This window comes from Bacillus pinisoli (assembly GCF_023036475.1).
Classification (GTDB): domain Bacteria; phylum Bacillota; class Bacilli; order Bacillales; family SA4; genus Bacillus_BS; species Bacillus_BS pinisoli.
Map to the genome: position 1 here is coordinate 230686 of NZ_JAJQKI010000004.1, position 57671 is coordinate 288356.

Sequence of the window (57671 nt, forward strand, 5' to 3'; positions counted from 1 at the left end):
TGATACTATGTTTACGATTGAAGAATATACGATTGAGAAGTTAAATGACCCGACTGGACTCCTTACAGGAGATATCTATGAGTACAAGCTATTTATACATGTAGATGAAGAAGATGAATTGTATACTGAGAACGGTGTATATGTCAGAGTAATATTTAAGATTGAAAATGATCAGAAGAAGATATCGCAAGCATCCTTTCATGAAAGAGTATCAGATCGATATATTGATTTCGAACTGGAAGAAGATGAAGAGGAACTTATCCTCCAATTTTGTATAAATAATCTTCCACAGGATCTAGAATAATATGCTAGAGGAGAGGCTCTAGTCCTCTCCTTTTAGCTTACTCTTCTTATAAGATGATAGGCAAGATTAGCTTTTCTTTCTGGCTTCTTATTATGAATTAAGAGCACTAATCGGAACAGTACTCCAATAAGTGTTGTACGTTTATATGCAATATAACGTGGCTCCCAGTGAGTTGCAAATTTTGATTTAAAGTCCCTAAGGCCTTTAAATTTGTATATTGATTCCCCATGATTATAGATCATACTAGCTGTCCACTCATATACTGTTCGTGGCTTTTCACCCGTACAAACGTTTGAGAGAGGGGCCATCCCAAGACTGCAATAGTCATACCCCATGTTTTTCCCCCATAAGAGTATGGAAGTAAATAGATAATCCATTGTACCAGGCGGACTTGTTGGTATATAGCGCATTAAATCAACATGTATAGTTGATTTACCATCATGACTAAGATTACCTGGGAGGGTTGCAAAAGCTACTACGTCTTGCTCTTTGTTTACTACTAAAGCTATTGGAAATCTAGAGATATACTGATAATCAAAAAAACTAACTGAAAACCCTTTTTCAGAACGATTGCCTAGCCATACATCTGAAACAGATTTAACCTGATTCATCACTTGATTAGAATGAGGTGGCATCACAATTTGAACAGAATAGCCTTCCCTCTCCAGTTTATTTCGTGAGGTTCTTAGTTTTCCTCTCTTTTTGCCCTCTAAATTAAAATCAGGAAGATATACCTGTGCTTCCTCTCCAATTTTAATCACTCTATATTGTAATTTCTCATACATTTCTTTATAGTTTGACGAAATTTGGTAAAATATAGGCTGTTTAATTAAACTAGCTTTACATTTGTCCTGAAGTTCTTTTATTGCTTCTTGATATAAGCTACGCTCTCCAATTGGATCGCCAAGCACCACAATTCTACCTGCCATTTTTTGAAAGCTAAAGTAAACAGAGCGGTTAACTGCATAATATCCAAATTTATCATTTAAGAACATAAGGTGTGATAAAAAGTGACCACCATGGTTGGTGATAAAGCTGAATAATTCTACTAAACATGAGGTGTTTAGGATCTTTTTATTTACTCTCATTTTATAAAAAGAGTACAGCACGTATCCGAAAAGAAGTAAGAATAGAAAGATAAAAATATATAATATTGTGCTCATGGTGCCCTCCTGCACAAAAGAGTTTCAATCTATGCCTCTTATTAATGAGTATCTATCTTTAAGATAACATTCCTAATAAAAGATAACATAAATTAAGGTTCTTGGGGATATATAAATTACTTTGAATATTACTAATTGATAGTAAGATTGTCTAAAAATAGAAAAGTCCTTACTGGTTAAGTAAGGACCTTTCACTACCATTTTAATGCCATGGTTAGAATGCAGCAGTCTGTTCCATGAGACTGATTATTAAATTTCATAATAAGTTCGTCTGGATTGAATTTAGTTGTCACATCTGATTTAATCCCTGTCGATTCAATTAGATTTACTACTTTTTCTGTTTCGGAATGTTGTGCTGCATTCATCACTTTATACGCAAAGTTTTTATCATCTGCAAGTTTATCCAGTACGGTCGATGCATCTCTTAATAATTGCTTAAACGCATCTGCTGACTCTGTGAACATGGTGGTATCAACTTCAGGATATTGCCGACCGGTTGTGTATCTGTTCCATGGTTGTCCACCGAAGTATTGATATTCCCTTTGTATTGTCATGTACATCCTCCTTATATTCTATACTCCTACACTGTATGTAAAAAGGCTTGGGAAAGAATCCTCTTATATGGAATATTTTTACGTAAACAGCCTAAAGAAAAATAATGGAATATTAATTTAAACGATACGGACAATAAGACTGGAGGTGATTTCATGACGAAATATAATAAAGAAATGCCAGACTTTGATTCTTTGTCAGATAGAGTAATTGCTAAGCCGACAGAAACTCCAATTTTCGCCATTAAGACTAACTTAGATTCAGATAGCCCTAAAGAGGATAATCCTTACTACACTGAAACGAATACTAAAAATGAACGTGAAGAACTAGATAAGTTTTTTCGAAATTCTTAAGGGAGTTGAATCAATTGGATACTACACTTGCCTATTTAAGGGAAGTTCTATCTAACTATACAGAAGATTACGCACTGTCTAGAAACATTTATGTAAAACTAAAACAGGCTGCCTCTGAAGGAGAGTTAGCTTTCGTAAGATCACTGGATCAAGAGGAAACTCACTTCTTAAACAGGATATTACCATCAGAAATTGACCATGCATTAGATGAACAAGACTACACAAGGATGTCTGAACTAAACCATGTATACGAATTATTAATATAAGTTTTTTGAGTATTTGAACGAAAATAAATTCCACCTTAGGGTGGTTTTTTGTTTACTTAGAAAAAAGCAAGAAGTGTGAAAAGTAATCGATTGATTCAATGTTTAAAGAGTAACAAAACTAAAGACACCGTAATAAATAGAACCCTAGCATTACAAGTTCTTACTGAGGATGCCTGTACATATAATTGACTTAGACAGCAACCTGAGAGGAATGGTATGTGTTTTGTTTGAACGAATAATCGCTGTTACAGTAGGGAGCATTTTAATTGGTATTGGAGTTAACGGGTTTTTAATTCCCTTTCATTTAATGGAAGGCGGCATGATTGGTGTAGGATTAATTGCTAAATATAAGTGGGGGTTTGAAACTGGATTAACCATTATTATCTTAAGTTGTCCTATATATATTTTTACATATTTCTATAACAGAGGATATTTCTTTTCCAGCATTCATGGGTTATTACTTTCTTCCTTTTTCATTGACATATTAAAGCCATTACGTACTGCCTTTCATGTTCCAATCTTAACAAGTGCCATTATTGGGGGTTCTTTAATTGGTATAGGTATTGGTCTAATGCTTAGATATAAAACAAGCACAGGTGGTTTAGATTTGCTGGCTCAATTTTTCTCAACCATTCTCCCTTTAAATGTTGGGGTCATCATTTTTATATTTGATTTCTTTATTATTATGACTGGGAGTCAGCTGGTCGAGACTGCTTCCTTGTTACATTCAATTCTAGCGGTGAGTTTTGTGGCCTTATTTACTACCTACTGCACTTATTCTTATACAGAAAAATAACGCCAGGAAGCCTGGCGTTATTTCTTTTTCCGTGATGAGCTATTTTGTTTATCTACGTTTCCATCAACAGTTCCCTCAATATAAGAATCTGTTGCTTGTTCATGAGTAGTCGCTAACCCTGCTTCTACTTCATTAGCGTTTTCATAAAAAGAAGGATCAAATTGCTTTCCTGCAAGTTCTTCTTTTTTAGCCATATTGTTCCCACCTTTAATTATTTTTCTTGGCTCTTTTCTTATAGATTAGGTTAAAATGCAACCATGTCTTAGAAAAGAGCCTCTATTCTTAAATAGCGTTTGACTGCTTTAAGAAAAATATTCAAATGAATTCGTGGGCAACCTAAAAACAGGAGGTGGAGTAGTCATGAATAAAGAAAAACCCTATCCATTTTCAACCAAGCAATACAGTCAAACTGATGTTGAAGAAGTGAAAAGATTGAATGCCCAATCAGGACTTTCCTATAATGAAGTATTTGCTCTCCTTGGGAAACGATATCTAGATCGCGAGCAAAGCAAACCCTAAACTGATATGGAAGGCCCTTTGAGTGCCTTCTCTTTTTTCCTAGATTTATATTCTATATAAACCACCACTAAAAACGAGAATGCCCCTAACCAACGTATAATCGATGAAAACGTCATAGCGAAATGTACTCCATACAGTTCTAGAAGCCATACTCCTATTTGAGGTGCAATACAGCCCATTAATGCAATAAGGAAATTATAATTTGCTAAAAACGCTGTTCGATTCTCTTCAGGAGAAACACGTAATAATTGATTAAACAGGAGCATAACTGTTCCCGCAACAAAAGTCCCCGTCCAAAGATTCGTTAGGGCTAAGTAATATAAGTTAGTAGAAAGTATGGTTAAAAATGGTGCCGTTCCAATCCCCATAGCAGCAATAAACAACATCACTGTATTTCCATAACGGTCAGAAAATCTCCCCCACCACTTATAACTCACAATTTGTGAGATCTGGTTGGCTACTGTAAACACGCTAATCCAAAAAGCTGTGGCATGAGCATCATTTATTTGATAAATATTGAATAATGGCCAAGCCATTTGCCAGCCAAAGTTGAAAATAATCGCACATATTAAGAAATAAAGATACGGTTTATGTTGGAATATTCCCGAAATCATCTTCATACTGAGAGCATTCTGTTTTTTGACTGTCTTTTTGATCTCAGTATGCTTAATTAAGTAATAAACTTCTAAAATTCCAAACAAGAATCCAAGTAAGAAAATCCATTGGTAAGGAACAGGATCCGTCTTATCAAAAATATTTAATAATGCTCCGGTAATGAAAGTCGTTATCATCCCAACAATCGTTAGGATTTGACTTCTTTGACTAAAAAACTTACCTCTTCTCTCATCAGGAATTAAATCTCCAATAAAGGATTGCCATGATAAGGTTGCAAGTGCATTCGGAAAGTTTAGTAAGCCTATAAATACAACTAATATCCAAGCATGGTTCGTATATGGAATGAAAGGAATTAAACTGATTAAAAACAATCCAAATCTTGCGGCAAAAATACTATAGGCTGTAAAAGCTTTTTTCAACTCTAAACGACTTATCCAAATAGCCCCTGGTATCATGGCTAGCATTGTCATTAGAGAAGGCATGGAGCTTATCAGTCCTATTTGAAAGTTGGAAGCACCAAGAACCTGAATAGCAAATAAGGGGATAAAACTCATCATAAAGCTTTGTGCAATAATGGAGGCAGCACCATTCCAAGTACTTAACCTTTCATTCCTCTTGATGATGTCCATTGAATACTTCATTGGAGTTCCTCTTCTTTCAGTGAATTTTCGAGTCTCGAAATAGTTTCTAAAAGGAGTTTACTCCTGTAATGAGTAACTTGCAAGATAAATTTAAAAATCTGAACAACTAAATTATTTAAGAAATATAAAAAAAGAGCAGAGAATATTCTCTACTCCATACTCACACCTTAGGTTTAAAAATGGACCCTACCTGCTTAAACATACCATTTAATTGACTCATGGTATTCATCATCTGACCAGCAGTATCCATCATCTTATTAACGTCATATCCACCCTCTTTTGTCTTGAATTGATTAAGAATGGATTGGAAGCCTGTTGACTGTGCTTGTTGAGGCTTCGTTTGCTGATTTGGATACGGCATTTGAAACGGAATTTGATTCTGGGCATTCATAAAGTTTAGATTTTGATTTGGGTTATTACCATAAGATACATAATTTGCTTGGCCCCCTTGATATGGGTACATTTGTTGTGGATTAACAAATTGGTTCTGCTGATAGTTATAATAAGGGTGCATTGACTGATTTGGCATAAAAGGGTTCCTGACCATCCTTCTTCGTTGTTTTAGACCTAGCATCAGATAAATCCTCCTTAAGAAATATAATTAATAAAGGCTTACTCAAAATTTTTACAATGTATTAGTGTACATACATAATCAACAGAAGCCTATTTATTAGTAGTTTATGAATAAGGAATGCTGATGTGTGAATGAAAAGTTAAATGGCATATTCGTTAAGGCTTTTTCGTATAGATTGTTGCCTCGTAAAAATCCCAAAAACTGGATTTCCACACACTAGTTTAAGTGACCTGCTTTTCATCTAAACAGTTGCTCTTTTCTAAACGATAAATAATACATTTAACGTTAAAAGTAAGTTCAACTCTAGCTGAAATAGGTTAAAAAGCAACAAAGTTTTAGAAAAGAGCCTTCGTTAAAGTGCTCTAATATCGACGGATGGCGCAAATATTGTCGGAAGACTAAATTTTTAAACAAAACTGATTCGTCCTCCTTCTGTGTTACCATATAGCTAAACAAACAGGGGGTGCTTGTATGAATGTAAAAGAATTACACATGAGGTTTATCTCCAGTAATAATAAAGAACCACAAGACGATTCGGATCTACTACAGTTTGCTAAGGTATCCTATATAAGGGGAGAGCTTACTATTATCGAATACCGAGGAATTGTAAAAGAAATAGAGGAACTGTTAAATAACACCCCAACGATCTAATTCACCTAAACAATTTACTCATGACAAAAGTTACCTTAGTGAAATTGGCCTTATTTAAGCACATTAATAATGTATCCTTAATAAGGGAGTGAACACGATGGGACGAGGTAAATCATTTAAGCATAAAACAAAGGGTCATGACCGAGAACTACCTTTAAGTGGTGAACAGGTTCAATCTAAGAACACTGAACATGTGGAATATAATATTGAGCCTGTAGCAACAGCTGAACGACCTGCTGTTTCTATGGAAGTAACCAAGGACAGTGATTTAGAAGAGAATGCTTATAAATAAAAGCAAAATAAAAGAGCCTCTTGGCTCTTTTTATTTTGCTCTTTTCGCTTTTAACCCTAGTTTATCTAAAGTTACGCTTATCTTAAACGTAAAATGACGTATTTATCGTTTAGAAAAAAGCGACTTTCAAGATGAAAAGTAGAAGACTCTGTACTAGTAAGTAAAAATCCGGCTATTTGGATTTTTACGAAAGTAAGAATTTATACAAAAAGAGCCTATTATTTTGTCTCTATCTTTTGGACGATGGATTCAAGGTTATATTGATTTGATCGAATTAACTCCTTAAAACGCTTCTTACTAGTAGCAGGAAAGAATGCTTGTACCGAAACAGCTGTTATGTTTTCTTTTAAATTTTCAACCTGTTGCTTATGAAAGTATTTCGGCTTGGTTTTCGCAATCCATTCAAGTACATGCACTTCCCATACTTCTAACACATCTCTTACTTGATCTGCATGAGGTTTAACTGTCTCAAAAAAATCTGGAGATTCACCTGTCTCTTTTACATTCTCATATATAGAGTCCAATTGTTCATTTAATTGTAGTAATTGATTAGTATGTGTTAATAATTCATTCATTTTTTCACCTACATTATAACGGTATTGTTTACTATCATACCGTTATAATATAGGTTTTATCAACCTATCTACCTAGAGCAAACTTAAATGACGGTCTAACTCTTTCTTTTTTGCTCATTATAGCTTCAACCTTAGAAAGTTGTGATTGGATAAATTCGACCTTTTCCTGCTGCACGATTTTCACTTGATTGATTTCAATTTCCGTATGGGACTCCACTGTTTCTTCCATATGCTCAATGGCAGAAAGCACTTCATCAAAAGCCTGTTCAATTAGATCCATCGAAACGATTTTATTCACTTGAATCCCTCCACCTATTTTCGTTACATCCATATTCTACAGCGCTTCCTCATCATCCTTTACGCTTGACAAAACTAGTGTCCGTTCGGCAAAGAAAGTGGTTTCCGACTGTTTCTCAACAAAATATCGACAAGAAAAAAGAAGAATGAAAACGGTTAGCTCGTTAAAAACTAAACAGAAGGAGGTGTCTGTTCATGACAAACAAAAAGGAAAACAACGCAAATCCAACTAATAAGAATATAGAAGAAACAAAAACGGGTTATGGGAACAAAAAAATGGAAGGTCCTAATCGTCCTTCTACCTGATAAACAAAAGCAAGGGGTCACCTCCTTGCTTTTATTGTTTTCCCATTGTCTTACTTTTCACTAACCACTTACATTCCAATTACTTTGTAAAAAAATTTGTAATCATGGAGTCTAAGTTAATACCCGCATGAAGTTGTTCTTGCTTCTTCTTGTACCAGTCATTAATGTGTATCTTAGTTAAAGTTCTTTTATAGTCTTTCTTCCATTTTTCAATTTGTTGATCCGTTGCCCCCCACCCAGCTCTATCCTTTCGATGATGCTGAATAACCGGGAAAGATGAACGTAAAGTCGGAGTGTCCGTCTTTTTTTCTTTAAACACAAACTGTTCATAATCATGCCTTGACCCAGTATGAGGAACTTTGTCCGAGAAATCAATAAAGTCATTTACTAGCTCTGGGTGAAATAGGATCTTTGCTAATCTCTTTCCAAGTTCAATTCGATCATCCACCTTCTTAAAATCATGAACCGAACTTCCATACAGTTCACCTTTTCTTGTTGGAAATAATACCACACTAAAATGGAGCCAGTCCTGCAACATAAATAACCATGTGTTAAATACTTCCTTTTGATATAAGGGACTTTCAAGAACAGGTCTTTGAATTAGATTTTGTTCATTTATAATTAAAGAAATTAATAAGTTCTCTTCATCTCCACACTCTAAAAATTCAGTCCATGCTCTACTCATAAAGGATGATATATTAAAGACCGGTAGTAAATGTGTCAAATCTTGCTTAAGACTTTTGGAAAGCTCATAAATATATAATTGAGGATACGCATCTGAGAAAATAAGCCAATTCGCGCGCTCGTAAGTTAAAAACAATCTTTTTCTTAGCTCTTTTGAAAGAATTTTAGGAAACCAATCTCCTTTTAGATCACACATATTCCAACCAGCATTCCTTGAAACCATACTAGCTAAAAAAGCCCATTTTACTTCCGGATTACGTTTAAAATATTGAGCATAGGTATTTGTCCTCGTAATATTATCTTTGTTCTGGAGGTTCACAAACGCCTTAATGTGACCAGCAATTTGTTTTTCTTCATTTGATATATGAATGGTCCTCACCATACCTTTTCACCTCTTCTCCTTATCCTCCCACCAATTGTGTGAATTATATCAATATGTAATTTCACAACCTTTTTTATTCATTTTTTGGTATGATACTTAGTAGGCTTGCGAGGTACATACAAATAGAGTTTTTGTTCTTGAAACTTCTTTCTTTGTCCATACGTCTATAAGATGTACCCTCGTGCTTGGAGGAGATAATTATGTCAATTCGATATCCGAACGGAAAGGTTTATCAAACAAGTAAGATAGCGAAAAAAAGTCAGGCAGAAAAGAAATTTTCATTTAGTAATCGTGGAATGACCCTCGAAGAAGATCTGAATGATACGAATACTTATTATCTAGAAAGACAAATTGCGGTTATTCATAAAAAGCCGACACCGGTGCAAATTGTTCAAGTTGATTACCCAAGTAGAAGTGCTGCAGTCATTAAAGAAGCCTATTTTAAACAAGCCTCTACTACTGACTATAATGGAATTTTTAAAGGAAGGTATATTGATTTTGAAGCAAAGGAAACTAAGAACAGTACCTCCTTTCCACTTCAAAATTTCCATCAGCATCAAATTGATCACATGAAGCAGGTTTTGGACCAGGGTGGTATTTGCTTTGTCATTTTACGATTTAGTTCAACAGATGAGATTTTTCTACTTGAAGCCTCATATTTATTAAACTTTTGGTCGCGCCAAATGAATGGTGGCCGTAAATCAATGACAAAGGCAGAAATTGAAGAAAAAGGCTACAAAATTCCGATTGGGTATCAACCTCGTATCCACTATATTGCTGTTTTGGAACAGCTGTATTTTAATTAATTTTTGTAGTTTTACGTTGAAAGGCAGGAAACTAGCATGGCACAAAACAAATCGAGAGCAGAATTGAAACAAGCAAAAAAGAATTCAAAGAAAAAGAATCATTCTGCTGGCTCATTATTAAAAAAGGTTATTATTGCTTTTTTTATACTCGGTATCATTGGTATACTTGCGGGAGGAATTACATTCTTTGCTCTAGTTAAAGATGCACCTCCGATTGACGAAGCATTATTAACAGACGCAGTATCTTCTAAATTATTAGATAAAGACGGAAATAAATTTGCTGAGATAGGTATTGAAAAGCGAACACATGTCAACTACAACGAAATTCCTAAACTCATGGAGAATGCCATTTTAGCTGTTGAGGACATTCGTTTTTATGATCATAATGGCGTTGACTTAAGACGTCTAGTAGGGGCAGTCATTGCAAACTTTCAAGAGGGGTTCGGCGCTGAAGGTGCGAGTACATTAACTCAACAGGTAGTAAAGCTATCCTTTTTAACTCCTGACAAAACCATTGAACGTAAGGTTCAAGAACAATGGCTTGCGATAAGGTTAGAACAAAAGTATTCGAAAGAACAAATCTTTGAAATGTATGCAAATAAGATTTATTTATCTAGTATCCCATCTTATGGTCAAGTTTATGGAGTTGCATCTGCTGCGGAAGCATACTATGGAAAAAAGCTTCAAGACTTAGAGATACATGAGGCGGCAATGATTGCAGGAATGCCGCAAAGTCCTAATAACTATAATCCTTTTGAACATCCAGAAGCTGCTCAGAAGCGTCGTAATATTGTCTTAACACTTATGGCGAAACATGGCTTTATTACGGAAGCAGAAGCAGAAGAAGCAAAAGCAATCCCAGTCCAAAGTACCCTCGTTCAGGGGCAAAAAGACCCACAACCATATGATGCCTTTATTGATCAGGTCTTAAAAGAACTTGCTGAATTAGGAGACATTGATGTTTCATCAGCTGGGTTAGAAATTCACACGACGCTAGATCCAGCAGCACAAACATATGTGGAACAAGCGTTAAATACAAATGATATAATTGAATATCCAAATGAAGAGTTTCAAGCAGGTATTGCGTTAATAAATACACAAACTGGAGAAATTCAAGCGATTGGTGGAGGTAGAAACTCCAATGTTTCTCGAGGGTTTAATTATGCCACTGCCATTGATCGTCAACCTGGCTCAACGATTAAACCAATTATTGACTATGGACCTGCTATTGAATATCTTCAATGGTCAACCTATCAACAAATTGTAGATGAACCTTATACCTATTCTGACGGATCATCTATTAAAAACTATGATGGGAAACATAAAGGCCAGATGTCAATTCGCCAAGCTTTAGCAGATTCAAGAAACATCCCGGCTTTAAAAACATTCCAAGAGGTTGGCGCTGACCGTGCAGGTGAATTTGCCTCTACACTTGGCATTCGTGTTGGAGATGTTTTCGAGTCCCATTCCATTGGTGGCTTTAATGGTACTTCCCCTCTCGAGTTAGCTGGAGCATTCAGTGCATTCGGTAATAAAGGTATCTATAATAAGCCACATGCTGTTACAAAGGTTGTTTTCATGGATGGAACAGAGACTGACCTAAAGCCAAAATCAGTGACAGCTATGAAAGAGTCCACTGCATTTATGGTTACCGATATGATGAGATCAGTAGTGACAGAAGGCACAGGTACAAGTGCTAACATTTCTGGATTACCAGTTGTAGGTAAAACTGGTACCACTAACTTCCCATCTGATGTAAAGAAGAAATATGATATTAAAAGCGGTGGGGTAAACGATATATGGTTTGCCGGCTATACTCCTTTATATACAGCCGCTGTTTGGACTGGATATGATACACCTGAAAAAGGATATATACTAAGCAGTAATGAAAAAGCAATCGCTAAGCAATTGTTTAAAGCAGTCGTATCCAAAGTATCTGAAGGGAAAGAAACAGGTGATTTTGTTAAACCGAATAGTGTCGTTCAGGTTGCTGTTGAAAAAGGTACGAATCCTCCAAAGCTACCAAGTGAATATACGCCTGATGATCAAATCGTGAAGGAATACTTTATTAAAGGAACAGAACCGACCGAGATTTCTGAACAGTATAGAAAGATAGATGCACCAACAGAACCATCTATTGCGTATAGTCCTGAGACTGATGAAATTACTTTAAGATGGAATTACCCGGCTGAACGAAGAGAAGGTATTGTGTTCGAAGTTGAATACTCCGTAGACGAAGGACCTTTTGAATTATTAGAAACCGTTCAAGAACTTGGACTCATTGTTCAAAAACCAATTCCTCAAGCAATATATCACTTTAGAATAACGGCATATAGACAGGATGATCCTGAAAATAGAAGTGATTCTATTGAAGTTGTCATTGAAATTCCTGCATCGTTAGAGGATGAATTAGACCTCATTCCAGATGAAGATGATGAGGAAACTGAGGGAGAAAACGAGGAAAATGAGAGTGGAAATGGCCAAGGTAATGGTAATACAGGTGGCAACGGTAATTCAGGCAATGGAAACGGTAATAATAACAATGACGACTAAACAACTTATAAGATAAATGAAAAACAGCCTAAGATTAGGATCTTGGGCTGTTTTTCTCTTTTAATATAGAAAGGTAATATTGTTTCGTTAATTCCTCAAAAAGCTCCGATAACTGAATAAAAGAATGGTAATGATCGGGTGCCCCCAATATGTACTCCAATCGTTCAATACAGTTAACAGTCTGGTAAGGTAATCGTTGCAACTCTATTTTCCAATCAATTAGAGAATGCACCGGCTGTTTATTAGTCCAATGGATTGCCATGATAAAGAAGGCAATCGCCTTTATCATGAATGGCTTTGCTTCCCTTCGCTTTCTGTTTGCAAACCACTCTTTTAAAAGAGGCTTGTATTTCTCCCATGCATCTAATAGAAGTGGTACAGACCTTTTTTTATCTTCCCAGGGCATGTATGCTTCTATCCCTTGTATGTTAAGTAAATCAAATAAAAAAAGATAACTATGTTCTAAAATATGAAATGATTGAAGCTCACCTAAATTTTCAATAACAATTTGGCTCTTCTCTTTAAAGAAAAGAGGATGGAGAAAAGCTTTTGGAACGTTAACGTACAGTTGCTCCCTCACTCTTCCTACCACCCTTCATTCGCTTTTGACCTTCTCTGCATACATCCAATAAAGGACATACCTCACACTGAGGATTCTGGGCCTTGCAATGATAACGACCAAAAAAGATCATTCGATGGTGTGTCACCGACCATTCTTCTTCTGGCACCTTTTTCATTAATGTTTTTTCAACCTCTAATACGGAGTCCTTCCAGCGGCAGATCGCGAGTCTCTTACTAACACGCTCCACATGTGTGTCTACGGCAATAGCAGGTATATCATATGCTACCGATACCACAACGTTAGCTGTTTTTCTACCTACACCAGGAAGCTTGGTCAGTTCATCACGGTCTTTTGGTACAATGCCACCATAGTCATCAATCAGCATTTGGCTTAGCTTTCTAATGTTTTTCGCCTTATTACGGAAAAGCCCAATAGACCTAATATCATGCTGTAACTCCTCTTCCGACACTGCTAAATAATCTTCTGGCGTTTTATATTTTTGAAACAAATCCTTCGTTACCTTATTAACAAGCGCATCTGTGCACTGAGCTGATAAGCTAACAGCAACAACGAGTTCAAATGGATTAGAGTGATTCAGTTCACAGTGTGCATCCGGAAACATCTCACCCATTGTGTCTAAGCAAAAACGTATTTGCTGTTTATTAAGCATAGTTACTCACCCTTTATTCTTGTTCTAGCCAATGAAAAGAACCTGTTTTCGCCTGATTTTGACGAATTTTAGACTGCTGGTGCTGTCTTACTCTTTGTCCATATTCATTCGCCTTCTCTACAGATGTGACACCATTTCGTTTCCATTCAAATAGGATTCGATCTATATAGCGAAAATTCATTTTACCTGATAATACAGCTTCACGTAAGGCTGCCTTTATTAATAATGGATCATGGTTTTCTTGATCTAACCATATTGACAATGTCTCGATTTCAATTGGCGATAATGGTCGACCAAATTCACTTTCAAAAAGACTATATAATCTAGACTCCAAGCTTCTTCTATTCTGCTTGTCTTCTTCTTTTGAATCCTGCAGAAATAAAATGAGCATTTTTTCCCAAAGTGGTTGTAGCGAATATCGTTCCCCTCTTACACTACCATTGTCACTCTCTTCTATCTTTAAGAAACCTTTTTGTAAAAGCTTTCGTAAAGTGTCCGTACATTGATTAACAGGTAATGTCATTCGGCTGGCGATCTCGTTAGGAGTAGGAAAGTTGTTCCCTTTTTCTATATAGGAATGAACATGAATAATTAACATAAATTCAATTTCATTTAGACCAAGTGTTACGTAATTATTAAGTAAGAGTCTAGGTATTGAAAGACTTCCCTGCTCAAACCATTCAATCATCTTTTCCTTTTTCAACATTACCACCCCTACTTCATCCATTCAGATTTAAGTATATCATGAATTTCTCTCTTGGTTTGATAGTAAAACTTGGCTCCCTTGTATGTTCACTCTAAATAATAGGCTCTGTTAAACTTCAGTGTTGATTTTCGTTTCGGGACACTCGCTTTCCGCGGGCGGGTTCGGGAGCCTCCTCGGCGCTTCCCGCCTGTGGGGTCTCCCTTACCACGCTCTCCCGCAGGAGTCTCGCATCCCTTCACTTCAATCAACAGTGCAAAAATCAACAATATCCTTTAACACAGCTAAATAATAAAAGCTAGAAAAAGAGCCCTAAAAGGGCTCTCAAGAAAATTATTATGGATATAAACGGTTTAAAAGTCTTGGGAACGGAATTGTTTCACGTACATGGTCAGCACCACTAATCCAAGCAACTGTTCTCTCTAAACCAAGTCCAAAACCAGAATGAGGAACAGAACCATACTGACGAAGCTCAAGGTACCACTTATACGCACCTTCCATTAGTCCGTGTTCTTCTAAACGCTGTTTTAAGATTTCGTGGTCATGAAGTCTTTCCGAACCACCAATGATTTCTCCATACCCTTCTGGTGCAATTAAATCTGCACATAGTACAACATCTTCACGAGTTGGGTGTGGTTGCATATAGAAAGGCTTTAAAGATGTTGGATAATGAGTAATGAAAACTGGCTTATCATAACTTTCGGCAATAGCCGTTTCATGTGGAGCCCCAAAGTCATCTCCCCACTCAATATCAGTAAAGCCTTTTTCCTTTAAGAACTCAATTGCATCATCATACGTAATTCTAGGGAAAGGAGCTTTAATGTTCTCAAGCTTAGTCACATCTCGTTCTAATACTCCAAGCTCTAGCTTACAGTTTTGTAGGACGGATTGAACGATGTAAGAAACATAATCCTCTTGAACTTTGAGGTTATCTTCAAACTCATAGAATGCCATCTCGGGTTCAATCATCCAAAACTCAATTAAGTGACGGCGAGTTTTAGACTTCTCTGCTCTGAATGTTGGTCCAAACGAGAAAACTTTCCCTAACGCCATTGCAGCAGCTTCCATATAGAGCTGCCCACTTTGGGAAAGGTAAGCATCCTCATCAAAATATTTAGTATGGAATAATTCAGTAGTCCCTTCTGGCGCACTTCCAGTTAGGATTGGTGGATCTACTTTAACAAACCCATTGTTATTAAAGAATTCATAAGTAGCACGTATTACTTCATTTCTTATCTTCATGATGGCATGTTGTTTCTTTGAACGTAACCATAAATGGCGGTGGTCCATTAGGAATTCAACACCATGCTCCTTAGGCGTAATAGGATAGTCAACTGACTCATGAATGACTTCAATATTTTGAACACCTAACTCAAAACCAAATGGAGAACGCTCATCCACTCTAACTTCTCCTGTTACATAAATAGAGCTTTCCTGTGTTACTGACTTTGCAGCATCAAACACACTCTCTTCCACTTCACTCTTCACTACTACTCCTTGCATAAAGCCAGTACCGTCTCGCAGTTGTAAAAAGGCGATTTTTCCACTTGAACGTTTATTAGAAATCCATGCTCCAATTGTTACTACTTGTCCTACATGTTTTCCTACTTCTGCTATTGTTGTTTTCACTAAAATTTCCTCCTAAAGCTAAATACCATAAATATGTATAACCTATATTATATATGATGATGAATCAGATACACAACCGCATGTGTTTTTGAAAGGCTACTTTCTAGATGAAATGTAAAAGACATTATACTTGAAAGCAAAATATATGCTAAAAGAGCCTATTGAAAAGGAAAAGGGCTAAATTTAGCCCTTAACCTTTTCTGTCATAAAGCTATGCATCCGATCAACTGCTTTTTCTAGATGTTCTAATGATGTGGCATAAGAGAGTCTGATATTATCAGGTGATCCAAATCCAGACCCCGGAACAACTGCTACTTTTTTGTCCTCTAGCAGTCCCGCTACCCACTCATCTACAGAAGCATAACCACTTAACTCTGCAGCCTTTGAAGCATTAGGGAATAAATAAAATGCACCTTGAGGCTTAATACAAGTAAAGCCTGGAATTTGAACCAATTTATCATAAATAATGTTTAGTCTCTCTTCGAAAGCTATTCGCATGGTTTCTACTGCTTCCTGTGGACCCTGATAGGCAGCAATGGTCGCGTATTGTGCAATAGAAGTAGGGTTTGATGTGCTATGACTCGCTAGGTTCGTCATTGCATTGATAATTTCTTTATTACCTGCAGCATACCCTATTCTCCAACCTGTCATGGAATGTGATTTTGAAACACCATTGATGATAATGGTTTGTTCTTTTAATTCAGGAGTTAATTCTGCAATAGAAACATGGCGATTGTCACCATACACTAGCTTCTCATAAATTTCATCTGAGATAATGAGAATATTATGTTCCAGGCAAACATCACCAATTTTTTTGAGTTCTTCGGCAGAATAAATCATTCCTGTTGGGTTACTAGGTGAATTAATAATAATCGCCTTTGTACGCGTTGTAACAGCTTCCTTAATTTGTTCTGGAGTAATCTTATATGAATTGGCTTCTAATCCATCAATATATACTGGTGTACCTTCTGCAAGCTTTACTTGTTCAGGATAACTAACCCAGTATGGAGTTGGGATGATGACCTCATCACCTGGATTAAGAATAACTTGAAACAGTGTATATAGAGCATGTTTTGCACCAGAACACACAATAATTTCCGACGGTAGATAAGTTAAGTTTTGATCTTTTTCAAACTTGTTGATAATTTGTTGCTTTAATGTTGCTAATCCACCAGTTGGAGTGTATTTAGTATGTCCTTCGTTCATAGCTTCAACGGCAGCTTGTATGATATGTTCAGGTGTATTAAAATCCGGCTCACCCGCTCCTAATCCAATTACATCATGGCCTTGTGCTTTTAGCTCTTGTGCCTTTGCAGTAATGGCTAACGTAGAAGAAGGCGTAAGTGCTGCTACTCTCTTTGCTAATTCCATCTCGAATGTTCCTCCTTAAAGTGTATACCTTTTAATAAATTCACCGTCTTTAAATGTTACATAGTAATATGAGTATCGATTCTTTTGGTCTACATAAATAATTTCCCAGATAGGCACATTTTGTTCAATACCTAAGTTAATTGATTTTATCTCCACAGGATTTCGATCATTTTTCAAGATATTAATGGCTTCATTAGCAGTAATGCCTTTCTTAGGGTTCACCACAATAATCTCATCCTCTTGTTCTGAAGGCACACAGAAGATCTGTTCTTGTTCATCGACTGTACCATATATTATGGTGTAAGCTTTCGTTCCGTTATAAAAACTTACTTCGTTAACGGATAAACCAGGCTCTTGTTTTTTTACAGTGGCTGTAGCTTTTTCAGTTATTTGATTACGATATGTATGTGCTGATCGATAAGTGTCTATAGTTGTCCAGACAGAAATGATTATAATAACAATCAGAAATACAATCCATTTTCTCATCATGGCGCTTCCTTATGTACGGTATATAGTAAAGACGGCAGTTTCTTGGTCATTTTCATCTAAAGCTAGTCCAAACATGAGATCTTGCTTTTTTAATGTACGGTTCAGGCTATCTACAATTTTATATAGGTCAGAAGAATGTTTAATCCGTACTGTTGATAATACTTGAATCTTACTTTCCATTTTATTTCCTCCGATAATCACAAATTTTGCAAGTTATATGTAAAGCTTTTAAGGCAACAATAAATACTACAACAAGTAAGTATTGTTGTTACCACTATTATAGCAGTTTACGTAAGAAGTAAAATGGTTCGCTACCACTTTTCAAATAAAAATTTCTTCTACCCACACTTACAACCTGTTGCTACATGCATCAGGTCTTTTTTATGGCTTCGTTTGGTGTTGCACAATGTTTTGTGGGGTAAAAGAACAAACTCCTTCCTACTCTTGGTAGGAAGGAACCTTTAGTTCTCCACAGAATTACTACTCTCGACAGTCAGAGTAATGACTTCATAGTGATTTTCCGTGCACCTTATCGTAACATTACCGAACTGTTTCGTGTAATAAATGTCGATCCAAGTGTTTTGAAGCCTCTCGAGTACATCAGCACTAGGGTATAAGCTTTGCTTGTTGAATATGATAGCTATTTGTGGATCCACAGCTTCTAATAATTCTTGAGATGTCCCATTATTGTCAGCAAATTCAGCCACTTTAATAATATTTACATCTTTCAACGTGTTCTGATTGATTAATTCCTGCTCGAGTACCTTACTTGCGATAGACATAAATAAAAATCGGTGATCGCCAAATTTCATAGAGATATTCATGGATTTCTCCTGATCTGTTACTTGTAACACATTTGCCTGTAGTCCTGGTAATAGCTCTTTCTTTCCTACATCCCAGTTTTCTAAAGGTATGTTAATTGGAAGGTCTTCTTTAGTAATAGATGAGGGTACTGCTACACTCTTAACAGCGTATTCCTTAACCAACCAATCAAGATTACCTATATAGTCTTCACCTAGCCTAGTAATGATTATTTTCTGAATTGAGGTTACTCCATATAAATCCAGAGTCTTCTTTAGCTGTGCTTTAGAATTATCATTACCAGTATTAATAAGAATGGCTTCACCTTTCCCGTTTTGAATGACGGTTGATTCACCATCAGGAAGATTTATGAAAGTAAAAGCGATCTCATCTCCCATTAATTTTAAGTCTACTTTTTCTATCTTTGTCGGTATATCTTGATGATCTTGAAATCCTGTTAACATAATTACGACACAAAATAGCCAAAGGACTTTTTTCATACTAATCCCTCCAAAAAGGTCTAGCATTATAATGTGTCATATTTCCATTTTCTATGAAAAAAATATTTTTCTTAGTTAATCCAGTTTTTTACGTCTTGAAGTAAGGAAGGTAGGTTACCTTTCTTTACAGATAATTCAGGTAGTGACTCTATAAACGTTTTACCATACCAAGTTGTGATAATTCTCTTATCAAAAACAAAAACGACTCCTTTGTCTTCCTTGCTTCTGATCAATCGTCCAAACCCTTGTTTGAATCGGAGAACCGCTTGTGGAAGTGAAAGCTCATTAAATGAATTTACTCCTCTATTCTCTAATTGCCTTGCTTTTGCTTCAAATAGTGGTTGGCTGGGTGGTGTAAATGGTAGTCGGATAATAATAAGACAAGATAATGCCTCACCAGGGAAATCGACACCTTCCCAAAAACTACTTGTCCCAAATAAGACAGCCTGTTCACTCTGCATAAAGGTTTTAGTAATTTTTGACCTTCCTCCACTGCTTATCCCTTGACCAATTAAGGTAATACCGGCGAGTTCAAATTGATCTTTTACCTGGAAAAAGGTTTTTCTTAGCATATCGTAAGAAGTAAATAAGACCAACATTCTCCCTCTTGTAACCCTTGCAATTGCTGCAATATGGGCTGAGATTGCTTGTATATACTCTTCATGGGAAACTGCTTTTATATTTGGCAGATCGGTCGGAATCAGCACTTGCGCTTTAGCCGAGAAATCAAATGGAGATGGGAAAGAAGCTCTAATTGGTTGGAAGTCAACAAGTCCTAACCTCCCTACCATGAATTCAAACGATTGCTGTACACTTAAAGTGGCAGACGTAAAGATGACACTGTCTTTTTTAGATAATAATTGGTCTGCAATCATCTCACTACTATCAAAAGGTTGCATAAATAAACCCGTCGAGTTAATGGCGCCTTTTTCTTCAATTTCCATCCATGTTACGTTTTGATCTTGCTCAGATAAAAATAAGCGGATTAGGCTCTCTTTCCAGTCATGCATGCGGTCTCTTATTTGATTAAAATCCGTTGCAAGCATAGTCAGTTTATTATTCACTAAGTTTTCCTGTTCAAGCTTCATCGTAACCTGGTTCATAATTGTAATGGAATCCACTAGGCAAAATCTGATTCGATTTACTGACTCAATAATGGCATTCCATTTCATTCCTTCTTGTGTAGCAGCATCAAACTTATAAATAATTCGATTGCTTTCCCGGTTATCTTTTTTTGCCTTAGAGAGTGCGTAGGACCTTAACATTCTAAATAATTCATCAAGCTCTGTTTTTAAAAAAGTTGTCTTTTCATCAAGAGAATAGAGGACAGTCGCTATACGTTTCTTCAATAGCTTGTTTAATTCCCTAATGATACCAACTTCATGTAATGTACCTAATCTACTCAATGTATAATTAATGGAAACATAATCAAGCTGTTTGCCTAAAAATTCGGAAACAATATCCGCAAAATGATGTGCTTCATCAATAATGACATCTTGATAAGCAGGAATAAAAGGCTCCTCAAAAATATCCTTACATAGAATAGAATGATTGGTAATAATTAGATCAGCTTGTTCAGCCCTACTTTTCATTTGCTGATAAAAACAGCGGTTCTGCCAATGGCTTGCTATCTGTTCTGTTTGGGAATAGTCTGTAGATAATCGTTCCCAAAGAAACTGTCCACCTGAAGGGAGATTAATTTCCTCTACATCTCCCGTTTCTGTTTCAGTAAGCCAAATCAAAATTTTTGCTTTTGTGAGTATGCTGTCATAATTATCATCAGATTCTTTTAATAGCTGCTCAAATCTAAATAAGCTTAGATAATGGTAGCGCCCCTTCAACACGGCAACCGATACTTCTACTTGTAACGCTTCTTTTAAGTATGGCATATCGCGCTGAATGAGCTGATGCTGTAGTTGGACCGTATTCGTACTTACTACCATTCGCTTTCCTTTTGAGATGCTGTGGACGGCAGAAGGTAACAAGTAGGCCATTGTTTTACCAAGACCAGCTCCTGCTTCAATTAATGCATGTTCGCGACTATGAAGAGCATTTTGGACAAGATCCATCATATCCAGCTGACCTTCTCTTACTTCTCCTTCTAGGAATAGTTGGTTTGCCTTTACCTTTTCTATAAAAGATTCTCTGGCTGTTGGATAGGAGACTTTCTTTTTTTGCTCTTTACGTCCGTTATCGTTTTGTATCTTACGTAGAGCTATTCCGTTCAAAATATCAAACTGGTTATCGTTCTTTCTTCCTATGTCGCTCATTAGAATGTCTTCTAGTAAATCCTCTAAATCACTTGTAAAACTAGCAGAAAGCTCAAGAAGCTTTTTTATCGTAACAGAAGGTAGTGTTGTAAGTTTAGTCAATAACCTATCCAATAATAAGGCAGTAACTTGTGCATCACTATCGGCTTGATGAGGACGATCATGCTGGAAGGAAAAATGCTCCGATAATCCACTAAGTCTGTAACTGCTTAGGCTTGGATATAGAAATCGAGTCATTTCCACTGTATCCAGTACAGGACCCAAAAACGGTTCATAACCAGCAAATCTCAATTCTTCTTGTAAGAAGCTTAAATCAAAAATCACATTATGAGCAACAAAATAGGAGTCCTCTAGTAGATTTAAAATGATTGGAGCAACCTCTTCAAAGAAAGGGGCATCCTCTACCATTTCATCATTTATTCCAGTTAGCTGCTCAATAAAAGGAGAAATAGGCTGAGACGGATTTAAAAACGTTGAATAATGGTGAATGATTTCACCATTTTCATATACCACAGCTGCAAATTGTATTATTTTGTCTCCCTTTTTAGGAGAGTTTCCTGTTGTCTCTAAATCAATTACAACAAATCGATGCATGATATAACCACCTCGGCGAACACGTCCATATACTTCCTTCAAAAATAACATAATTATCCTGAAATTACTATTATCATTAATGGAGGATCAAGTTTCATTGCTTTCATAATAAGTATAGTGCAAAAAAAAAATCCCTTTCTCAAGGGATTTTTTTACATAATAGTGCCCGCTGGCTCTTCTTTTAACAATTGGATAATTCGGTTATTTTCATCCATTATAGCTACTTTTGGATGATGATTTTGCACTCTTTCTTCTGGAACTAATGCGTAAGAAATGATAATCACTACATCATCCTTTTGAACTAGTCTAGCTGCAGCACCGTTTAAGCAACATACACCACTGCCTCTTTCGCCAGAGATAATATAAGTTTCAAATCGTTGACCGTTGTTGTTATTAACAATTTGCACCTTTTCATTTGGTAACATTCCAACTGCGTCTAATATATCTTGATCTATAGTAATACTGCCAACGTAATTAAGGTTTGCTTCCGTTACACGGGCACGATGAATCTTGCCATTCATCATAGTTCGAAACATGTAATATATCCCCCTTTGCCGACTTTCTCAGCAAATACTAAACTTCCATTGTCATATTATCAATTAGTCTTACATTTGTAAACCTTATTGCAACGGCAATTAAAACCAATCCAGATAAAGTTGTTAACGTTTTCAGGTCTGGAAAAGAGTAGATCTCAACATAATCAATTACAGCTGATGAATGACTTTTTATATACTCCTCCATTGCCGCCTGTACCACTTCAGGATTTGTCTCTCCTTTTTCAATCAGTTCTCTCGCTAATTGAAGTGATTGATAAATGACGACCGCTTGTTTTCTCTCTTCGTCTGTTAAATAGACATTTCTCGAGCTCTTTGCAAGGCCGTCCTTTTCCCGAACTGTTTCCACGGGAATTAGTTCAATTGGAAAATTATACTCATCAATTAATGAAGAAACAACCGCAACTTGTTGTGCATCTTTCATTCCAAAATATGCATAGGTCGGTTGGACAATATTAAATAGCTTAATAAGAACCGTTGCCACACCGTCAAAATGGCCTGGCCGCTTACTACCACAAAGTATATCTACTTTATTCTCAACTGATAGCTTAAATGTCCTATTATGTTTATACATTTCTTCTACACTTGGATAGAATAACAAATCAACCCCAGCTTGTCGGGCAAGCTGCTCGTCTCTTTTAATATCACGTGGATATCTTTCAAAATCCTCATTTGGGCCAAATTGTAGAGGATTAACAAAAATACTCATCGCAACATAATCAGATTTTTCACGAGCATTTTCTACCAATGTTAAATGTCCTTCATGAAGAAATCCCATGGTTGGTACAAACCCAATCGTTTTCCCCTGGTTTTTCAAGGACATTACCTTATTCTGCATATCTTTAACGCTTGTAATAATTTCCACTACTTCTTTCCTCCATACAAATGAACTAGCTCTTCTTCCTTCATGGTGAAGGAATGTTGATCAGAAGGAAAATCCATTGTTTTTACATCTGCAATATACTGAGCGACACTTCTCTTTATTTCTTCATTACTATCCATATAAGTCTTAACAAACTTAGGAACTCTAGAAACTCCAAATTTAATTAAGTCATGGAAAACAAGAACTTGTCCGTCTGTCTTATTACCTGCTCCAATTCCAATTGTAGGAATAGATATATTTAAGGATATATGTTCCGCTACCTGCTTCGGCACACATTCTAATACAACTGCAAAAGCACCAGCTTCTTCACATTTCTTGGCATCTTCTAGTAAACGTGCTGCACTTTCCGCATCTTTTCCTTGAACAGAGTAACCGCCTAAAACCGCCACTGATTGAGGTTGAAGACCTAAATGAGCCATCACCGGTATACCAGCATTCGTTAATAAACGTATTAGCTCAACTACCTCTCCAGCTCCCTCAAGTTTAAGTGCATGTGCCCCTGATTCTTGAAATATTTTCTTTGCATTTTTTAATGTATCTTCCTTGGAAATATGATAGGACATAAACGGCATATCCGTCACAATAAACGTGTCCATTGCGCCGCGCTTTACTGCCTTTGTGTGATGAATCATGTCATCAACTGTTACTGGGATTGTACTATCATATCCTAATACAACCATCCCTAACGAGTCACCTACGAGAATTAGATCAACTCCAGCTTGCTCAGCAAGTTTACCAGTTGGAAAATCGTAGGCAGTTAACATGGCAATTTTTTTTTCTTCTCGCTTCATTTTAATAAAATCTGTTGTTTGTTTCATTCATTCTCCTCCTTTAATAGAGGTAATGAATAAACCGACGAGAATGAGAATCGTGATGTTTTTTGCTGATAAATAGCAAAAAAATCCTTCTTATTGGAGAGAAGGATAATAAACATAGCACTTTTCGGTTTCATTCATCCCTCTGTCCTAGTCCATATGGATCAAGGCAGATTAATTTTCATAAGACTTCCTTCACTGGTGTAGTTCCTATTTTTGGATACTACCCGAATTCATTATAACAAGTATTACTTTTTTAGGCTATTGCTTTCACTTAAAATTACTTATCTAATTTCAATATCTGCAGAATGAATATAATGTCTCTTTCTGTCTTCATCCTCAATAATCAAGACACCTTCATCCGTGATTCCAACTGCAACTCCGTGGATTTTTCCATTTAGCGTGCTAGCAATTATATTTTTCCCAATACTAATGGCATATGCTTCCCATAGTAGTTTTATTGGGTAAAATCCATTCTGTAAGTAGTGTTCGTAGAGTTTTTCAAGCTTCTCTAGAATAACCTGAATCAGTTCCGCTCGATTTATTTTTTTCTTTCCTTCAATACGAAGTGAAGTTGCTCTTTCCTGCAGTTCTTCTGGGAAGTCATCTTCAACCTGGTTTACATTAATTCCAATTCCGATAATGATAGAATTGATTCGATCAGCCTCAGCTTGTAACTCTGTAAGGATTCCTACTGCCTTCTTTTGATGAAAAAGGATGTCATTTGGCCACTTTATCTCGGGCTCTAATCCTGTTACTTCTTGAATCGCTTGAGCCATACTTACAGCTGTTAAGAGCGTTAGTTGTGGGCTCTGTGGTAACGGAATGGCAGGACGCAAGATGATGCTCATCCAGATTCCAGTATACTTTGGAGAATACCAAGTTCGGTCTAAGCGTCCTCGACCTGCAATTTGTTCTTCTGCCACTATAATAGTTCCTTCTACAGCACCTTCATAGGCTAATTTATGGGCAATTTTTTGTGTGGAACTTACTGTTTCCTCGTAATGAATATTTCTCCCTAAAAATTTGGTTTTTAATCCAAGCTGAATTTCATTTGATGTAATTTTCTCAGGTTTCATGGTGATACGATAGCCTTTTCTCTTAACAGCTTCTAACTCGTATCCTTCTTTTCTAAGGTCCTCGATATGTTTCCATACCGCTGTTCGTGAACAACCAAGCACCTCACTAAGTCTTTGCCCTGAAACAAACTCTCCTTCAGCATGGGTAAAAACCTCTAATAGTCTCTCCCTTAAAGCTGATTGCACGTATTGAGCCACTCCTTTATTAATTCCTTTTGATTGTCCAACTTACCAACTAATATATCATGTTCCATCTTACTTAAAACTTTACTAACCCAAGGGCCAGGAGGTTGACCTACCATCTCAATCAATTCGTGCCCGTTAACAGCAAGATCTGATTTATCATATATAGGTAATTTTTTGTATGCGTCGAACCGTTTACTTACTTCGGTTTCATCTAGTTGTCCTAGCTGTATTAATCGTAGACGTTCTGTAGAAATGGTAAGCTCCTCTCCAAGCTTGTACATAAGTAGATTAGTCCATCCTGTAGCCTGAATCTCTTCAAGGCCTAAGACCATACTAGTGGCTTCTTTTATAAGTCTAGTTGGTAATTTCCAAGTCTTTAAAAACCACTCTGTTTCTTTCACCTTTAATACCGTGCAAAGTAATGCCCATTTTTCTGTTCTTGTTTTTAACAAGTTGCTGTGGATGTTTGGCCAGTGTTGAAGTTGATCCCTATAAGATATCAAGCTTAGAATCTGTTCTGAAAGGCCAGTCTCCGCTAGTAGTTGCATGGCCGACTTACAATTTATACCAGATAAAGTTTTTTCCAATTCGACTGAGATCCGCTCTATGGAAATATGATGTAACAAATTTGCATTAGCTTTAATTGCCAAAAGAGTCTCTTGTTCAATGTCAAAGGCAAGCTGACTATGAAAACGAATTGCTCTTACCATTCGAAGAGCATCCTCCTGAAAACGTTCATGAGGAACCCCAACTGTTTGAATCTTCTTTTCCTTAATTGCAGCTTGTCCATGAAACGGATCAAAAATTTGTCCGTGTTCATTCATAGCGATGGCGTTCATTGTAAAGTCACGCCGCTTTAAGTCCTCTAGTAGTGAATCGATAAACTGGACATTCGTTGGCCTTCTATGGTCAAGGTATTCGTCGTCTTTACGAAAGGTTGTTACTTCAAACGCCTCTTCCTCCAGCATCACCACAACAGTCCCATGTTCAATCCCAACGGGTATGGTCTTAGGAAAAAGCTCCATAACCTGCTCTGGAAGGGCAGACGTCGATATATCAATATCACCAATCGGGCGATTCATGATCGTATCCCTAATCGCCCCTCCGACAAAATAAGCTTGATATCCTTTTTCCGTTAATCTCCGTACTATCTTATAAGGTTTCTCAAAAACTTCTTTCACCAAGACCACATCCACTATTTCGATAATGTTTGAGTATATATTTCTTCATATTGCTGCAGTATTTTAGTTGAACTAAACTCTTCCCTAACACGTTTCTCCGCATTTATAGACATTCTCTTATGAAGGGCTGGGTCAGAAAGTAATGTTATAGCTCGATCACTGACCATATTCACATCCCCAAGCTCACACAAGTACCCGGTTTCTCCATCTACAATCACTTCGGGAATTCCACCAATTCTTGTGCCAATACAAGGCACACCACAGGCCATCGCTTCTAATAGCACCAAGCCGAAGCTTTCTTTTTGAGATAAGAGTAGCTTTAAATCACTCATTGAATATAAATCTTCAAGCTTATCCTGCTTCCCTAGGAAAAGCACTTTTTCAGTTAGATTTTTTTCTTTCACCAGCTTATTTACAACTGTCAATTCTGGTCCATCGCCAACTAATAATAGCTTAGACGGAATATGTTTTTCAATTTGCTCAAATGCTAAGATGACATCTGTCACTCTTTTTACAGCTCTAAAATTAGAAGTATGTATAATTACTTTTTCTTCAGATTTAATCCCGTACGCTTCCTTTAAGGCATTTGAATCTTTTCTATAATAAATACGTTCATCTAAAAAGTTATAAATCGGCGTGATGTGTTGATCAGGTTCTAGCATTTCATACGTTTGTTCAATTAAAGATTTAGAGACTGCCGTTACGGCATCTGAGCGTTCTATACCAAATTTTATTAAGTCACTCATTGATGGATCATAGCCTAATACGGTTACATCCGTTCCATGCAATGTTGTAACAATTTTCACATCCCGCTTTGCCATTTGTTTTGCAAGTACAGCACAAACGGCATGAGGAACTGCGTAGTGTACGTGTAGTAAATCTAACTCTTCACGGTCTATTACTTCTGCCATCTTACCTGCCAATGCTAAATCATAAGGTGGATATTGGAAAACAGAATAATGATTAACTTGTACCTCATGATAATATATATTGCAATATACCTTGTTCAAACGAAACGGAAGGCTTGAAGAAATAAAATGGATTTCGTGACCTTTTTCTGCTAGTAGTTTTCCAAGTTCGGTGGCGATCACACCAGACCCCCCGACAGTTGGATAACATGTAATACCAATTTTCAACTTCATTTGTTCTCCCCTAACAACCCACTTCCTATGAGGAACGGTTTTTTACTGATAAAGCCTTCCGCATACGCGACTCCTGCTTCTTGTCCATACAGTTTTTCTCTACTCAGTATGTTTTCTATATATCCGTTCACTAATGGTGTATCTACACTTCCAGCTCTTTTTGTAAATTGACTTTCATAAGCTCGTAAACTTTGAATTTTTGTATCCATCGTGTTGGTAATATCCATTAAAAAAGTCGGTACGTGATATCCATTGATGACATAATAAAACAAATGTGAAATCTTATGCGATGGAAGAGAGTCATTCACTTCATAGTTTTTTATCCCCGCTGAAAAAACAGCCTCCTCAACCAATGAGGCACATCGACCATGATCAGGATGTCGATCTATTTCATATGGCACAAACACGTAGGTAGGTCTATATTTTCTGATGATATAGGCAATTTTCCTAATATACTCTTGAGACATAAATAAGCCACGATCTGGTAACTGTAGGTTCTCCCTCAACGTAATTCCTAATATTTCACCCGCTCGCTTTGCCTCCTGATGGCGAATTTCAACTGTTCCATTTGAAGAAAGCTCAGCTTCCGTTAAGTCGCAGATTCCGACTTTTAGACCTTTACTAGTATATTTGGCAATGGTTCCTGCCATACCAATTTCTACATCATCGGCATGTGCTCCAAATGCCAAAATATCAAGCTTTTCATTAGGACTGGTCATGTACAATCTTCCTCCAGGTAAAATCGCCTCGTTTAATCCCATTAATTAAAATTTCAGCTGTCCCCATATTTGTTGCCAAAGGAATATTGTAAACATCACAAAGTCTAATGAGTGCCGTCACGTCAGGTTCATGAGGCTGTGCTGTTAATGGGTCTCTGAAGAAGAAAACAGCATCCATTTCATTTTTAGCGATAAGTGAGCCGATCTCTTGATCTCCTCCCAGGGGACCAGATTTAAAACGAGTGATGGAAAGACCTGTTGCTTCCGTTATTTTCAGTCCCGTCGTACCTGTTGCATATAATTCATGCTGTTCAAAGATTGTCTTATAGGCAATGGAGAATTGAACGAGCTCTGGCTTCTTCTTATCATGAGCAATTAAAGCAATTTTCATGGTTTCCCCTCTATTCCATAATGTTTTCTAAACCGTACACTAGCAGATCAATTTTCATTACGGTTTCAATCGCTAGTTGTACGCCAGACATAAACGATTCTCTGTTATAGGAATCGTGACGAATAGTTAATGTTTGTCCATCCCCACCAAATAAAACCTCTTGATGTGCAATTAAGCCTGGCAACCTAACACTATGTAATCGAATTCCTTCAAAATCTGCACCTCTTGCTCCTGTTATGTGTTCTTTTTCATCAGGATGCCCCTGTTGTTTTTTCTCTCTCACTTCTGCAATCATTTCAGCTGTCTTGATCCCTGTACCACTTGGCGCATCTAGTTTTTGGTTATGGTGAAGCTCAATGATTTCGACATCTTGAAAATATTTAGCGGCCATTTGCGAGAACTTCATCATTAAAACGGCACCAATAGCAAAATTTGGTGCAATAATAGCACCTAATTCCTTTTGTTCAGCTAGATCTTGAAGCTCGGTTAAATCCTGTGCGGAAAAACCGGTTGTTCCTACTACAGGTCTAACTCCATATTCAAGCGCAAGTTTCGTATGCTTTCTTCCAATTTCAGGAGTCGTTAAATCTAGAAGTACGTCTGGTTTTACTTGTTGTAAACAAGTTTCAAGGTCTTCATAGATAGGTGCATCTAATGCAGGTAAGCCTTCAATATCGGATATAAGTTTACCTCCGTTAATGCGATCTACTGCTCCAACCAAGCTAAAATGTGGTGTAGTATGAATTAAGTGTAAAGCTTCCTTACCCATTCTACCTCTTGGTCCTGCTATCACAATTTTTATTTCATTCATTTTAACACTCCTACTCTTCTTTTTTAGTCCAACGATCTTTATCTCGTGTATTGAATTTTTTCATAACCAAGTTATGAGATTCTTCTAAGTCAATTTGTAACGAATTAGCAAGACAAGTAAGTACAAAGAGCATATCCCCAATTTCCTGCTCCATTGACTTTTCTTCCTCTGTTGACTTTTTCGGCTTCTCACCATAATAATGATTAACCTCTCTTGCTAACTCACCTAACTCCTCTGTTAACCGTGCTAGCATCGCTAACGGGCTAAAATAACCTTCTTTAAACTGCCCTATGTATTCATCTACTTCTTTTTGAAGTTCTTGCAAGGTTTTCGCCATAAGTCTTCACCTCATATTTTTCTTCTTCCATGTTAGCTAAAACAACGTGATTTGACAAATATTAAAATTACAAAGTTAAATTGCCCTTCTACAACGTATCGTCTATAATTTGTAACGGATTGGAAAATTAAAACTGGAGGCTTAATATGTTTGGAAGAATTAGATTTGTAAATATTTTCTTCATTCTACTTGGATCAGCCATTTTTTCGTTTGGACTAGTCAATTTTAATATGCAGTATCACCTTGCTGAGGGTGGGTTTACCGGTATTACCTTATTACTTTTTTTCCTATTTAAGTTTGACCCTGCAATCTCAAACTTACTTCTAAATATCCCATTATTTTTTATAGGATGGAAAATACTCGGAAGAATTTCGTTTATTTATACAATGATTGGTACATTTAGCGTATCTGGATATCTATGGCTATTTCAAAAGTTTCCAGTTAATTTTGAACTCGAAAATGATATAACATTGGTTGCTTTATTTGCCGGTATTTTTATTGGGGTAGGATTAGGAATCATCTTCCGTTACGGTGGTACAACTGGTGGAGTTGATATTATTGCACGTCTAGCGCGGAAGTATATTGGTTGGAGTATGGGAAAAACCATGTTTTTATTTGACTTATGTATTATTGCATTATCTGTTATTACATACCTTTCTTATCGTCAAGGAATGTATACGCTTGTCGCCGTCTTCATTGGTGCAAAGGTTATTGACTTTATGCAAGAAGGGGCATATTCAGCAAAAGGGGCTACAATCATCTCAGAAAAAAATAATGAAATTGCTGAGAAAATTCTTCATGAAATGGAACGAGGAGTCACGATTTTACGTGGGATGGGTTCATTTACAAGACAAGAAAAGGAAGTACTTTATTGTGTAGTAGGTCGTAATGAAATCGTTAAGTTAAAGAATATTATTACTTATGTTGATCCACATGCTTTCGTAGCTGTATCAGATGTTCATGATGTCCTAGGAGAAGGCTTTACTCTCGATGAAAATAAGAAACCGCTTCGGGAAGAGTAAACAAAATGAATACATAAAAAATCCTACTTGAAAACATATCAAGTAGGATTTTTTTATTAATCTTCGCTTTGCATCCCTGTGTAGATTAGGACTAAACGAACTAATTCTAAAACTGCAACTAGAGCTGCTGCAACATAAGTTAATGCCGCTGCATTTAATACTTTACGTGTTTCGCGTTCTTCATCATTCCTAATAATACCCGCTGACACAATTTCATTCATAGCACGGTTTGATGCATCAAATTCAACAGGAAGTGTTACAAGTTGGAATAATACCGCTGCTGCCATGAAAACAATACCTAGTAATACTAGCCCACTAATGCTAGCAAAGAAACCGATAAGAATCAAAATCCAAGAAAAATTAGATCCAATATTAGCAACTGGTACTAGTGCATGTCGGAAACGTAAGAAAGCATATTCTTGCTGATCTTGAATTGCGTGTCCAACCTCATGTGCTGCTACTGCAGCGCCTGCAATAGAATTACCATAGTAGTTATTTGTTGATAATCTAACCGTTTTGGAGCGAGGATCATAATGATCCGATAGAGTTCCTGGAGTTTCTTCAACACCTACATGGTATAAACCGTTATCATCTAAAATTTTTCTGGCTACTTGTGCCCCCGTCATCCCAGATGAAGCAGTTACCTTTGAGTATTTCTTGTAAGCACTTTTTACTTTCATCTGAGCAAAAAGCGGAATGATAATGATTAACGCGAAGTAAATGATAAAGCCCATAAGTCATCCTCCATAAAAAACATTATAATATTATCTTAATTGTAAGCAAGACATATAGTGGTGTCAATCATTTAGCCTTCTTCTAGCTGCTTGTTTTTCTTTGTCTCCCTTATATTTTCTCCAGCCTACGTAAGATAATGTAACGATTATAATACTTCCTGTTGAGATCATCACCCAGATCAATGAAGGATCCGCATCATCCTCTTTCATTTGCTTAAACATACGAATTAGTTCATCTTCCATAACTTCCATATGCTCCATCCTAGACTCATGCTCTAACAGTTCGTCACGTGATTGATCCATATACGTCACATATGCATTTATTTTCTCAGTTTGTTGGACATCAAGATCAAGCTTAACACTAGGATAAATGATGTCATACTTTCCTAGAAAAACATTAAGTTCCTGCTGAAAGACTTCAACATCACCTGCATTTACTGCCTCTTTTAGTGAATGGAAGGTTGTCATAACGGAGGTTTCCATCTCTGCCCATAATGGTTGATGCTCAGATTTAATAGCGTCTACAATAAGGCGGAATTTTGTCACTACTTTAATGGCATCCTCATGAGTTATCGTTTCAGAAGTTAGTATCCTTCTAGCCTCATCATTAGAAGTCGAGATAATCCTAATCTCATCCATCGTGAAAGCATTATCATGTATTGTTTCTTTCGAAAACTGATCTGAGAAATAAGAAAGTAGCTTTTCTGCATCACTATATTTTTGATGCTTCACTAGTTGAAGGGCTTGATCCGTTATAATATCAAGCTTTTCCCAATTATCTGTATGATTTGCTAGTCCGATTGAAGGTGTTATTAATACTAGAACCATAGTTACTACCATTATCCATCTACTCATACTTGTCCCTCCCCTTACTACTTATAAAATTGTATGAGAGGGTGGACAAGAGTAGACCATTATAATGTTAATTGTGTTCTATTTTTTCGAATACAAAGAATGTAGGCTATTAGAAGTGATCCTAAGCTCAACCAAAACGTAAAATAACCAATGTATGGGATATAATCATCCAGTCTATACCTCGGATACATAAAAAAGACGTAATCAATGATATCATTATGTAATGTCCATACTCCAGCTAGCAATAAATGCCAAGCCTTCATTTTATAATAGGGCGCATAAAGTAGTCCTTGAATCGCCATTGCAGCATGAGAAGCAATTAGCATGTAACCTTGCCATGGTAGTTCTCCCTGAATGGATAGAACTAAAAGATTCATTACTACTGCCCATATACCGTATTTAAATAACGTCACAATGGCAAGAGCCTCAAATATGGGCCAGTTTTTATTAAGAAGAAACGCTACGAGCACAAACACAAAAAATAAACTTGCTGTTGGACTATCCGGAACAAATAGTAAGAAAATGGAGGGAGTGTCAGCTAGTTGCCATCCATACCATTTATAACCGTAAATTGTTCCTGCTAGATTGATGATCAATAATGTCCACAGAACCCAACGTTGACCTAGGAACAATTGAAACCATTTTACCATCCCTTTTCCTCCCTATTCGATAATTAGTAAAGGCTCTTTTCAAAAACTTTGTTGCTTTTCAATCTTATATTTCAGCAATTTTGCCATATTACTATGATTAAACTGATTTTTTAAAGGTTAAAAAGAGCAAGTATCTAGAGTTGAAGCAGAGACTTTGTACTAACAAGTAAAAATCCGGGTTTTGGGATTTTTACAACAATCTATACGAAAACAGCCTTAGTAAAAAAAGCTGACGTATTCGTCAGCTTTTTCATCTCTATATTATTCTTCACCAATTGAAACTACAAACTCTGCAAGCTTTTGTAGTTCTTCATCAGTGCCTTTAAAAATACCAGCAGGCATACCGCCTTGACCATTAACAGCGATATTAGCGATTTCTTCAGCTGTTAAACCGGTACCGATTAAAGTTGGTGCAGCAGCTGTTCCTGCTAAGTTCGTACCATGACAGGATAAGCAAGTTTGAGCTTCAAGAATTGCGTAGCCCTCTGCTTCCGTGTCAATTGGAACCTCTTCAACGATCTTACCCATTTCAGCCTTCGCTTCCCAGTCAGTTTGAACAACTGATTCCCATGTTAAGAATATAGTTGCTGCAACCCCTAGAAGCATCATACCAACAGCAATCGGACGCTTAGAAGGACGACGTTCTGGTCCACGATCTAGGAAAGGTGCTAACATTAATGCTCCGAATGCTAGACCCGGCATAATAATCGCACCTATGACCGTGTACGGTCCCGCTGCAAACTCATATTTTAAAAGTTGGTATAAGAACAAGAAGTACCAGTCAGGTAATGGAATATAACCTGTATCTGTCGGATCAGCCACACGCTCTAGTGGTGGTTGATGAGCAACAGTTAAACAAAGGAATCCGATTAGAAACACAGAACCTACTAACCATTCCTTTAATAAGAAGTTTGGCCAGAATGCTTCTGTTTTTCCTGGAAATTCCGAGTAATCCTTAGGGATATTAGGTTTCCTTTCAGCAGGTACACGTGAATCCCCAACAAATTTCATACCTTTACCACGATGCATTCATTTCCCCTCCTTTTTTCTAGGTGGAAAAAATCTCGAAAAATCTCAAATTAAACTAAACCAATTTCCCGCAAATTTTTTCTTCGTATTTTTAAGAAGATTTTTTAACAATTTTAATATTAAAGCGGTCCAGAAATACCTTGTTTACGAATCATGACAAAGTGAGCTCCCATTAATCCTAGTAAAGCACCAGGTAAGAAGAACACGTGAATGGCAAAGAAACGTGTTAATGTTTGTGCACCGACAATTTCAGGGTGACCTGCTAGTAATGTTTTTAACATTCCACCTATAAACGGTGTAGCAGCGGCAATCTCTAACCCTACTTTTGTAGCAAATAATGCTTTCATATCCCAAGGTAATAGATATCCTGTAAAACCAAGTCCTAACATTACAAAGAAAATTAGAACTCCTACAACCCAGTTTAATTCACGTGGTTTCTTATAAGCACCTTGGAAGAATACACGAAGAGTATGTAGGAACATCATAACAATGACCAAACTCGCTCCCCAGTGATGCATTCCACGAACAATTTGTCCGAAAGCCACTTCATTTTGCAAGTAATATACAGATTCCCACGCATTCTTAATATCTGGAACATAGTACATCGTTAGGAACATTCCAGAAAGAATTTGAATTACTGTAACGAAGAATGTTAATCCTCCAAAACAGTAAACAAATGCCGAGAAATGGTGAGCAGGGTTAACGTGTTCTGGAACCTCATGGTCCGCAATATCACGCCACATCGGCGTAATATCTAAACGTTCGTCTACCCAATCATAAATCTTGTTTAACATGTATTACGCCTCCCCTCTTGGTTTTGCTTTTCCTAAGTATAATTTCCCGTCTTTTACTTCAGACACATAAACATCTAATGGTGCTAGAGGTGGAGTTCCTGGTACGTTTGTACCGTCCTTTTCATACAGTCCATAGTGACATGGACAGAAGAACTTATTCTCATTTGCTGGATCTGAATTCCAGTTTACTGTACAGCCTAGATGCTTACAAACAGGTGATAATGCAACAATCTTATCGCCTTCTTTATATACCCAAGCTGATTTTGGCTCTTCTGACTTATACCAAGCATCAACTTGGTCAATTTTAAAGTCAAAGCGTTGAGGTTCCGCTGTAATATCCTCAACATTGGCAACAGGAACTAAATCCTGTTCAGTTGCAGGACGTAAAACCGGATCTAAAGCAAAACGAACCATTGGCATAAGCATACCTGCAGCCATAAATCCACCAACACCAGTAAGGGTATAGTTTAAGAATTGACGTCTTGAAACCCGATGCTTTTTCTCACTCATCATTTTCCCCCCTCTATACGAAGCTAAGTCCGTTCGGACAAACTTTAACACTTATAAAACTAGGACATACTCATGATATATCAATATTGATATCAGGTCAATAATATCATTATCATTATAGCAGTCTAATATGTATTATCTTGCTAGTTCCTCCATGCGGATAACAATAATGGTACAATTTGTTGGATTTGGTCTGTCATAATTTGCTGCTTCACTTTCGAATCAACATGTTCTAAAGGAACTGCTGGAAGCCAAATTAACGCTTTTCCCATCTCATTTTCGAATTGCTGCCAACTAGCATCACTTGTTATATAAACAACATGTTTAAAATCTTGACCTGTTAAGGAATTTTTCCATTCTATCAGCCTTGAAAACTCCTTCTCAAGCTGCTGATCATCTTTTAAGTAAGTAAATGGTGGGATCAAAAAAACTCTTCCTTTAAACTGTCTTTCCAATTCATTTGTAAGAATAGAAATAAATTCACCATTTAATACAATGTTTTTCATTTGGGTACCAGTCGAAATTGGAATGAGAGGTATAATCACTGTGTCTACATACTCTTTTGACTGTAAGTATAAATCTGCGTCAGCTGTTATCCACTTCATCGTAACCCTCCCTATAGAAGTCTCGATTTTATTAAACCATACTCTCTCTATATTTTCATCCACTATCAACTAGTCCATTCATGATTAGTGGCATTTCTTTACATTCGTTCACAAAATGTTCTAATTTTGTTATTTTGTGTGCGATTGGAGATGGTTTTTGGATTTTTTGCTTGAGGTAGTTTGTTGTAGTTTCTAACTAGTCGATTTTGTTTGGGAATTTTATCTATTTTGGTTGTGTGGACTTTCTATTTACTTGCGTCCTTAGCTTGTTTACTTGCGACTTTCATCTGTTTTCTTGCAACTTCACTTCGTTTTCTTGCGTTCTCCCTATTTTCTTGCATCCTCGACTTCTTTTCTTGCGACTTTCATCTGTTTTCTTGCGACTTCACTTCCTTTTCTTGCGCTCTCCCTATTTTCTTGCATCCTCGACTTCTTTTCTTGCGACTTTCACCTGTTTTCTTGCGACTTCACTTCCTTTTCTTGCGTTCTCCCTATTTTCTTGCATCCTCGACTTCTTTTCTTGCGACTTTCATCTGTTTTCTTGCAACTTCACTTCGTTTTCTTGCGTTCTCCCTATTTTCTTGCATCCTCGACTTCTTTTCTTGCGACTTTCATCTGTTTACTTGCGACTTTCATCTGTTTTCTTGCAACTTCACTTCGTTTTCTTGCGCTCTCCCTATTTTCTTGCATCCTCGACTTCTTTTCTTGCGACTTTCATCTGTTTTCTTGCTACTTCACTACTTTTACTTGCGACTTCTCTCCATTTACTTTCGCCAACAAAAAAAAACACCTTGCTAACGCAAGGTGTTCCGTGTAAACGCTTGTATTTTCTGAGTTTGCTAAAACGAGTAACTCGTACGATATAACTAGTGTAGTCGGTTTAACAATTCCGTCAATCTAATAAACTCCTCTTGATCCTGCTTATCAAGAGCCTTATCAATCAAGGTAAGAAGCTTATCTCGTTGGAAGGTAAAGATTGATTCTTCGAGAAACTTCTCTGCCAGTTTTTTATCCTTATCGCTAATTCCTAGATGTTTTGGCATAAACGGGTTATCCTCTAGGACGAGGACATAATGAGAGGAGTGAAAGGATTCTCGGAAGTTTAACTGAATGTATATGTCTTCCTCACGATTCAGTCGGATATCATGAAATGATTTTTCAGCATCAGTAGTCATGACATTCTCTTTATAAAATCGGAAAGGCACATCATCTACACAGTGTGTTGACATGATAATTCCTTTTGGGCAGTACTGAGCCTGTTCAACAAAGTGTACTTTTTTCATTAATTGATCATGACTCATTAAGTAATTGAGAATCCATACACACTCTCTTCTTTTTAGCTGATAATTATTTAGAAACCAACGAATAAATTCTTTTTTTTCATTTACAGATACAGGGGTTGCCATTGTTGTCCCTCCTCTGTTCTTAATGAGTTTAAGTGCTTTATTTACTTTAGGCTGTTTTCATATAGATTGTTGCTTTCGTAAAAATCCCAAAAGCCGGATTTTTACTTGGTAGCACAAAGTCTCTGCTTTAAATCTAGAGAGTTGTGCTCTTTTCTAACTTTTAAAAATCAGTTACTCATATTAAATATGGTGAAAATTACTGAAATATAAGATTGAAAAGCAACAAAGTTTAGAAAAGAGCCTTACTTTTAAGATTCACCACTCTTAAATGAAACTCCTTCTTGCTTACAGGTCATTTTCTAGCTGTAATACTAGCTCTTCGATATCAATTCGGGTTTTGTCTATGCTGAGTAAATGCATAAACTGTGTTAATGCTTCCTTTGTTAACCCTTCCTCTAAGAGAAAACGTCCATATTCTTCCAAGAAATCTGGTTGATCTTTAAAAAAAGTATATGCACTATGGTAGTGTTTTAATGCATCTGAATATTCTTCTAATTCCTTCTTTGCAGTGGCTAAGTCCCAAATTAGTTGAGGATCTTCATCCCCTGTTTCCATTGCAGCCTCAACAAGTGGAACAACCTTTTCAAAGTCGCCCTCGTTCATATAAATTCTAGATAACAGAAACGCCGCTTCTACTGATTCATGATCTACTTCTCTTGCTTTCAGTAAGTAAGTTTTAGCCAGTTCGTAATTACCAACCTTCATCTCAAGCTTTCCACCGTATACATATAACTCTTTATTATACTCATCTATTTTTAATCCATCCTGAACAGCCTCTTTAGCTTCTGTAAGCAGTTCCTCCGCTTCATAGGATTTGGCTAGCACTAAGTATAACGGGCTATAGGCTGGGTCCATGTCTTTTAAATCTAAGAGCTTATTAATTGCTGTTTTATAATGTTCCGCTTGAAAGGCAGCACAGGCATATCCAAATAGACTATCTATTTCTACTTTATCAATTAAGCCTTTTTCATAATGAGTAAAGGCCTCCTCGAATAAACCAGTAGCTGCATAACTTTCTGCCAGTCTTAAGTGAACATTTATGTCTCCAACATGTTCTTCCGTCTGTAGGACTCCCTCATAATAGGGTATGCTCTGTTTATAATTACCTCTGCCTGAGTAGAATTCTCCTAAAGCAAATGAAATAATTGCGTTATTTGGCAGTAACTCTTTCGCTTTTAGAAGCTTTTGTTCCGCCACTTCATCTAGACCTTGCATTTGATATAAATCTGCTAGTAATAACAAAGCTCTCGGATATTCTTCATCCTCTTCTTCCACATTGCTTAATAACTCAATTGATTGTTCCTCTTCATCAAGGTCAATATGAACTTCTGCAAGTAAAAGAAGTAGTTCACTTTCATTTGGGTATAAGTCAAGTAACGAGATTAATAGAGCTTTTGCTTCTTCTAAGAATCCAAATTGATAATAGGCTTCTGCCACACTATACTTCTCATCATCTGTTGCTTGTGGTAATAAGTTTGAAAGTTCGGCTAACCCTTTTTCTACTTCTCCGTATTCAACTAGTTCGATTGCTGCTTGTATTGTTTTCATTTTGCTCCCTCTATTAAAAAACTTGTGATTTACGAACAGAGCCTAAATTAAAAGCTCGAGTCATAAAATCCTGGTACTTTTACCGTGATTCTTTGTCCGAAGCCAGGATTGATAAAATATTGTTCATTCACTTTTATAGTCCGTCCCTTTTGAACGGTTATAATAGGATTACTCATATCATAGTTAACTTCTGCCTGATTCGCAAATTCCCTGCTTTTTTCTGCATATAAATTGTAATCTAAATCACCACCAATTCGTAATTCTCCTTTTAGTGGCGAGATTCCAATTTTTCTTATTACATTTAACTCGAGTGGTACACCTGGAGCAGGACAACTCGGTATTGTCGGAATACTTTCCTCATGAAGTAAAGTTTTCCAGTTCTCTGTTAATCTTCTTACCTTCCCCTTTGAAGGCTCGTCTTGCCATATGGGGACTATGGACAGAAAATAAGGATATAGAGCATCTCTAATCCATGCCCATGCAATTTGGTACATATCTACCTCCTGTAGCTCTACAAACAGAACAGGGATCTTTAGCCTTTTACATTGCCTAATAAAACTTGGCGTAAGTGCCCTGGAGGGGATTTTTACAGCAATACAATAATCAATGGGACTATTAATCATTAAGTGAGCTATTCTCTTAACAGCTACTTGTAGCTCACTCTCATACTGTGCTGTGACAGTTACCACAATTGTTGTACATCCCTTACTTATAAGTTTCTTCACATGTTCCTTAAGTGCCAAAGCAGATGATACATGTTCAATTTGGAAGTCTAGCATTACATGGCCAGGGGTTAATAGATATGGGGAAGCATCCATCTTTAATAAATTTACGTTGTCCATATGGGGTCTAATATACTCTATTTTATTATTTTTTATAGAGAAGGAGCATTGAATAATTTCCAGTTCTTTTATCACGTTGGCACGGTCAATAACATAAGGCATTTTAAACCCTCCTCAATAAGCTAGTCCATAAATATACCCTTATGACAGGCTATGAGCGAAAAGAGGAAAGTATGATTAAATCATGGTGCCTAAGAACAAAAGGCGCAAGCGCCCCGGTTAGGTTTTTTTATAATTTCCTAAACAAGAACAAAGAGACTGTCAACCAGGTGATTGACAGTCTCTTACGTTATTTCACTAATTTTTCAATATGTTCAAAAAAGGTTGGGTAGGAGACAGCGATCGCTTCTGTGTCTTCAATAAACATGTCACCTTCAGATAGAAGTGACGCAATTGCAAGCATCATACCAATACGATGGTCACCGTGGCTATTTACCTCAGCACCACGTAATGTTCCTTTTTTACCGTGTATAATCATACCATCATCTGTAGCCTCAATGACCGCACCAAGTTTTGATAACTCATTAACAACTGTATCAATCCGATTTGTTTCCTTGACCTTTAACTCACTAGCATCTTTAATGACAGTCATACCTTCTGCTTGCGTGGCTAAAAGTGCAATAATAGGTATCTCATCAATTAAACGTGGGATGACATCACCACTAATTTCTATACCTTTTAGCGTAGACGTTGAAATAGTCAGATCTGCAAAAGGCTCAAAATTCTCTTCACGTTTATTTTCTACCTTAATGTTTGCCCCCATTTGCTCAAGAACTTCAATAATTCCAATTCTTGAAGGATTAATGCCTACATTCTTTAAGACGATCTCACTATTTGGAACAATAGCTCCCGCTACTAGAAAGAAAGCCGCAGATGAAATATCACCTGGAACAAAAACGGAGGTAGCCTGTAATGATTGTCCGCCTTCAATTGAAACAGAATGGCCTTCTACTTGAACATCGATACCAAATGCTTTTAACATTCTTTCCGTGTGATCTCTGGATTGATGAGGTTCTGTCACGGTTGTGATTCCTTCACCGTTTAGTCCCGCTAATAAGATAGCAGATTTCACTTGAGCACTGGCTACAGGTGATTGATAGGTTAATCCCTTTAAACTTCCACCTCTGATAGAAATTGGTGTAAACTGACCGTCTTCTCTTCCATCTATTTTAGCGCCCATTTCTCGTAATGGATTTGTCACACGCTTCATCGGTCGCTTAGCAATAGAAGCATCACCAATTAGGCACGCATGAAGGGGAAGCCCTGCTAGTATACCAAGTATAAGTCGAGTTGTCGTTCCAGAATTCCCAACATCTAGTATCTCTTTTGGTTCCAATAAGCCTTCAAACCCATTTCCCTGAATTGTCACGCTCTCTCCGTTTCTTTGAATGTTTACCCCCATCTTTTCAAAACATGAGATCGTACTTAAACAATCCTCTCCTGGCAAAAAGTGTTCAACTGTAGTGGTTCCATTTGCAATAGATCCAAACATAACTGCACGATGGGAAATAGATTTATCCCCTGGAACGTGTATCTCCCCATTTAACGTTGAATTAAAGTAATTTACCTTCTTCATCATTAACCAGTCTCCTTACTGTGTTACGTATGTTTCATATTTGTTTAATTCTAAGCAGTTTTTTGCTCGATGTCGATCTTCTTCTGTTTGAAAGCTTAAGCGAAGGACCCCGTATATATCTTCTCTCGCTTCTATGATTCGAATGTTCGTTATGCTAATCTTGTTTTCTGCCAGTATGGCTGTAACTTCAGAAATTACGCCTGGATAATCGGGAACATCTACAAATAAATCATAAAAAGAAGGAATGGCGCCTTTCGTCTTACTTGGAAGTCCATCTCTAAAAGATTTAGCTGTTTCAAAATAATCATAAATTCGATCTGCGTCAGTAGTCTCTATCATCGTACGGACCGTTTCCATTTCTTTCATCCATTTATTGAATAGCTGTAGCAACTGTTCTCGGTTATGTAGTAGAATATCTCTCCACATGGTTGGACTAGAGGATGCAATTCTTGTAATATCTCTAAACCCTCCTGCTGCAAGTCGGCTTATATCATGTTTCTCGTTTTGATAAGTGGCCACATTATGAACGAGACTCGCTGCAATAATATGTGGAAAATGACTGATTAATCCTGCTATTTGATCATGCTCTTCTGCCGTCATTTCAATGAAATGAGCCTTTGTTCCAACTAGTAAGTGCTTTAAAGAATCAATGGCAACTCTTGGGGTAGTAGGACTCGGAGTTAGGATATAAAATGCATTCTCAAACAAATGAGCTTTTGAGGATTCTACCCCTGTTTTATGTGAACCAGCCATGGGATGACCGCCAATAAAGTAGACTTCGTCTTGGTTTAGAATCGCACTCTTTTGAACGATTTGTGTTTTGGTACTGCCAACATCTGTTATAATTACCCCTTTCTTAAGTGGTAAGTCAGCAAGTGTTACGAGTAGCTGCTCGGTTTGCGTAACCGGCGTGGATATAATAATATAATCTGCCTTACTAATTTCAGTCGAATAGTCTGTTGTAGTCTCATCCACCACATGAAGAGCCTGGGCAAGCTTTAAGCGCTCCATTTGGATATCGTATCCTACAATCGTTACATCTCTTTCTCTTTTAATAGCTAGACCAATGGAACCTCCGATTAAGCCGAGGCCAATAAGTAAAACTCGTTTCTTCATGTAATCACCTGCTCTTGTTTATAGCTCAAATGGCTCTTTAATACCCACACAACGATAAATATGTAGACAAACAGGTAGGTTCACCACCTACCTGTTTGTTCGCCTATTATTTAGTCAATAGTTCTCTTAATACAGAAATAATGCCTTCATTCTCTTCCTCAGTACCAACAGTAACTCGAATGCTCGTTGGGAATCCAAGTGCGTTACCGGACCTAACGATATACCCTCTCTCTAACAGGTATTGGAAAACTTCATTCCCCTGTAGGGTCTTAAAATCAATTAGAATGAAGTTACCTTGTGAAGGATAATAGGATAGATTTTGTTCGTTACAGAAAGACTCAAATTGCTGCAGCCCTTTACGGTTTTTAGCTCGACACTCTGCAACGAATTGTTGATCATTTAACGATGCAATGGCAGCAGCCTGGGCAATTCTTGATGTATTAAACGGTTCTCTTGCTGGTTCAACCTGACGGATAAAGTCTGCATTCCCAATACCGTAACCAATACGTAAACTTGCAAGTCCATATACTTTAGAAAATGTGCGAAGAATCATCACATTTGAATATTGTTGCAACAAAGGAACTGTTTCTAAGAATTCCTCTGAATCTATATATTCATAATACGCTTCATCAAGTACGACTAAAGTACTTTTAGGAACACGCTCCATGAAAGATAAGAGATCATCTTTTTTAATTAAATTCCCAGTAGGGTTATTTGGACTACATACCCAAACAATTCGTGTATTTTCATCTATTTGCTTTAACATGCCTTCTAGATCATGGTTTCCATCTATTAGCTCAACTTCTCTAATTTCTGCTCCCTCAATAACAGCATTATGCTTATATTGTGGGAATGTAGGAGTAGCCATTACTGTATTTGTTTCTGGTGTTAATAGTGCACGGCAAAGGATTAAAATGATCTCATCTGAACCATTACCAAAAATTAATTGGTTTGCTTCTACGTTTAGATGATTAGCAATTGTTTCACGTAGGCTCGTTGCATATCCATCAGGATATAATGCTAAATGTTCAATTGCTTCTTTAATTGCTTCCTTTGCTGCAGGAGAACAACCAAATGGATTTTCATTCGATGCAAGCTTCACAATTTTTTCTAGACCGTATTCTCTTTTGACTTCTTCAATTGGTTTTCCTGGTTGATAAGGTTTCAAAGATATTAGCTGTTTTTTCACTTCCATTTATAATGGCTCCTCTCTTAAACTGCCGAAATAGGAGATATAATGGACTTTACATAATCCTCAAATTCTTGTAATGCTGCAACATGAGTATCAGGATTTTGAATATTAGCTTCTAATTCAGACAGCTTTTTTAAGAGAGCACTCCCCACAATCACACCATCACACACAGGTAATAAATTTGTCACCTGTTCTGCATTTGATATACCAAACCCAACTGCCACTGGTATGTTCGCGTGTTTTTTTACTGATTCAAGGAATGGGTAGACACTGTCATGCAATTCTTTACGTACACCTGTCACGCCTAAAGAGGATACACAATATAGAAACCCTTCAGCTTCACTTGCAATCATCTCAATACGTTTCTCTGATGTAGGTGCAACTAAGGATAGCAAGAACATTCCTTCTTCTTTACACTTTGTACGTAACCGGCCACTCTCTTCAAAAGGTAGATCTGGAACTAAAAGTCCATCAATATCATTTTCTTTCGCTAAAGCGAAAAAGGATTCTTCCCCTAATTGTAGCACAGGATTATAGTACGTAAAAAGTATAATTGGTATTTCTACACCTTTTTTTCTCATTACACTTACTAGATTCATCGCTCTTTTAATAGACATTCCATTTTTTAATGCTTTTGCAGCAGCAGCTTGGATGATGGGCCCATCAGCAAGAGGGTCTGAATAGGGAACCCCTAACTCCAACGCTTGTGCACCTAACTTTTGTAGCATCAGAGCTAACTCGACTGTTGTATCTTCATCTGGAAATCCTGCTACAATAAACGGAACAAATAAAAATTCAGTAGCTGGAATTGTTCTTTTCACTGAAGTAGTCATTATGCCTCACCTTCCATTCGTTCCATTAGAGTATGCACGTCCTTATCTCCGCGCCCAGATAAACAAACAAGAATCGATTGAGTTGGTTCCATTTCCTTTGCAAGCTTAATTGCACTTGATAGAGCATGAGCTGATTCAATCGCTGGTAAAATCCCCTCTGATTTCGTTAGGATTTGTAACGCTTCTAATGCCTCATCATCCGTTACACTTACATAGTCTACTCTTTTAACACTCGCTAAATAAGCATGCTCAGGACCAATCCCCGGATAATCTAATCCAGCAGAAATAGAATATGGCTCTGTTATTTGTCCATTTTCATCTTGCAAGAGATACGTTAATGAACCATGAATAACTCCAGTGGTTCCTTTTGTGATTGTAGCGGCATGGTGCTCTGTATCAACACCCATTCCTGCTGCTTCCACCCCAACTAGCTTTACTGGATCTTCTAAAAATGGATAAAACATCCCCGCTGCATTACTTCCTCCCCCTACACATGCAACAACTGTGTCTGGAAGTTTTCCTTCTTTTTCTAAAAATTGTGCCCTCGCTTCATCCCCAATAATACGTTGGAAATCACGCACCATTTTTGGATAAGGATGAGGTCCTACAACAGATCCGATCATATAAAAATGATCTTCACAATTTGCTACCCAGTAGCGAATGGCTTCGTTAGTTGCATCCTTTAATGTACGGTTACCACTCGTAACCGGAACAACCGTAGCTCCTAAAAGCTTCATTCTAAACACATTAAGTGCTTGACGTTTTACATCCTCTTCGCCCATAAACACAATACAGTCCATTCCAAACTTAGCCGACACGGTCGCTGCAGCTACCCCGTGTTGTCCTGCACCTGTTTCTGCAATAATCTTTTTCTTTCCCATACGCTTTGCTAATAATGCCTGTCCGATTGCATTATTAATTTTATGAGCCCCAGTATGGTTCAAATCTTCTCTTTTCAGGTAGATTTTTGCACCACCAAGCTCTTCCGTTAAGTGATCTGCAAATGTAAGTGCTGTTGGACGTCCTGAGTAGTTCTTTAGTAAGGATAGATATTCTTCACGAAAAGATTCATCGTTATTTGCTTCTTCTAGTGCCTTTTCAATTTCTTCAAGTGGATTCATTAAAGTTTCTGGAACGAATTTCCCACCGAAGTCACCAAACCGGCCAAATTTATCTGGATATGTTGTTAACATAGTTTTCAACCTCTTTTTCTATATTCTTTATTAGTTGTCTGCTCTTCTGTTCCTCTATTTCGATTCCTGAAGCCAGATCAATTCCTATTGGATGATATTGTAAGAGTTGACTAATATTTTCAATTTTTATACCGCCTGCTATAAAACAAGGTACCCCTTGGCGATCAGCCTCTTTAAGGTAAGAGGGAATTGCCTCCCAGTCAAACGTTTGACCTGTTCCCCCCCACGCCTTTGGCGATTTTGTATCAACCACATACCCATCGGCAATAGAGGAAAACTCTTTCATATAATCTAACGATTGATAGTCATGGTGAATAGCCTTCCAAACCGCTAGTCCTGTCGTTTCTTTTAGCTTTTGTAAAAAAGTAGGGGATTCTTTTCCATGACATTGAATGATATCTAATGGGACCTTGGCTAGAACAGCTTCAATCTCTTCTAAATTTGCATTTACAAAGATACCTGCTAGCTTTTTCCCTTGTGGTAATGGCTGTTCTTGGATCCAGGATGATACTTGTTCTGGTGTTACTTGTCGTTTACTTTCAGCAAAAATAATCCCAATGACATCCGCCTTACTAAAGATCACTTTACTCCAATCTTCAAAACTTCTATTACCACAGAATTTTACTAGAGGCTTATACAAGGTGACCCTCTCCAAAAATCCTCTCAATTCCCTTCCCTGGGTCATCTTCTCTCATAAATGCCTCACCTATTAGGACAGCATGAGCGCCTACGTCTTTTACATAGCTTAGGTCTTCATAACTGTGAATGCCACTTTCACTTACAACAAGACTAGATTTTGGCAGATACGTAATGATCTCCTTCGTATGTTCAACACTTGTTTTAAAAGTCGATAAATCTCGGTTATTAATACCAAGAATGGTAGGGGTAATTTCCTTTAGTAGCGCTTCTACCGTTTCAATGGAGTGTACTTCCACTAGACATTCCAATCCGATTTCTGTAGCTTCTAAATAAAATTCTTTAAGTTTTAAAGGTTCAAGTACTTCACCGATTAATAAAACGGCGTCTGCTCCTATATATTTACTTTCTAATAACTGTCTGCGGTCTACGATAAAGTCCTTTCTAAGGATCGGTACATTAACTACCTGTTTTATATTTGATAAATACTGTTTGGAGCCATGAAAAAACTGTTCGTCCGTTAAAACCGATAAGGCGTCTGCCTTAGCAGACACATATTGTTCAGCAATTTTAACAGGATGAAAATCCTCTCTAATGACTCCCTTAGAAGGTGAAGCCTTTTTCACTTCCGCTATTAACCCTAGGCCTCTATTTGGTTTTCGGAGGGCTTCATATAATGAAAAATGTGGAACCTCCAGTTGAACAGGAAGACTAAACTGAAGCATTTCCTCATGTTTAACCTCAATGATTTTATTAAGCATAATGATGAGCCTCCTTACGACTTACTAACGATTGGATATGTTCGATTACTTTTCTAGTATCAATCGCTTCTCTAGCTAAGTCAATTCCTTCTTGTAATGTTGCGGCTTTACCTGAAACGTAAATGGCTGCTCCTGCATTCAGGAGAATAGTATGTTTAGCACTGTCATTAGATTGATTTGTAAAAACTTTATTGATTAGTTTAGCACTGTCTTCAATGGAAGTGGCTTGGATATCAGAAAGTGTTCCAATTGGTAAGTGAAAGTCATTTGGATGGATTGTATATTGTTTAATTTCACCATCTTTCAACTCAACCACATCTGTATCCGTTGTAATGGAAATCTCATCTAACCCATCTCTTCCTGTTACTAAAAGAACATGTTTTGAACCAAGACTTTTTAATGTTTCTGCCATTTTTAGCGCAATCTTAGAATCATAAACACCAATGACTTGCCTCTTTGATAAGGCAGGATTGGATAAAGGTCCAAGAATATTGAAGACCGTACGAAAGCCAATTTCTTTTCTTGGTCCAATTGCGTGTTTCATCGCAGCATGATAATTCGGAGCGAATAGGAATGACATATTGTGATTCTTCAACGCCTCTTTTGCTTCTTCTTTAGAAGATTGAATGGGTATCCCTAAATGCTCCAACACATCGGCACTCCCACTTTTAGATGAGACTGCTCGATTGCCGTGCTTCGCAACCTTTATACCTAATGAGCTTGCAACAATGGCAGAAGCAGTTGATATATTAAATGTTGATACTCCGTCCCCTCCTGTACCACATGTATCAATAACTTCTTCTGTTTCATCAAGTTCTAGCGTATTCATATGGCTTCGCATCGCTTTAGCAAATCCTGTGATTTCTTCTACGGTTTCTCCTCTTAACCTTAATATTGAAAGGAGACTTGCAATTTGACTTTCAGTTGCATCCCCACTCATTATTTCATTCATTACCTCTTCTGCCTCAGCTACTGTAAGTGTTTTTCCTTCTATACAATCGAGTAAAAGATCTCTTAACACTTTACTCTCTCCTCTCTACTAAACGTTCTCTCAGCTAATTGGATTGCCTTGATGACGGCACTTGCCTTATTAATGGTTTCTTTATATTCAAGCTCAGGTATTGAATCAGCCACGACACCAGCACCTGCCTGAACATAAGCAGTTTCGTTTTTAACAACTGCTGTTCGAATGGTTATACAAGAATCTATATTCCCGTCAAAACCAATGTAAGCAACTGTTCCTGCATATACATTTCTTGCCACTGGTTCAAGCTCTTGAATAATTTGCATAGCCCTTACCTTTGGTGCTCCTGAAACGGTACCTGCAGGGAATGACGCTAGCAAAGCCTCTACTGGCTCAACATCCTCTCTTATTACACCTGTGACCTTTGATACGAGGTGCATAACATGAGAGAAATAATGAAGCTCTTTTACCATTGGTACCTTTACACTTCCATATTGGGCAACCCTACCTATATCATTTCTTGCTAAATCTAACAGCATATAATGCTCTGCCTGTTCTTTTTCATCCTTTAAAAGCTCAACACCTAGCGCCTGGTCTTCCGCTTCTGTCCGTCCTCGTCTTCTCGTTCCCGCTATCGGATGAATCTCAAGATGTCCGTTTGACACTTGAATCAACTTCTCTGGAGAACTTCCCACAATCTCACAGTCAGGAAGCTTTATATAGAATAAATACGGTGAAGGATTAACAAAACGTAAAACTCGATAAAGGTCAAAACCTTTTGTTTTAACCGGAATCTCAAAACGCTGAGATAGTACCGTTTGAAATACATCACCTGCTGAAATGTACTCCTTAATCTTTTTCACGTGTTGAATAAATGTTTCTTTATCATAGCTAGATTTTACATTTGTAAAATCTACTTCAAAGTCTTTAGGGTTTAATAGTGGCTCATGTAAATACTGCCTTTCTGATAGGGTTTTAAAATATTCCTGAATCACCTGTTCTGCTTTTCGATAAGAATGCTTTTTCTCTTCAAGACTTTCATCACCATTTAGTTGTGCATAATGGATAAACGTCATTTCTTTCGTAGAATGCGCGTACACGATAATCGTCTCACAATATAATAAGTGATAATTCTTTAATTGAAGATCATCATTCGCGTGATTTGGAACTTTTTCAATAGTTGAGACAGCATCATAGCCTATATATCCAACTGCTCCTCCACGAAAAGGAATGTCACGTTCAATTTCTTTTACCTTTACATGTTCCTTCACAAATTGAATAGCTTTTTGTAGCTCTTTTGTTTGGTAAAGAACTTCTTTTTGTTTATTAATGACATGGATTTCATCTTCAACCTCTTCTATAGTAATAAATGGATTTAATCCAATAAAAGAGTAATTAGACCATGGAGACTGTTCATCATTACTTTCAAGAAGGTAAACAGCTTCTTCCTTAAATGCTTGGAATATTTGAATAGGGGTTAATGTATCTACAAAATAGGATTGTAATACAGGGATGGTACGGTAGGTGTTTGTATCTGTTAAAAATGAAGTTTCATTATACGTGGTCATGGTTTCACTCACTCCTCCAAACGATTAGTCGTTATGGGAGAACGAGAGACATCGAGGTGTGAATATAACCTGGATCATCCCCAGGATATACTTTTTTACGATATTCATTTAAGGAAATATAAAAACCCAAAGACAAATAAGCCTTTGGGTAGAATTAATCGCATTTTTTCTCAGCTAACCTCAACTATCTCAACTCATTCTCATCTACCCTATTATTCTATAGGTAACTCAACTAAACTATTCTTTTACTAAACTAATTCCATGTTATTATAATCCGGACCCTTTTGTCAACCTTAGATCCGGTCTTAAATCAATCGCACCTTCTTGATAGACGTGCTTTACCTCATGGGGTGCAAGGTTTGTGTTGACAGTCATCATAATTCTAATACATTTTTTCAATGAATTTGCTACAGGGATCTCCCTTGCACAGGTCACAGGAACGAAGGTGAAGCCAACTAATCTTCTTAATGCTTTAGCTGGAAATACAGCATCAATATCATCCGTTACGGTAATAAGGATCGTCGCGATATCAGAGGGTTCCACATTGTTCTTTTCTACCATTTCTCTTAACAACATTTCAGTTTTATCTAATATCTCGACAGCCTCATTCTCACTTACTGTTGTTGCTCCACGGATTCCACGAATCATACTGTTCCCTCCCTATAATATTGTTGAAGAATTTCCAGTATCACTTCATCCTCAACTTCTTTTATAGTTAAGCTACCAACTTCATTCATCAAGCACATTCTAATCGTACCTTTTAGTGCTTTTTTATCCTTTTTCATTTTCTTAAGTAATGATTGTGCCTCAATCGTAGTTGGAAATTCAGGAAACCCAAGCTTATGAAACCACTCTGTTAGTTCATTAATTGGTAACGCTACATGTAACAATCGTTCACTTACCTTCATTGCAAAAAGCATTCCAATTGCAACTGCATCCCCATGGCTTATTGAACCGTAGCCTAGCTCCGATTCTAGACCATGAGCTAGCGTATGACCAAAATTCAAGTAGGCACGAATTCCGGTTTCTTTTTCATCCTGATTGACAACCGCTGCCTTTACTTTAATGGCTCGACATAGTGCTTCTTCGAGGACTGGACCTTTTAAATCTTTTAACGTAGCTACATTTTTACGCAACCACGGGTAAAAGTCCTTATCCCAGATCAATGAATGCTTAATAAGTTCCGCAAAACCCGCTCTCCATTCACTTTCTGGTAAAGAGTTTAAAAACGATAGATCATATAACACTGCTTCTGGCTGGTAAAAGGCACCAATGGAATTTTTACCTAGATGATGGTTAATGGCAACCTTTCCTCCTACAGCACTGTCGTGGGCCAATAGAGTAGTTGGAGCTTGGATAAATCGTATCCCCCTCATATATGAAGCTGCAACAAATCCTGCTAAATCTCCTGTTACTCCTCCACCTAAGGCAACAATTAAGGAATTCCGATCAAGGCCTTTTTCCATTGCAAAGGTTTGACACTCATAAAATAGCTCAATGGACTTTGATTTTTCACCACTTGGTACTTCCATAGAATAAACCTTTGCGTATTGACTAAATACCTTCTGAACCTGCTCCAAATACAAGGGAGCAACAGCTGCATCTGCAATAATTAAGATAGAGGAAGGTACGTTCTTTAGAATCGATTTAAGAAACGATGGCTGGCCAAAAATGTTTGAACCTATTATTAAAGGATATTCCTTTGAATTCGTTTGTATTAATAGTTCATTCATTAAAAATTCCTCGCCCACTCGTTCGCCTTTTCAATATTCTCTTGAATTAATTGAATTCTATCTTGACCAAACTGTTCAACGATTGCATTTGCCAATTCCCATGCAACAACCGATTCTGCCACCACACTTGCAGCAGGCACTGCACAGCTATCTGAACGTTCAATACTCGCCTCAAATGGCTCCTTTGTTTCAATATCAACACTTTTTAATGGTTTATATAAAGTTGGGATTGGTTTCATAACACCACGTACTACAATAGGCATACCTGTTGTCATTCCACCTTCAAACCCACCTAGATTATTTGTTCTACGAGTATAGCCTGCTTGTTCATCCCAAATGATTTCATCATGTACCTGACTTCCGGGAACTTCAGCAGCTTTAAAGCCAATTCCGAATTCCACACCCTTAAAAGCATTAATGCTGATAACAGCAGCTGCAATTTTAGAGTCTAACTTACGATCATAATGTACGTAACTTCCAACTCCAACCGGTACTCCCTCAACAATAACCTCAACAATACCACCGATTGAGTCTCCATTTTGTTTTGCCTGATCAATAGCTTCCATCATTTTAACACCAGCAGTTGAATCAAAGCATCGTACAGGCGATTCTTCTGTAACCTCTTGAAGCTGGCTAAGGCTCTCATATTGAGCAGGCTGTGCCTTAACTCCACCAATCTCAAGTACATGTCCACCTACTTGAATGCCTAATTCACTTAAAACCTTTTTGGCTACAGCTCCAGCTGCCACTCTAACTGTCGTTTCTCTAGCGGATGAGCGTTCTAGTACATTTCGCATATCACGATGACCATATTTGATGGCGCCATTTAAGTCAGCATGTCCAGGTCTAGGTCTAGACACCTTCCTCTTAATATCTGCTTCATCCAGTTCAGTAGGTTCGATTCCCATTATATTTGTCCAATGCTTCCAATCATTGTTCTCGACCACTAATGTAATAGGTGAGCCAAGAGTATATCCGTGTCGAACTCCACTCACAATTTTGACCTGATCTTTTTCTATTTGCATGCGACGACCACGTCCATGCCCTTTTTGTCTACGCGCTAATTCGTTATTAATATCCTCAGCGGTTAATGGGACACCGGCAGGTACTCCTTCAATAATCGTAGTTAGTTGTGGTCCATGAGATTCCCCAGCTGTTAAATACCTCATCTGTCCATTTCCTCCTTTATCACTTTAAAGCTTTTATGTATTGAATATAATTACATACAAATATAACATACTTTTAAAGTATACGAATAGATAATTTTTAATTATTTTAGTATACAGGAAGATGGTAGAAGAAGTAATCTTTTCCATTTTATTTTTCATTTTTATTAAGTGCTCAGTTGTGAAATCATATTTTTTAGGTTGTGCTTTAAATAAGAATTTATAAAAAAATAGGCCCTCTTTTAGAGGACCTACACTTTTCTATAGAAGAAAGTATCTTCTGTCTCAAATTGATAGGTTTGTGGGTTAAAGATTTGTTCGGTACTTCCAACAAACAGAACACCACCTGGTTTAAGAGCTCGGCTGAATTTATGATAAAGAACATCTTTCGCTTCATCAGTGAAATAAATCATAACATTCCTACATACGATTAGGTCAAAGTTTTGTTCAAAGTTGTCTGCTAAAAGATTTTGCTTTTTAAAAGTTACCGTTTTTTTAACAGCATCCTCTACTTTGTAGAACATTCCATCCTTTTGAAAATATTTCGCTTTAATATCAAGTGGAACCTCCTGTAGAGATCGCTCGGGATAAATGCCTGCTTTTGCTCTTGAAATAGCATTACTATCTAAGTCAGTCGCCAGTATACTAACATCACTAAGTGACATAAAGTTACTTAGTACCATTGCGAGAGAATATGGTTCCTCTCCTGTTGAACAAGCAGCACTCCATACTTTCAAACGCTTATTTTGTTTTAATAACTTGGGAAGTATCTTCTCTTGCAAAACTTTCCATCTTACAGCATTACGGTAAAATTCCGACACGTTTATGGTCATCCGATCTAAAAATTCATCAAATAATTTTTGGTCAGATGTCATCGCCTTATAAAAATCATTAAAATCTTTAAAACCTCTTTTTTCATAGAGCGAGGTCAATCTTCGTTTCATTTGGGCTTCTTTATATAGTGCCAAATCAATGCCCGTTTTCCTTTTTACGTTTGTGATAAAATCTAAATAATCCTGCGACATGTTTGTACCTCGTTAAATGAATTTAGCTCATTACTGGTTAGGCTATTATTTAATTTGATTATACAGGAATGACCTAGCCTCGTTAATCCCTTAATTATTAATTATTACGAAGTGATGGAAACTAAGGTTATAACTTATCTTGTGCTGAACAAGGCTAGGTTATTTGACCTCGAGAGGAGTTCGTGCAAGATTAAAATGAACTCCGCCTATTTATCAACCGATGATAACTTCTATAACCTCTTAAACAAAGGCTCTTTTCTAAAACTATGTTGCTTTCTAGCCTATTTCTTCCGAAGTAAAACTCACTTTTAATAATAAATTACCGTATTTATCGATTAGAAAAGAGCAACTGTCTAGATGAAATGCAGAATACATTGAACTAGTATTGAAAGCAACAAACTTTACGAAAAAAGCCTAAACAAAAAAAACAACCAGCTCTTAGTGTAGCCAGTTGTCTTCAACGTTACGTATATAATTAGTTAGACCATTGGTTGATTAACTTCGTGTATTCTACTAACTCTTCTTGCTTAAAGAAAAGATTGATTTCGCGCTCTGCACTCTCTGCTGAATCAGAACCATGAATGATGTTCTTTCCTACAGTTACTGCGAAATCTCCACGAATTGTTCCTGGGGCTGAATCCTTAGGGTTTGTAGCGCCCATCATTTGTCTTGCAGTAGCGATAACATTTTCGCCTTCCCAAACCATTGCAAATACAGGTCCAGATGTAATAAATTCAACTAACTCACCGAAGAAAGGACGTTCTTTATGCTCACCGTAATGAGTTTCAGCAAGTTGAGTAGGAATTTGCATTAATTTTGCTCCTACAAGTTGGAAACCTTTCTTTTCAAAGCGAGATACGATCTCACCAACTAGATTACGTTGAACACCATCAGGTTTTACCATTAAAAATGTTTTTTCCATTTTATATCACTCCTGTTACATTATGTATAAGCTTACAAACAAGCCCAAACAAAATAGTAACACGCTTTCACATGTTTCGCAATACAAGCTAAAATTTACGCTTACCAATATACTTTGCGATGTTAATTAATGCATTCTTTGCGGTGTTACTTGGAAGGTCTTCTATTACTTTTAGTGCCTTTTGCAAATACCACTCACTATACTGAATGGATTTCTCAATACCATCACTCTCTTTTATGGCAGAGATAATAGTGTTCAATTCTTCATGATCAATATCTTCATGAACTCTCTCGATTTGTTCCCTAAGTACAGAATCTCTTAATGCAAAGATAACTGGAAGTGTGATATTCCCTTGCAATAAGTCTCCACCAGCAGGCTTCCCTAATTCCTTTTCAGTCGATGTAAAATCAAGGATATCATCGATGATTTGAAAAGACATTCCCACATAATAGCCAAATAGGTAGAGTTTTTCATGAATTTCACGCGGAGCGTTCGTCGACACCGCACCTAATTGACAGCTTGCAGCAATTAGAATAGCAGTCTTTCGTTTTATTCTTCTTAGGTACGTTTTTAGATGTTGATTAAAATCATATTTTTCTTTAATTTGCTCAATTTCTCCTATACTCACTTCTACAATGGTATGAGATAAAATCTTATGAGCAAGCGGATTTTCAATATTCGTAATTAGTTCTAACGATCTTGCAAAAATATAATCACCTGTATACATGGCTATGCGATTGTCCCATTTTGCTTTAATCGTCGGCTGTCCCCTTCTTAGGTCCGCATCATCTATGACATCGTCATGAACTAGGGTCGCCATGTGAATCAGTTCAAGAGCAACTGCTGCGTTTTGGATGACCTGAAGCTCATAATCACCAAATTTACCGCCTAGCAACACAAAAACAGGACGAAGTCTCTTTCCTCCTGCCTGTAAAGTGTGCAATGAAGCCTCCTTTAATAAAGGATGCTCAGACTTAATCGTCTCTTGAAGTTCTTTTTCTATTACTTTTAGATCCGTATTCAAAAAAGAATACATTCTATTTAACTTCATCTAATTCACCTAAATTTTTCTGCGATTTTACCTCAGGAGAACTACCTTGGTTTAATTCCAATATGTGTTGCAGCTACTCCAAATGTATGAGGCTTAACTTGTACATCTGTAAATCCTGCGTCCTTAAACATAGTTGCTAATTCAGTCATACCTGGAAAGTCTTTTGCAGACTCCTGTAACCAGGAATATTCTTCATAGCTTTTTGCAAAAAGCTTACCAAATAAAGGCATGATGTGTTGAAAGTAAATATAATAACCTTGTTTAAAGACCGGTAATTCAGGTTGAGAAGTCTCTAAACACACTGCTTTCCCACCAGGTTTAACTACTCTGTACATTTCCTTTAGTACCTGCATATAATCTGGAACGTTTCTTAAACCGAATCCAATTGTAACAAAATCAAACGAATTGTCTGGGAATGGTAATGCCATTGCATTACCGTGAAGTAATTCCACTTGGTTCAGGTGAAGTTCTTCTACTTTCTGTTGTCCGACACTTAGCATATTTTTACTGAAGTCTAGACCATATACTTTCCCCTCAGGTCCCACTTCATTTGCTAGAGCTATTGTCCAATCTGCTGTTCCACAGCAAAGGTCGAGCGCATGATCTCCCTTTTGAACATTCATGATTTGCATAGTTTTTCGACGCCAAGCTATGTGTCGTTGAAAACTGATAATGGAATTCATTAGATCATATTTTCCAGAAATCTTTTCAAATGTACGATGAACTCTTTGTTCTTTAGATTCTTGCATACTTCACCCTTCTTCCACTATATGATGCACGGGACGATTAAACCGGTTGACAATACTTTGCACTCCACTAATCACTTCGGCCGTAAACGTAGATGTTGAAAGGATGGTTTGTATTCGATCCTGTGTATGTTGAGCTAAACGATCAAACTGTTCCAACACTTCATCCATACTAGAATGATTAGTGCTAAAATCTCCTGTAATAACAGAGAAGCCCGTTTTCACATATCTTTCTTTTTCTCTATTTATACGTTTAAGTAACAGTACCTCTGAAATGACTGTTTTCCAATTTGTTAACTGATAGGTTTCCGCCATATTAATAAACAATTCACTTTCAATAATTCTAAGGCTTTCAGTAATAGAATCTGAATAGGAAGGATCCTGTCTATATACCCTTATTTTGTGTTCATTAATACGCTTAATACAAGTAGCAATTGATTTTATCATGGTAACAGCATCTACTTTAGAAAGTAGACTGTAATATAGCCCACTATAATAGTCACCGGCTAACACTTTCAGTTGCTGCTCCGTTTGCTGAATACTTTGCAACTTCTTTTCTACAGACACTTCTTCATGTATATCTAAGGCAATTTGAACAAGCATTGTCGATATAATATAAGCCTCTAATGTATCGTCTAAGTCCATATCTTGACACATTGCTATCAATAAGAAGAGCTTGTCTTCATCTATTGTAGGTGGCTCAAGATACTTAATAAGATAGGAATGGTGAATATATTGGTTGATCTTATCGAGCATATATGAACTTTTACTATTAATGTCACTCACATCTATCACCCTTGTCCCCATTCAAATCCTTATTTCTCTTACTATTTATTGTTATGCAAATACTTATACAACTCTATTGTATTAAAACCACCATTCATTATAGCATAGTCACACAGGAATTGTTTAACTATTCGTCTATAAATTACGGAATAGTTTCTATTATTGTCAGAAAAAACCATAATTAGGAAAAGAGATTCTAAAGTAGAAAAACTTGGCTATTGCCAAGTTCAAAACTAAGAATAATCTTCTCTTTGTCATCATGCTATTTTATAAACTTAGTTGCTTTCTATCTTTTTCTAGGCTCTTTTCTAAAACTTTGTTGCTTTTCAAACTGATTTTATAATAAGCATATCCCTTCTAATACTATAAGACCAAAGTGATAATTGTTAGAA

64 protein-coding genes are annotated in these 57671 nt (G+C 37.0%); 10 read left to right on the plus strand and 54 right to left on the minus strand.

Going from position 1 to position 57671, the window contains the following annotated elements; all coding sequences use genetic code 11:
* Nucleotides 1–7 precede the first annotated feature (7 nt).
* Nucleotides 8–304 (plus strand): DUF6509 family protein, encoded by a 297-nt coding sequence (locus LT143_RS08025; protein ID WP_246942074.1) that lies wholly within the window; start codon nt 8–10, stop codon nt 302–304.
* Nucleotides 305–336: 32 nt separating this feature from the next.
* Here LT143_RS08025 and LT143_RS08030 read toward each other — a convergent pair whose 3' ends face one another.
* Both LT143_RS08030 and LT143_RS08035 read right to left on the minus strand, forming a co-directional pair.
* A complete protein-coding gene (locus LT143_RS08030) occupies nt 337–1467 on the minus strand; it encodes a phosphatidylglycerol lysyltransferase domain-containing protein (RefSeq protein ID WP_246942076.1) in 1131 nt (376 codons plus the stop codon).
* A 194-nt stretch (nt 1468–1661) separates the two neighbouring features.
* Nucleotides 1662–2021, minus strand: coding sequence for a YuzC family spore coat inner layer protein (locus LT143_RS08035; protein ID WP_246942079.1), 360 nt, complete (start codon nt 2019–2021; stop codon nt 1662–1664).
* 153 nt (nt 2022–2174) lie between these two features.
* Between LT143_RS08035 and LT143_RS08040 the strand changes: the two genes are divergently transcribed.
* From LT143_RS08040 to LT143_RS08050, 3 genes are all read left to right on the plus strand, one after another.
* The gene (locus tag LT143_RS08040; protein WP_246942080.1) at nt 2175–2372 is read left to right on the plus strand and encodes a hypothetical protein; all 198 of its coding nucleotides are present in this window, start codon (nt 2175–2177) and stop codon (nt 2370–2372) included.
* Between the two features lie 14 nt (nt 2373–2386).
* Nucleotides 2387–2638: a sigma-G-dependent sporulation-specific acid-soluble spore protein CsgA gene (locus LT143_RS08045; RefSeq protein WP_246942082.1), complete on the plus strand. Its 252-nt coding sequence runs from the start codon at nt 2387–2389 to the stop codon at nt 2636–2638.
* Between the two features lie 223 nt (nt 2639–2861).
* Nucleotides 2862–3434, plus strand: coding sequence for a YitT family protein (locus LT143_RS08050; RefSeq protein ID WP_246942084.1), 573 nt, complete (start codon nt 2862–2864; stop codon nt 3432–3434).
* 17 nt (nt 3435–3451) lie between these two features.
* Here LT143_RS08050 and LT143_RS08055 read toward each other — a convergent pair whose 3' ends face one another.
* Nucleotides 3452–3628 (minus strand): YozQ family protein, encoded by a 177-nt coding sequence (locus tag LT143_RS08055; RefSeq protein ID WP_246942087.1) that lies wholly within the window; start codon nt 3626–3628, stop codon nt 3452–3454.
* A gap of 166 nt (nt 3629–3794) precedes the next feature.
* Here LT143_RS08055 and LT143_RS08060 point away from each other — a divergent pair, with 166 nt between their 5' ends.
* Nucleotides 3795–3953 carry a hypothetical protein gene (locus LT143_RS08060; RefSeq protein ID WP_246942089.1) on the plus strand — a complete coding sequence of 53 codons (159 nt, stop codon included), beginning with the start codon at nt 3795–3797 and terminating at the stop codon, nt 3951–3953.
* Here LT143_RS08060 and LT143_RS08065 read toward each other — a convergent pair.
* Nucleotides 3950–5209, minus strand: coding sequence for an MFS transporter (locus tag LT143_RS08065; RefSeq protein WP_246942091.1), 1260 nt, complete (start codon nt 5207–5209; stop codon nt 3950–3952). The genes LT143_RS08060 and LT143_RS08065 overlap by 4 nt on opposite strands.
* A gap of 160 nt (nt 5210–5369) precedes the next feature.
* Nucleotides 5370–5783, minus strand: coding sequence for a YppG family protein (locus tag LT143_RS08070; protein ID WP_246942093.1), 414 nt, complete (start codon nt 5781–5783; stop codon nt 5370–5372).
* A gap of 471 nt (nt 5784–6254) precedes the next feature.
* Between LT143_RS08070 and yppF the strand changes: the two genes are divergently transcribed.
* On the plus strand, nt 6255–6434 hold the full coding sequence (yppF, locus tag LT143_RS08075) for a YppF family protein (RefSeq protein ID WP_246942095.1): 180 nt from the start codon (nt 6255–6257) through the stop codon (nt 6432–6434).
* 97 nt (nt 6435–6531) lie between these two features.
* The gene (locus LT143_RS08080; RefSeq protein WP_246942097.1) at nt 6532–6726 is read left to right on the plus strand and encodes a hypothetical protein; all 195 of its coding nucleotides are present in this window, start codon (nt 6532–6534) and stop codon (nt 6724–6726) included.
* Nucleotides 6727–6944: 218 nt separating this feature from the next.
* On the opposite strand, the gene LT143_RS08085 is transcribed toward LT143_RS08080, so the two are convergent.
* The 3 genes from LT143_RS08085 to LT143_RS08095 all read right to left on the minus strand — a co-directional run bounded on the left by LT143_RS08085 (nt 6945) and on the right by LT143_RS08095 (nt 8970).
* Nucleotides 6945–7301 carry a YppE family protein gene (locus LT143_RS08085; protein WP_246942099.1) on the minus strand — a complete coding sequence of 119 codons (357 nt, stop codon included), beginning with the start codon at nt 7299–7301 and terminating at the stop codon, nt 6945–6947.
* A gap of 64 nt (nt 7302–7365) precedes the next feature.
* On the minus strand, nt 7366–7632 hold the full coding sequence (locus LT143_RS08090; protein ID WP_246942102.1) for a hypothetical protein: 267 nt from the start codon (nt 7630–7632) through the stop codon (nt 7366–7368).
* Nucleotides 7633–7983: 351 nt separating this feature from the next.
* Entirely contained in the window at nt 7984–8970 is a 987-nt protein-coding gene (locus LT143_RS08095; protein WP_246942104.1) for a DUF2515 family protein, read from the minus strand.
* A gap of 200 nt (nt 8971–9170) precedes the next feature.
* Between LT143_RS08095 and recU the strand changes: the two genes are divergently transcribed.
* Nucleotides 9171–9776: a Holliday junction resolvase RecU gene (recU, locus tag LT143_RS08100; RefSeq protein ID WP_246942106.1), complete on the plus strand. Its 606-nt coding sequence runs from the start codon at nt 9171–9173 to the stop codon at nt 9774–9776.
* A 36-nt stretch (nt 9777–9812) separates the two neighbouring features.
* Nucleotides 9813–12329 carry a transglycosylase domain-containing protein gene (locus LT143_RS08105; RefSeq protein ID WP_246942109.1) on the plus strand — a complete coding sequence of 839 codons (2517 nt, stop codon included), beginning with the start codon at nt 9813–9815 and terminating at the stop codon, nt 12327–12329.
* Nucleotides 12330–12363: 34 nt separating this feature from the next.
* Here LT143_RS08105 and LT143_RS08110 read toward each other — a convergent pair whose 3' ends face one another.
* From LT143_RS08110 to LT143_RS08200, 19 genes are all read right to left on the minus strand, one after another.
* On the minus strand, nt 12364–12909 hold the full coding sequence (locus tag LT143_RS08110) for a YpoC family protein (protein ID WP_246942111.1): 546 nt from the start codon (nt 12907–12909) through the stop codon (nt 12364–12366).
* Nucleotides 12887–13561, minus strand: a complete 675-nt coding sequence (gene nth, locus LT143_RS08115; RefSeq protein ID WP_246942113.1) for an endonuclease III — start codon at nt 13559–13561, stop codon at nt 12887–12889. Before nth ends, LT143_RS08110 begins: the two co-directional genes overlap by 23 nt.
* Before the next feature lie 13 nt (nt 13562–13574).
* The gene (locus tag LT143_RS08120) at nt 13575–14264 is read right to left on the minus strand and encodes a DnaD domain-containing protein (protein WP_246942116.1); all 690 of its coding nucleotides are present in this window, start codon (nt 14262–14264) and stop codon (nt 13575–13577) included.
* Between the two features lie 336 nt (nt 14265–14600).
* Complete coding sequence (gene asnS, locus LT143_RS08125) at nt 14601–15893, minus strand: asparagine--tRNA ligase (protein ID WP_246942118.1); 1293 nt, start codon at nt 15891–15893, stop codon at nt 14601–14603.
* 183 nt (nt 15894–16076) lie between these two features.
* Nucleotides 16077–17264 (minus strand): pyridoxal phosphate-dependent aminotransferase, encoded by a 1188-nt coding sequence (locus tag LT143_RS08130; RefSeq protein ID WP_246942120.1) that lies wholly within the window; start codon nt 17262–17264, stop codon nt 16077–16079.
* A gap of 15 nt (nt 17265–17279) precedes the next feature.
* Nucleotides 17280–17750, minus strand: coding sequence for a hypothetical protein (locus LT143_RS08135; protein ID WP_246942122.1), 471 nt, complete (start codon nt 17748–17750; stop codon nt 17280–17282).
* 12 nt (nt 17751–17762) lie between these two features.
* On the minus strand, nt 17763–17933 hold the full coding sequence (locus LT143_RS08140) for a YpmA family protein (RefSeq protein WP_246942124.1): 171 nt from the start codon (nt 17931–17933) through the stop codon (nt 17763–17765).
* Between the two features lie 281 nt (nt 17934–18214).
* A complete protein-coding gene (locus LT143_RS08145; protein ID WP_246942126.1) occupies nt 18215–19054 on the minus strand; it encodes a ComEC/Rec2 family competence protein in 840 nt (279 codons plus the stop codon).
* Nucleotides 19055–19125: 71 nt separating this feature from the next.
* Nucleotides 19126–21918 carry an ATP-dependent DNA helicase DinG gene (gene dinG, locus LT143_RS08150; RefSeq protein ID WP_246942128.1) on the minus strand — a complete coding sequence of 931 codons (2793 nt, stop codon included), beginning with the start codon at nt 21916–21918 and terminating at the stop codon, nt 19126–19128.
* Nucleotides 21919–22070: 152 nt separating this feature from the next.
* Complete coding sequence (gene panD / locus LT143_RS08155; protein ID WP_246942130.1) at nt 22071–22454, minus strand: aspartate 1-decarboxylase; 384 nt, start codon at nt 22452–22454, stop codon at nt 22071–22073.
* Nucleotides 22455–22491: 37 nt separating this feature from the next.
* Nucleotides 22492–23337: a pantoate--beta-alanine ligase gene (gene panC / locus LT143_RS08160; protein WP_246942133.1), complete on the minus strand. Its 846-nt coding sequence runs from the start codon at nt 23335–23337 to the stop codon at nt 22492–22494.
* Nucleotides 23337–24173, minus strand: a complete 837-nt coding sequence (gene panB / locus LT143_RS08165) for a 3-methyl-2-oxobutanoate hydroxymethyltransferase (protein ID WP_246942135.1) — start codon at nt 24171–24173, stop codon at nt 23337–23339. Before panB ends, panC begins: the two co-directional genes overlap by 1 nt.
* 281 nt (nt 24174–24454) lie before the next feature.
* Nucleotides 24455–25447 carry a biotin--[acetyl-CoA-carboxylase] ligase gene (locus LT143_RS08170; RefSeq protein ID WP_418909813.1) on the minus strand — a complete coding sequence of 331 codons (993 nt, stop codon included), beginning with the start codon at nt 25445–25447 and terminating at the stop codon, nt 24455–24457.
* Nucleotides 25420–26616, minus strand: a complete 1197-nt coding sequence (locus tag LT143_RS08175; protein WP_246942139.1) for a CCA tRNA nucleotidyltransferase — start codon at nt 26614–26616, stop codon at nt 25420–25422. The genes LT143_RS08170 and LT143_RS08175 overlap by 28 nt, the downstream gene beginning before the upstream one ends.
* A 14-nt stretch (nt 26617–26630) precedes the next feature.
* Complete coding sequence (gene bshA, locus LT143_RS08180; RefSeq protein WP_246942140.1) at nt 26631–27758, minus strand: N-acetyl-alpha-D-glucosaminyl L-malate synthase BshA; 1128 nt, start codon at nt 27756–27758, stop codon at nt 26631–26633.
* Nucleotides 27755–28477 carry a bacillithiol biosynthesis deacetylase BshB1 gene (gene bshB1 / locus LT143_RS08185; RefSeq protein WP_246942143.1) on the minus strand — a complete coding sequence of 241 codons (723 nt, stop codon included), beginning with the start codon at nt 28475–28477 and terminating at the stop codon, nt 27755–27757. The genes bshA and bshB1 overlap by 4 nt, the downstream gene beginning before the upstream one ends.
* Complete coding sequence (mgsA, locus tag LT143_RS08190) at nt 28464–28868, minus strand: methylglyoxal synthase (protein ID WP_246942145.1); 405 nt, start codon at nt 28866–28868, stop codon at nt 28464–28466. The genes bshB1 and mgsA overlap by 14 nt, the downstream gene beginning before the upstream one ends.
* A gap of 10 nt (nt 28869–28878) precedes the next feature.
* Entirely contained in the window at nt 28879–29679 is an 801-nt protein-coding gene (gene dapB / locus LT143_RS08195) for a 4-hydroxy-tetrahydrodipicolinate reductase (protein WP_246942147.1), read from the minus strand.
* Nucleotides 29680–29689: 10 nt separating this feature from the next.
* Nucleotides 29690–30016: a nucleotide pyrophosphohydrolase gene (locus tag LT143_RS08200; protein WP_246942149.1), complete on the minus strand. Its 327-nt coding sequence runs from the start codon at nt 30014–30016 to the stop codon at nt 29690–29692.
* A gap of 146 nt (nt 30017–30162) precedes the next feature.
* Here LT143_RS08200 and LT143_RS08205 point away from each other — a divergent pair, with 146 nt between their 5' ends.
* The gene (locus LT143_RS08205; RefSeq protein WP_246942151.1) at nt 30163–31038 is read left to right on the plus strand and encodes a YitT family protein; all 876 of its coding nucleotides are present in this window, start codon (nt 30163–30165) and stop codon (nt 31036–31038) included.
* A gap of 56 nt (nt 31039–31094) precedes the next feature.
* Here LT143_RS08205 and LT143_RS08210 read toward each other — a convergent pair whose 3' ends face one another.
* The 27 genes from LT143_RS08210 to LT143_RS08340 all read right to left on the minus strand — a co-directional run bounded on the left by LT143_RS08210 (nt 31095) and on the right by LT143_RS08340 (nt 57279).
* Entirely contained in the window at nt 31095–31772 is a 678-nt protein-coding gene (locus LT143_RS08210) for a zinc metallopeptidase (RefSeq protein WP_246942153.1), read from the minus strand.
* A gap of 63 nt (nt 31773–31835) precedes the next feature.
* Complete coding sequence (gene ypjB, locus LT143_RS08215; RefSeq protein WP_246942155.1) at nt 31836–32627, minus strand: sporulation protein YpjB; 792 nt, start codon at nt 32625–32627, stop codon at nt 31836–31838.
* 59 nt (nt 32628–32686) lie between these two features.
* Complete coding sequence (gene lhaT / locus LT143_RS08220) at nt 32687–33277, minus strand: lipoprotein heptaprenylglyceryl N-acetyltransferase LhaT (protein WP_246942157.1); 591 nt, start codon at nt 33275–33277, stop codon at nt 32687–32689.
* Between the two features lie 261 nt (nt 33278–33538).
* Entirely contained in the window at nt 33539–34306 is a 768-nt protein-coding gene (locus tag LT143_RS08225; RefSeq protein ID WP_246942159.1) for a menaquinol-cytochrome c reductase cytochrome b/c subunit, read from the minus strand.
* Between the two features lie 119 nt (nt 34307–34425).
* The gene (gene qcrB, locus LT143_RS08230; RefSeq protein WP_246942161.1) at nt 34426–35100 is read right to left on the minus strand and encodes a menaquinol-cytochrome c reductase cytochrome b subunit; all 675 of its coding nucleotides are present in this window, start codon (nt 35098–35100) and stop codon (nt 34426–34428) included.
* Between the two features lie 3 nt (nt 35101–35103).
* Nucleotides 35104–35610 (minus strand): Rieske (2Fe-2S) protein, encoded by a 507-nt coding sequence (locus tag LT143_RS08235; protein ID WP_246942163.1) that lies wholly within the window; start codon nt 35608–35610, stop codon nt 35104–35106.
* A 143-nt stretch (nt 35611–35753) separates the two neighbouring features.
* Entirely contained in the window at nt 35754–36215 is a 462-nt protein-coding gene (locus tag LT143_RS08240; protein WP_246942165.1) for a YpiF family protein, read from the minus strand.
* Between the two features lie 866 nt (nt 36216–37081).
* Nucleotides 37082–37621 (minus strand): ReoY family proteolytic degradation factor, encoded by a 540-nt coding sequence (locus LT143_RS08245; RefSeq protein ID WP_246942167.1) that lies wholly within the window; start codon nt 37619–37621, stop codon nt 37082–37084.
* Between the two features lie 285 nt (nt 37622–37906).
* A complete protein-coding gene (locus LT143_RS08250; RefSeq protein WP_246942170.1) occupies nt 37907–39169 on the minus strand; it encodes a tetratricopeptide repeat protein in 1263 nt (420 codons plus the stop codon).
* 47 nt (nt 39170–39216) lie between these two features.
* Nucleotides 39217–40113: a hypothetical protein gene (locus LT143_RS08255; RefSeq protein ID WP_246942172.1), complete on the minus strand. Its 897-nt coding sequence runs from the start codon at nt 40111–40113 to the stop codon at nt 39217–39219.
* Nucleotides 40114–40300: 187 nt separating this feature from the next.
* Nucleotides 40301–41590: a 3-phosphoshikimate 1-carboxyvinyltransferase gene (gene aroA / locus LT143_RS08260; protein WP_418909814.1), complete on the minus strand. Its 1290-nt coding sequence runs from the start codon at nt 41588–41590 to the stop codon at nt 40301–40303.
* Nucleotides 41591–41602: 12 nt separating this feature from the next.
* Complete coding sequence (locus LT143_RS08265) at nt 41603–42703, minus strand: prephenate dehydrogenase (RefSeq protein WP_246942174.1); 1101 nt, start codon at nt 42701–42703, stop codon at nt 41603–41605.
* A gap of 106 nt (nt 42704–42809) precedes the next feature.
* The gene (gene hisC, locus LT143_RS08270; protein ID WP_246942176.1) at nt 42810–43898 is read right to left on the minus strand and encodes a histidinol-phosphate transaminase; all 1089 of its coding nucleotides are present in this window, start codon (nt 43896–43898) and stop codon (nt 42810–42812) included.
* A 17-nt stretch (nt 43899–43915) separates the two neighbouring features.
* Nucleotides 43916–44728, minus strand: a complete 813-nt coding sequence (trpA, locus tag LT143_RS08275) for a tryptophan synthase subunit alpha (RefSeq protein WP_246942178.1) — start codon at nt 44726–44728, stop codon at nt 43916–43918.
* Entirely contained in the window at nt 44728–45921 is a 1194-nt protein-coding gene (trpB, locus tag LT143_RS08280) for a tryptophan synthase subunit beta (protein WP_246942180.1), read from the minus strand. Before trpB ends, trpA begins: the two co-directional genes overlap by 1 nt.
* On the minus strand, nt 45899–46561 hold the full coding sequence (locus LT143_RS08285) for a phosphoribosylanthranilate isomerase (RefSeq protein WP_246942182.1): 663 nt from the start codon (nt 46559–46561) through the stop codon (nt 45899–45901). The genes trpB and LT143_RS08285 overlap by 23 nt, the downstream gene beginning before the upstream one ends.
* Nucleotides 46554–47318, minus strand: a complete 765-nt coding sequence (gene trpC / locus LT143_RS08290) for an indole-3-glycerol phosphate synthase TrpC (protein WP_246942184.1) — start codon at nt 47316–47318, stop codon at nt 46554–46556. The genes LT143_RS08285 and trpC overlap by 8 nt, the downstream gene beginning before the upstream one ends.
* Nucleotides 47311–48339 (minus strand): anthranilate phosphoribosyltransferase, encoded by a 1029-nt coding sequence (gene trpD / locus LT143_RS08295; RefSeq protein ID WP_246942186.1) that lies wholly within the window; start codon nt 48337–48339, stop codon nt 47311–47313. Before trpD ends, trpC begins: the two co-directional genes overlap by 8 nt.
* Nucleotides 48333–49850, minus strand: coding sequence for an anthranilate synthase component I (gene trpE, locus LT143_RS08300; RefSeq protein WP_246942188.1), 1518 nt, complete (start codon nt 49848–49850; stop codon nt 48333–48335). Before trpE ends, trpD begins: the two co-directional genes overlap by 7 nt.
* A 267-nt stretch (nt 49851–50117) precedes the next feature.
* On the minus strand, nt 50118–50498 hold the full coding sequence (gene aroH, locus LT143_RS08305; protein WP_246942190.1) for a chorismate mutase: 381 nt from the start codon (nt 50496–50498) through the stop codon (nt 50118–50120).
* Nucleotides 50495–51583: a 3-dehydroquinate synthase gene (aroB, locus tag LT143_RS08310; RefSeq protein ID WP_246942192.1), complete on the minus strand. Its 1089-nt coding sequence runs from the start codon at nt 51581–51583 to the stop codon at nt 50495–50497. The genes aroH and aroB overlap by 4 nt, the downstream gene beginning before the upstream one ends.
* On the minus strand, nt 51583–52752 hold the full coding sequence (aroC, locus tag LT143_RS08315) for a chorismate synthase (protein ID WP_246942194.1): 1170 nt from the start codon (nt 52750–52752) through the stop codon (nt 51583–51585). Before aroC ends, aroB begins: the two co-directional genes overlap by 1 nt.
* A 248-nt stretch (nt 52753–53000) precedes the next feature.
* Nucleotides 53001–53774, minus strand: coding sequence for a CheR family methyltransferase (locus LT143_RS08320; RefSeq protein WP_246942196.1), 774 nt, complete (start codon nt 53772–53774; stop codon nt 53001–53003).
* A 475-nt stretch (nt 53775–54249) separates the two neighbouring features.
* The gene (gene ndk, locus LT143_RS08325; protein WP_246942198.1) at nt 54250–54696 is read right to left on the minus strand and encodes a nucleoside-diphosphate kinase; all 447 of its coding nucleotides are present in this window, start codon (nt 54694–54696) and stop codon (nt 54250–54252) included.
* 88 nt (nt 54697–54784) lie between these two features.
* On the minus strand, nt 54785–55747 hold the full coding sequence (gene hepT / locus LT143_RS08330) for a heptaprenyl diphosphate synthase component II (RefSeq protein WP_246942200.1): 963 nt from the start codon (nt 55745–55747) through the stop codon (nt 54785–54787).
* Nucleotides 55748–55788: 41 nt separating this feature from the next.
* A complete protein-coding gene (locus tag LT143_RS08335; RefSeq protein WP_246942202.1) occupies nt 55789–56496 on the minus strand; it encodes a demethylmenaquinone methyltransferase in 708 nt (235 codons plus the stop codon).
* A 3-nt stretch (nt 56497–56499) separates the two neighbouring features.
* The gene (locus tag LT143_RS08340) at nt 56500–57279 is read right to left on the minus strand and encodes a heptaprenyl diphosphate synthase component 1 (RefSeq protein WP_246942204.1); all 780 of its coding nucleotides are present in this window, start codon (nt 57277–57279) and stop codon (nt 56500–56502) included.
* Nucleotides 57280–57671: the final 392 nt, after the last annotated feature.

Bases quoted from the DNA above. Each gene is read 5' to 3' on its own strand.
- LT143_RS08205 (WP_246942151.1), top strand. From the start codon at position 30,163: ATGTTTGGAAGAATTAGATTTGTAAATATTTTCTTCATTCTACTTGGA.
- qcrB (WP_246942161.1), bottom strand. From the start codon at position 35,100: ATGTTAAACAAGATTTATGATTGGGTAGACGAACGTTTAGATATTACG.
- bshA (WP_246942140.1), bottom strand. From the start codon at position 27,758: ATGAAGTTGAAAATTGGTATTACATGTTATCCAACTGTCGGGGGGTCT.
- LT143_RS08135 (WP_246942122.1), bottom strand. From the start codon at position 17,750: ATGAGAAAATGGATTGTATTTCTGATTGTTATTATAATCATTTCTGTC.
- hisC (WP_246942176.1), bottom strand. From the start codon at position 43,898: ATGGAAGTGAAAAAACAGCTAATATCTTTGAAACCTTATCAACCAGGA.
- dapB (WP_246942147.1), bottom strand. From the start codon at position 29,679: ATGAATGAAATAAAAATTGTGATAGCAGGACCAAGAGGTAGAATGGGT.
- trpC (WP_246942184.1), bottom strand. From the start codon at position 47,318: ATGCTTAATAAAATCATTGAGGTTAAACATGAGGAAATGCTTCAGTTT.
- ndk (WP_246942198.1), bottom strand. From the start codon at position 54,696: ATGGAAAAAACATTTTTAATGGTAAAACCTGATGGTGTTCAACGTAAT.
- LT143_RS08250 (WP_246942170.1), bottom strand. From the start codon at position 39,169: ATGAAAACAATACAAGCAGCAATCGAACTAGTTGAATACGGAGAAGTA.
- LT143_RS08055 (WP_246942087.1), bottom strand. From the start codon at position 3,628: ATGGCTAAAAAAGAAGAACTTGCAGGAAAGCAATTTGATCCTTCTTTT.
- trpB (WP_246942180.1), bottom strand. From the start codon at position 45,921: ATGTTAACAACATATCCAGATAAATTTGGCCGGTTTGGTGACTTCGGT.
- recU (WP_246942106.1), top strand. From the start codon at position 9,171: ATGTCAATTCGATATCCGAACGGAAAGGTTTATCAAACAAGTAAGATA.
- nth (WP_246942113.1), bottom strand. From the start codon at position 13,561: ATGCTTAATAAACAGCAAATACGTTTTTGCTTAGACACAATGGGTGAG.
- LT143_RS08130 (WP_246942120.1), bottom strand. From the start codon at position 17,264: ATGGAATTAGCAAAGAGAGTAGCAGCACTTACGCCTTCTTCTACGTTA.
- panB (WP_246942135.1), bottom strand. From the start codon at position 24,173: ATGAAACAAACAACAGATTTTATTAAAATGAAGCGAGAAGAAAAAAAA.
- LT143_RS08140 (WP_246942124.1), bottom strand. From the start codon at position 17,933: ATGGAAAGTAAGATTCAAGTATTATCAACAGTACGGATTAAACATTCT.
- LT143_RS08030 (WP_246942076.1), bottom strand. From the start codon at position 1,467: ATGAGCACAATATTATATATTTTTATCTTTCTATTCTTACTTCTTTTC.
- LT143_RS08265 (WP_246942174.1), bottom strand. From the start codon at position 42,703: ATGAAGAAACGAGTTTTACTTATTGGCCTCGGCTTAATCGGAGGTTCC.
- hepT (WP_246942200.1), bottom strand. From the start codon at position 55,747: ATGAAGTTAAATAGAATGTATTCTTTTTTGAATACGGATCTAAAAGTA.
- bshB1 (WP_246942143.1), bottom strand. From the start codon at position 28,477: ATGACCAGTCCTAATGAAAAGCTTGATATTTTGGCATTTGGAGCACAT.
- LT143_RS08235 (WP_246942163.1), bottom strand. From the start codon at position 35,610: ATGAGTGAGAAAAAGCATCGGGTTTCAAGACGTCAATTCTTAAACTAT.
- LT143_RS08255 (WP_246942172.1), bottom strand. From the start codon at position 40,113: ATGCCTTATGTTATTGACCGTGCCAACGTGATAAAAGAACTGGAAATT.
- LT143_RS08320 (WP_246942196.1), bottom strand. From the start codon at position 53,774: ATGTCGCAGGATTATTTAGATTTTATCACAAACGTAAAAAGGAAAACG.
- LT143_RS08105 (WP_246942109.1), top strand. From the start codon at position 9,813: ATGGCACAAAACAAATCGAGAGCAGAATTGAAACAAGCAAAAAAGAAT.
- LT143_RS08240 (WP_246942165.1), bottom strand. From the start codon at position 36,215: ATGAAGTGGATAACAGCTGACGCAGATTTATACTTACAGTCAAAAGAG.
- LT143_RS08335 (WP_246942202.1), bottom strand. From the start codon at position 56,496: ATGCAAGAATCTAAAGAACAAAGAGTTCATCGTACATTTGAAAAGATT.
- LT143_RS08040 (WP_246942080.1), top strand. From the start codon at position 2,175: ATGACGAAATATAATAAAGAAATGCCAGACTTTGATTCTTTGTCAGAT.
- LT143_RS08200 (WP_246942149.1), bottom strand. From the start codon at position 30,016: ATGGCGAAAACCTTGCAAGAACTTCAAAAAGAAGTAGATGAATACATA.
- aroC (WP_246942194.1), bottom strand. From the start codon at position 52,752: ATGAGGTATTTAACAGCTGGGGAATCTCATGGACCACAACTAACTACG.
- LT143_RS08210 (WP_246942153.1), bottom strand. From the start codon at position 31,772: ATGGGCTTTATCATTTACTTCGCGTTAATCATTATCATTCCGCTTTTT.
- lhaT (WP_246942157.1), bottom strand. From the start codon at position 33,277: ATGGTAAAATGGTTTCAATTGTTCCTAGGTCAACGTTGGGTTCTGTGG.
- LT143_RS08035 (WP_246942079.1), bottom strand. From the start codon at position 2,021: ATGACAATACAAAGGGAATATCAATACTTCGGTGGACAACCATGGAAC.
- LT143_RS08225 (WP_246942159.1), bottom strand. From the start codon at position 34,306: ATGCATCGTGGTAAAGGTATGAAATTTGTTGGGGATTCACGTGTACCT.
- LT143_RS08090 (WP_246942102.1), bottom strand. From the start codon at position 7,632: ATGGATGTAACGAAAATAGGTGGAGGGATTCAAGTGAATAAAATCGTT.
- LT143_RS08080 (WP_246942097.1), top strand. From the start codon at position 6,532: ATGGGACGAGGTAAATCATTTAAGCATAAAACAAAGGGTCATGACCGA.
- LT143_RS08025 (WP_246942074.1), top strand. From the start codon at position 8: ATGTTTACGATTGAAGAATATACGATTGAGAAGTTAAATGACCCGACT.
- LT143_RS08145 (WP_246942126.1), bottom strand. From the start codon at position 19,054: ATGAAAAAAGTCCTTTGGCTATTTTGTGTCGTAATTATGTTAACAGGA.
- aroA (WP_418909814.1), bottom strand. From the start codon at position 41,590: ATGATGAAGAAGGTAAATTACTTTAATTCAACGTTAAATGGGGAGATA.
- ypjB (WP_246942155.1), bottom strand. From the start codon at position 32,627: ATGAGTAGATGGATAATGGTAGTAACTATGGTTCTAGTATTAATAACA.
- yppF (WP_246942095.1), top strand. From the start codon at position 6,255: ATGAATGTAAAAGAATTACACATGAGGTTTATCTCCAGTAATAATAAA.
- dinG (WP_246942128.1), bottom strand. From the start codon at position 21,918: ATGCATCGATTTGTTGTAATTGATTTAGAGACAACAGGAAACTCTCCT.
- LT143_RS08070 (WP_246942093.1), bottom strand. From the start codon at position 5,783: ATGCTAGGTCTAAAACAACGAAGAAGGATGGTCAGGAACCCTTTTATG.
- LT143_RS08245 (WP_246942167.1), bottom strand. From the start codon at position 37,621: ATGGCAACCCCTGTATCTGTAAATGAAAAAAAAGAATTTATTCGTTGG.
- trpA (WP_246942178.1), bottom strand. From the start codon at position 44,728: ATGACTACTTCAGTGAAAAGAACAATTCCAGCTACTGAATTTTTATTT.
- LT143_RS08065 (WP_246942091.1), bottom strand. From the start codon at position 5,209: ATGAAGTATTCAATGGACATCATCAAGAGGAATGAAAGGTTAAGTACT.
- panD (WP_246942130.1), bottom strand. From the start codon at position 22,454: ATGTTTCGAACTATGATGAATGGCAAGATTCATCGTGCCCGTGTAACG.
- LT143_RS08095 (WP_246942104.1), bottom strand. From the start codon at position 8,970: ATGGTGAGGACCATTCATATATCAAATGAAGAAAAACAAATTGCTGGT.
- aroB (WP_246942192.1), bottom strand. From the start codon at position 51,583: ATGAATGAACTATTAATACAAACGAATTCAAAGGAATATCCTTTAATA.
- LT143_RS08060 (WP_246942089.1), top strand. From the start codon at position 3,795: ATGAATAAAGAAAAACCCTATCCATTTTCAACCAAGCAATACAGTCAA.
- LT143_RS08085 (WP_246942099.1), bottom strand. From the start codon at position 7,301: ATGAATGAATTATTAACACATACTAATCAATTACTACAATTAAATGAA.
- trpE (WP_246942188.1), bottom strand. From the start codon at position 49,850: ATGACCACGTATAATGAAACTTCATTTTTAACAGATACAAACACCTAC.
- mgsA (WP_246942145.1), bottom strand. From the start codon at position 28,868: ATGAAAATTGCTTTAATTGCTCATGATAAGAAGAAGCCAGAGCTCGTT.
- aroH (WP_246942190.1), bottom strand. From the start codon at position 50,498: ATGATTCGTGGAATCCGTGGAGCAACAACAGTAAGTGAGAATGAGGCT.